Origin of the sequence: Paenibacillus radicibacter (genome assembly GCF_024721995.1) — a bacterium.
GTDB classification, from domain to species: Bacteria; Bacillota; Bacilli; order Paenibacillales; family NBRC-103111; genus Paenibacillus_AM; species Paenibacillus_AM radicibacter.
In genome coordinates this window covers 1-57,671 of record NZ_JANQBC010000001.1, presented here as the reverse complement: position 1 = coordinate 57,671, position 57,671 = coordinate 1, and the positions used below count along the sequence as shown (strand labels likewise).

The following is a 57,671-nucleotide window of genomic DNA, read 5'->3' as shown; positions in this document are numbered from 1 at the left end:
CATGATCTTGAGAAAAACATTCTTGGTGTTGCACATGGTAATTGTGAAGAGCGCGCTCGCGCATTCGCAGAACAAGTCCTGCAATTATATCCTTTTAAAAAGGTCATTTTCGCGAACATGGGTCCGGTTATCGGTACTTATGGCGGCGAAGGTGCAATCGTCGTGTCGTATTAATTCATATGTAATAAAAAAACTCCTTCTATGATCAGAAGGAGTTTTTGTTATATAATGGGTGGGTAATATTTTGAATAATATATTAATTGGGGGAATGTGAGTGAAAGTAGCTTTTTTAATTATTGATATGCAAATTGAGTGTGTAGATCATGAGCATATTATGCCTTGTGCCATTCAAGCGAGCGAATACATTAACGAAGTATCGGGATATTTCCGCAAGTATGGTTATCCGGTCGTTATCGTTCAGGATTTAGAATTGGAAGGCGGCGCAGAGAATCCGAAGTTTGAATTCATCCCGCAGATCAACATTGAAGAATCGGATATTCGTGTACATAAAGAGTATTCGAATTCCTTCTGGAAGACAGATTTGGAGCAAATTTTACGTGACCAAGGTGTTGAACTTGTAGTTATCGCTGGCTTTGCAGCTGAGTATTGTGCCTTATTTACATACAATGGAGCGCTTGAGCGCGGCTTCAAGACCGTATTCTTGCAAAATGGTGTTGTAGGTAATCATCCTGATAGTGTGACGAAGATCAATCGTGATTATCAAGTGGCATCCTACTCTGTTATTAATATGCTACTTAAGAAATAAGAGAATCCCGATGAATGTATGAAATTTCCACTAGTTAAATAGCTCCATAATTTGTTATAATCCCTTTTATATTTTAGTGTAACGATTGACTCGTATAATTGCGGGAATAGGCCTGCTAGTATCTACCTGATCACCTGAAATGATCGGACTACGAGGAGATGGAGCTTATTTGTCATATACTTGTACGCCGTATTTCTGTCTGCATAGACGGTTATAGGGTTACTTGTTAATGAGAGGCTTGATCTTCTTGGACTGCAATTGCAGCTGCCAGAGGGTTAAGCCTTTTTGTATCCAACCAAATACTTCCTCCTATAAAAGAATCTAGCGTCGTCCATACTAGTCAACGAAACATAAGGGGGAGCATCTATGAAACTATTAAAAGAAAAAGTGTTACAAGAAGGTATTGCGCTCAATGAACAGGTGCTTAAAGTTGACTCATTTATTAACCATCAGATCGACGCGAAACTCATGAAAGAAATCGGACTTGAATTTGCAAGATTGTTTGCAAACGAAAAAGTCACAAAAATTTTAACGATCGAATCCTCTGGTATCCCTCCAGCTTTAATGACGGGACTTGAGATGGATGTCCCTGTTATTTTTGCAAAGAAACATAAATCATTAACGTTAACAGAAGAGTTGATCTCTCAAGAGGTATACTCGTTTACGAAACAAGTCACTAGCAATGTAGCGGTTTCTCGTAAATACTTGAATAGTGAAGACCATGTACTTATTATTGACGACTTCCTAGCAAATGGTGAAGCAGCACTCGGTCTTGCGAAGATCATTGAAAGTGTTGGGGCAAAAGTTGCTGGAATCGGAATTGTGATCGAGAAAGCATTCCAACCCGGTAATGCGAAGCTGCAAGAAGCTGGCTACCGCGTAGAATCCCTTGTGCGTATCAAACAATTAGCTAAGGGCTCAATTACATTCGTTGAAGATGAAGAAGAACAAGGTCAAACCTCTTCGAAAGGAGAGTTGAACTAAGATGCAGCCGAAGAATTCACTCCAGACGCTATCCTTAGGATTACAGCACGTACTTGCAATGTATGCCGGTGCAGTCATTGTACCGCTAATCGTTGGTGCACAACTAGGGTTAACGCAGACTCAACTTACGTATCTCATTGCGATTGACCTCTTAATGTGCGGTGTTGCTACATTGCTGCAAGTGTGGAAAAATCGCTTCTTCGGTATCGGACTTCCCGTTGTGCTCGGTTGTGCCTTTCAAGCGGTAGCACCGATGATCGCTATCGGTAATAAGTACGGCATGCCTGCCATCTATGGTGCTATTATCGCGTCTGGCTTGTTTGTAGCCATCTTCGCAGGCTTCTTCGGTAAATTAATTCGTTTCTTCCCACCTGTTGTTACGGGCTCTGTTGTAACCGTTATTGGGGTAACACTCATTCCAGTAGCGTTAACTGACCTGGGTGGTGGTCATGGTGCAGAGGACTTTGGTAGTCCAGAGAATTTAATGTTAGGTTTCGGCGTTCTACTATTCATCATTCTCATGAATCGCTTTGCTAAAGGTTTCTTGCGTGCTATCTCCATCTTGATCGGCCTTGTACTCGGTACATTCGTTGCATGGTCGATGGGGAAAGTGGATTTACATGATCTGTACGCGGCGGATTGGGTACACGGCATTCAGCCATTCTATTTCGGTACACCGACATTTGAGATTGCACCCATCATAACGATGATCTTAGTTGCAGTCGTGAGTGTTGCGGAATCCACAGGTGTATTCATGGCACTCGGTCGGATATGTGATCGTAAGCTAACTTCAGATGACCTAGCGAAAGGTTATCGTGCTGAGGGACTAGCTATTATGGTTGGCGGTATCTTTAATTCCTTCCCATACACGACTTATTCGCAAAATGTAGGCTTAGTACAGATGAGTAAGATCAAATCACGCCGCGTCATCGTTGCTGCGGGTGTCATTCTTGTCATTCTTGGCTTCGCCCCTAAGATTGCTGCACTGACGACGTTAATCCCAACGTCCGTACTCGGTGGTGCAATGATCGCGATGTTCGGCATGGTGGTATCCTCCGGAATTTCTATGTTGGGTTCACAGGTTGATATGAACCGTCACGAGAACTTGCTCATTATCGCTTGTTCCGTTGCAATGGGTCTAGGCGTAACTGTTGTTCCAGGATTGTTCGCATCTTTACCTACAAGTGTTCAGATCCTTACAGACAACGGCATCGTAGCAGGAAGCTTTACAGCGATTGCCTTGAACTTATTGTTTAACGTATTTGGCAAAAAAGAAGCTGCGGAGCAGCCGAAAGAAACCACTCAAGTAAAAGCAACAGTTGAGGCGGTTAGCTAATCCAGCAATCATAAATTATTCATTATGAGGGGACAGGCATGCGCTTGTCCCTTTTTTTGTCCCATATAAACTTGTCTTTCCTCAAGCTTTTCAGTAACATGATGATATGAACCACTTAATAGGTTGGAAAAGAGGACACAAACACATGCAAATTACAATCCAGCAAGCAGATATGAGCTTTACGAGAGAAGAAGGTTACGTTGGTCACGTAGAGTTTTCCGTAGAAGGACACCCTGCACCTTATGAAATTACACTTCAAAAAAGCAGGAAGGGCAAAGAATGGAATTATGCTTTAAATTATTCCAAAGAGTCCGGCCCTGAAGAAAATATTATGGATGTTGAAGAGGAAATTGAAGAGAATGACGAGCTGTTTGATTTACTCGTAAAAACCGCGTTGGACAAGCTTGAACAAGCTGAAGATTAATATAATCATGTCGTACATAGACGGACCTTTTGCCCTCCAAATAGAGGGAGGAAGGTCTGTTTTATTAGGTGTTTACATGCTTGCCTGTTGTTAATTTTCTCACAGACTCGATAACAATATATTGATATATTCTTTTCTTGTGTAACTACATATTGTATAGATAGACCCATTTTCATACAATAGAAAAGAGGTTATAGATATGGTAATTATCAAGAGAGACGGTACACAAGTACCATTCGAAACGCAGCGAATCATTACTGCAATTGAGAACGCAATGAAAGAAACAGGTAACGTAAATATAGAGCTTTGCAAAGCGATTGCTTCGAGCATTCATACAGTCTTAGAATCTACGGTAGATTCCATTTCCGTTGAACAGATTCAAGATCAGGTAGAGAACGAGTTAATGGCGAGTCCACGCAAGGATGTTGCCAAAGCATACGTCCTGTACCGCCAGAAACGTACCGAGGAGCGAGAGAAACGTTCTCAGTTATTCAATATCGGTAAAGACATTGTCGACACGCGTGACATGGATCTTCTTCGCGAGAATGCGAATTTGAATGGGGAGAGCTTCTCAGGGAAAATGTCCAAGTTTGGTTCCGAGTTCTCCAAGTGGCAAGCCCGATTCGAACTTCCGAAGCAAGTGCTTGAAGCATCTGATCAGAACAAAGTGTACATTCATGACTTGGATCAATACATTCTAGGGACGACAAACTGCATTTTCATTCCTTTCGGCAGGTTGTTACGTGAAGGATTTCACACAAGCAACGGGACGATTCGACCTCCGCAATCAATTATGACAGCGGCAGCGCTTGTCGCGATTATTTTCCAGAATCAACAGAATGCGCAGTACGGTGGGGTAAGCGGCAACATGATCGATCACGATCTAGCACCTTTCGTCGGTAAGTCATTCATCAAGCACTTTAAGAAAGCGCAAAAGTACATCGAGTCTGAGCGAACAGGACTTGAAGTGGAATTAACGAATGTTCACATCGAGAACGAATGGCTCATGACGAATTATCCAAAAGCCTATGAATTTGCTTATATCGAAACAGTGAATGAGACGTACCAAGCGGCAGAGAGTATGATTCACAACTTGAATACGATGAGTAGCCGCGCAGGTGGGCAAATTCCGTTCAGTTCGGTTAACTATGGAACATGTACATCGCCTGAAGGTAGACTTGTAATCTCAGCTCTATTGGACTCCACAATTCGTGGTCTAGGTAATGGGGAGACACCGATCTTCCCGCAGCAAATTTTCAAATGTAAGAATGGTGTTAACACTTCACCTGAAGATCCGAACTATGATTTGTTCTTGAAATCCATCGAGTGCTCGTCCAAGCGCCTGTATCCGAACTTTGCGAACGTAGATGCACCATTTAACTTGCAGTATTATGTGGAAGGCGACCCAGACACCGAGTTTGCAACAATGGGCTGCCGCACACGCAACATCGGAGATCGCTTCGGTTGGAATCATCTATCAGGTAAAGGCAACTTATCATTTAACACCATTAACCTTGTTCGTCTTGGCTTGGAAAATGGGATTTACAGCAATAACCGTACTGCACCTGATGAAGCAGGTTTAAAAGCTGCGCTTATCGAATCGATGGAAGCCGCATTAACAGGACTATTCCACCGATTCGAATTGCAAGCAGTGCAGAAAGCGAAAGCATCCGACTTCATGATGCGTGAAGGTGTATGGAAGGATGGGCGCACACTTCGTCCTCATGATCAAGTTCGAGAGCTGATCAAGCATGGTTCCATTTCCATTGGTTTCATTGGACTTGCAGAGTGCATGAAGGCGATGTATGGCAAGCATCACGGTCAAGATGCAGCTGTATACGAGAAAGCAGTTGAACTAATTCGTGTGATGCGTGAGCATTGCGATAAGTGGGCAGAAGAGCATGACTTGAATGTGACACTATTTGCAACACCGGCAGAAGGTCTTGCAGGTAAGTTCGTTAAATCCGACAACAAGTTATTCGGTACAATTGAAGGGGTAACAGATCGTGAATATTACACGAACTCCTTCCACGTACCGGTGTACTATGACATCTCAGCAGCGAAGAAGATAGAGCTTGAAGCACCATTCCATGAGCTGTGTAACGCGGGAGCGATCTCATATGTGGAGTTAGATGGCAATGCGCGTAATAACTTAGATGCATTCCGCAAAATTGTACAGTATGCACTGCAGCAGAACATTAGCTACTTCTCCGTAAATCATCCGATTGATCGCTGCCCAGCATGCGGTTATGAAGGTGTTATTGGAGATGCTTGCCCGAATTGTGCGGCATCCGAAGCAGATCATACGTTCAGCAGATTGCGCCGCGTAACGGGTTATCTTACAGGTTCCTACACAGAGCGATTCAATTCCGCGAAGCAAGCGGAAGTAAGAGATCGCGTCAAACATTTATGAATCTGTGCGGTTACTATCGGGAAAGCATTAACGAAGGTTTAGGGATTCGATCGGTGATCTTTATTAGCGGCTGCCGTCATCGCTGCAAGGGATGCTTTAATCCGGAATCGTGGAACTTTGAGCTCGGTGAACCTTTTGATGAACGCAAACAATTAGAGATCATTAATGACATTAAACATAATCCGCTTGTAGATGGCATTACATTTTGTGGGGGAGATCCGTTCTTCTCCGCAAGTGAGTTAATCCCATTCGTTCAGCAGTTTCGTCGGGAATGCAGCACGAAAAATGTATGGGCGTATAGTGGTTTCACGTACGAAGAAATCATGGCTGATGAGAAGATGCATGAACTACTCACTCTATGTGATGTGCTAGTTGATGGACGCTTCGAAGAAAAGCAGAAGGACTTGACGTTAGCCTTCCGCGGGAGTCGAAATCAGCGAATCATTGATGTTACCAAAAGCTTGGCTAAAGAACATATTGAATTAGTAGTGTGCTAGTAAAGGATAGAACCCGTGAGAAAGACACTAAACAGGTGTTTGTCTCACGGGTTCTTTGTCATTTGAGCGGTTAAAATTTTTTTAACGAAAAGTGAATTTTACCACTTGACAATATAGGGTAGGGGGGTGTACTATTCGATTGAGGTTAGTTGGTAATTTTCGGAAATTCCTATCGTTTAATGGACGGCCGTGACGTATAGGTGTGAAAGTGAAGAACCGGGGATTTCATGTAGAGGAGTGAATGGAATGTCAACACAAGCACAAAGTTCATCAGGGGCTGACCCAAGACGCTGGAAGGCACTTGCACTGTTATGCCTTGCAAATTTTATGGTAATCATGGATACATCTATTATTGGTGTTGCCTTACCCGCGATAAAGGAAGCTCTGGGATATTCACAAGAAAGCTTGCAGTGGGTGTTTAATGCATATGTGATTTTCTTCGGTGGTTTGTTACTTCTTGGTGGTCGTTTATCTGATCTTTATGGTCAAAAGCGTATGTTCATGTGGGGATTTCTTATCTTGACGGCAGCATCTCTACTTGCAGGTCTCGCATGGAACGATACTGCGCTTAATGTCGGTCGTGCATTACAGGGATTCGGCTCTGCCCTCATTGCTCCATCTGCCTTAACGATTGTGATGATGCTCTTTAGTGGTAATCCGAAGGAACTCGGCAAGGCATTGGGATTCTGGGGAGCTTCTGCTGCTGCAGGTGGATCTGCTGGTGTGTTCTTAGGAGGTGTGATTACGCAATGGCTGAGCTGGGAATGGACGTTCCTCATTAATGTTCCAGTTGGTATTATTGCCTTACTGTTAGCACCTAAGCTTCTTGCGAAGGGAACACGTGGAAAAGGCAGTATTGATATCATCGGTTCCATATTTGTAACAGCAGCATTGGTGCTCGTTGTGTACGGAATTGTCACTGCAGAACAGAACGGATGGGGGGCACCGACGACTATATGGACCCTAATCTCTGGTATCGCATTATTTATTCTCTTCCTCTTTGTGCAAGCCGTTAAGAAAGAACCACTTGTTCCACTTCGAATATTCAAAGTACCCAATCTTGCTGCAGGTAACCTTGCGCTTATCCTGTTATCAGGTGGATGGATTCCACTGTGGTATTTCCTCAATCTCTACATGCAGCAAGTACTTCAATTTTCAGCATTTACAGGTGGGGTAGCCTTACTCCCAATGACCATCCTAATTGCAATCTTTATGATTGTCATCACAGGTAAGTTAATCGCCAAATTAGGCATGAAAGCGAATATTGTGATTGGTCTTCTTGCGCTTGGCGGCTCTATGATCGTGTTCTCCAATTACACACCAGTTGACGGTAATTTTCTTGCGAATGTGCTGCCTGCCTCACTACTCGGAGCGCTTGGCATGTCACTCGCTTACATTCCATCGATGATGGCTGCGATGTCAGGTGCCAAGCCAGAGGAAGCAGGACTTGCATCAGGTTTAGCAAATACGAGCTATCAGATTGGATCAGCTATCAGCTTAGCGATCATGGTTGCGATTGCTGCAACTACAACAGCTTCACAGGCAGGTAGTGACCCTGCGGCAGCACTGAATAGTGGTTTTCAAGCAGCATTCTTATGGGCAGGAATCGTCGCCTTAGCAGGTGCAATAATCGCATTGCTATTCATCCGTTCACCTAAACAAGTCAGCTCCGATATACCGAAAACCATGATGTAAGTGAAAGAACCTCCTTCATGTAATATGCAAGGAGGTTTTTAACTTACTAAAAAGTAAAATATGGTATAATAACCCATATACTCCTATGAGATTATTCTTTTAACACCAAGTAGGGTAGAAAGGGTGATTTATGATTGAATGATTCTAAGCTGTACAATTTGATTTTTCCAGTTTGGTTTCTTATCTTCTTTCCTCCGGTCATATTACTAACAATTGTTGGTAACTTTATTGTAGATTCATTGGTAATCCTTGCGGCTTTCTATGCTTTTGGTTTACGGCAGCATGGACTTGGTCTAGAGCCTTACTATTGGAAAAACATCCTTAAAGTGTGGGGATTCGGATTTCTTGCTGATGTGATTGGAGCAGTATTCCTTTTGGCCGTTCTGATTGGTTCCGAAATGTGGGTTCCTTCGTTAGAGATTGGTGCAGCGATTAGTTGGAATACATATGCACACTGGTTTGGACTTCCTATCATCCTGCTTGCAATGCTCATCTCTTCGATTCTTATTTATTGGTTTAATTATAGATTCACATTTCGATTAACCTTACCGGATAGTGGATTACGCAAGAATATTTGTCTCACACTAGCGATTGTCACCTCACCCTGGACATTCTTGATCCCAACGTCTTGGCTTTATCATTTCTGATTAAAAGATAATAGTAAGAATAGTAAACCAATTCCGCTGGAATGAGTGATTTCCCGCGGGATTGGTTTATTCATGTGCATCGATTGCGAAGTAGAGAGAGGTATTTTTAAAGAAATAGTGGTATGATAAAAATATATCTAATTAATTTATAGCATTAATTTTCTGTGAAGGAGCATGTCTAATGGCTACACATGAGCAAAATTTAGAGAAGTATGCGGAGCTGGTTGTTCGAATCGGTGTAAACATCCAATCCGGACAAGTGCTACATATCGAATCCCCGCTTGAAGCGGTTGAATTGACGCGCCACATTGTGAAGAAAGCTTATCAAGCTGGAGCAAAATATGTGGAAGTATCTTGGAGTGACGATGAAATTACTCGTGCACGTTATGAATATGCATCAGATGAATCCTTCGATTTCTACCCAGAGTGGAGCGCGAAGTCGATGGAGCAGCTTGCAGAATGCGGTGGTGCGCTTCTGAACATTAAAGTACCAAACCCTGAGCTATTCAAAGGAATCGATTCTTCCAAAGTTGTTCGTGCCGGCAACGCAGCGGCAAAAGCGAGAAAGAAATTTTCTCATTATACACGCAATAATGAAATCGCTTGGTGTCTTGTTAAAGCACCTACGAAAGCTTGGGCAGATATCGTATTCGCAGACTTGCCAGAAGAGAAGCGAATCGATACGATGTGGGAGACGATTTTCAAAATGCAGCGCGTCGATCATGATGATCCTGTACAAGCATGGCATGACCACATTGATCGACTCAAAACATTCGAGGATCGCCTCAATGAGAAGAGCTACAAGCGTCTTCACTACCGTGCACCAGGTACGGACTTGTCAGTTGAATTGCCGAAAGGTCATATCTGGAAGAGTGCTGGCGGTGAGAATACAAGAGGGGTTTACTTCGTGGCCAATATGCCAACGGAAGAAGTATATTCCATGCCGCATCGCTTAGGCGTGAATGGTACGGTGACAAGTACGATGCCTCTTAATATGAATGGTCGTATCGTGGACAAGTTCTCTTTGACATTCAAAGAGGGGAAAGTCGTGGAATATACAGCTGAAGTGGGTCAAGAGCATTTGGATTCTCTTTTTGCAACGGATGAAGGGGCGAAACACTTGGGTGAAATTGCACTTGTACCGCATGATTCCCCAATCTCGAACTTGAATCGCATCTTCTATAACACAGGTATTGATGAGAACGCATCTTGCCACTTTGCTGTAGGCAGCGCGTATCCAGTTAATATCGAGAACGGACAGAAGATGACACAAGAAGAGCTACTTGTACATGGTGCAAATGTGAGTTTGACGCATGTCGACTTCATGGTTGGCTGTGCGGAACTTGATATCGAAGGCGAATTCGAAGATGGAACAAAGGAGCCTGTGTTCATTAAAGGAAACTGGGCGTAAGGTAAATGTATGATACTCGTAAGTTCTTGCTTGGCGGGGTTAGAGGTCAGATACAATGGCACACATTGTCTGCATGATACGATTCGCGAGCTGATTGAAGAGAATCAAGTCATCACGGTATGTCCTGAACTACTCGGTGGATTCACAACTCCGAGAGAGCCTGCTGAGATTGTCGGAGGCAACGGCGAAGATGTTCTAGACGGCAAGGCGAAAGTGATCGAGAAGTCAGGTGCGGACGTTACGGAGTTATATGTGAATGGTGCGTATGTGACGTTAAAGAAAGCGCAAGACGTCGAAGCAACCGTCGTTGTGCTGAAGGAATACAGTCCTTCCTGTGGAAGTTCGATGATCTACAACGGAGAATTTATCGGCAAGAAAATGGTTGGGGTAGGCGTTACAACCGCGTTACTTCGAAGAAACGGCATTGAGGTCATTTCAGAAGAAGGACTTGAAGAATACCTTCAACAGTATATCTAATAAAAGAAATGGATAGAGTTCAGATGATGTCTGATACCTCTATCCATTTTTTTCTTTTCACATCAACTCGTTATTAACAGCAGCGATTGATCTTCCCACTATTGTAACGGTCATTGAGTGTGCTCATATAGAATTCTTTCTCTGTCATTGGCTTGGTGTCAGGATGGTGCTCCTGATGGTGAAGCAAATATTTATCATAATCCGGGATATTGAAAATGAACTTCACATTCGTTCTCGTCTGCTTGATCCATTTAGGTAAGTTTCGCATAGGTTTAGGCTCCGAAGTTTGATGGAATATAAGGTGATTCTTGAAGCTGGATTTTTTTCTTTTGTACCAGAATTTTGTACCAAACTCGGAACGATTCGAAAATCATTAGCAGTACGACTACACCGAAGAAGATGGTAAGAACGGCATCAACATAGTTATTCGTCACGATCTGCTGCATGACTTCCATGGTCTTAGCTGGCGCGATGACTTGACCGCTGTCGATACCTGTTTGATATTTCTTAGCTGCTGACAAGAAGCCGATTGCTGGATTGGAAGAGAATGCCTTTTGAAAACCTGCTGTTAGTGTCGTAACTGAAAGGAATACGAATGGAACGATGCCAACCCATGCATAACGGGCTTTGCCCATTTTGATCATAATCGTCGTGGCAACAGCAAGTGCAATTGCAGCTAACATCTGGTTGGAGATTCCGAATAAGGACCACAAGGAGTTAATACCGCCGAACGGATCCATTGCACCTTGATAGAGGAAGTATCCCCATGCTGCACATACGATTACAGAAGCAATAAGGTTGTATGTGAACACTTTAGTCTGAGCAAAGGGTTTATAGAAATTGCCTACAAGTTCTTGGAGCATGAAGCGACCTACACGCGTACCTGCATCAATTGCGGTTAAGATAAAGACAGCTTCGAATAGAATGGCAAAATGATACCAGAACGCTTTAGCACCTGCTAGGAAGGAGGAGAAGATCTCGGCCATACCCACAGCTAGAGTAGGCGCACCGCCAGTACGGGAAAGGATTGATTTTTCTCCAATTTCAGCTGCGGTATGCGTAATTTGATCGGCAGTTAAGCTGAAACCCCAGGATGAGATCTTGGCTGCAACCGCCGAAACATCTGTTCCAATGACAGCAGGTGAGGAATTCATAGCAAAGTAAATACCTGGTTCTAGCGCACAAGCAGCGATGAGTGCCATTACCGCTACAAAAGATTCAGCTACCATCCCGCCATATCCAATAAATCGAGCATGGGATTCACGTTCAATTAATTTAGGTGTTGTACCAGAAGAAATTAGGGAATGGAATCCCGATACAGCTCCGCAAGCAATAGTGATAAATAAGAAAGGGAAGAGGTTGCCTGTGAAGACAGGACCGGTTCCATCAATAAATTTGGTTACAGCAGGCATATGTAGATCTGGCAATGTAATTAAGATCCCGCCGGCAAGTAAGATAATAACGCCAATCTTGAGGAAGGAGCTCAAATAATCACGTGGTGCAAGCAGCACCCAGACAGGTAGTACAGAGGCGATTAAGCCATAAATGACCATCATTATCGCAATCTGAGGAGCAGTAAATGTGAACATGTGAGCAAGGGTAGGGCTTGTGGCAACGTATTGACCCGCCCATAGGGCTATCATGAGAAGAATAAATCCAATAACAGAACCTTCAATAACTTTACCTGGACGAATATAACGCATGTAGAAACCCATCAGGATGGCAATTGGGATCGTCATTGCTATCGTGAACATCCCCCAAGGAGATTCTGCCAACGCTTTAACGACAACAAGTCCTAATACGGCAACGAGAATCACGAGAATAGCTAGGATGGCAATGGAAGCAATGATCCCGCCGAATTTACCGACTTCATCCTTTGCCATCTGACCGAGCGATTTGCCATCTCTACGCATGGATCCAATCAAGGTGATGAAGTCTTGTACACAACCTGCTAACACCGCACCGACTAGAATCCAGAGTATACTCGGTAAATATCCCATCTGAGCAGCTAGGATAGGTCCAACAAGTGGTCCTGCACCTGCAATTGCAGCAAAATGGTGTCCGAATAGAACGAACTTATTCGTCGGAACAAAGTCTTTGCCATCACTATGTACATGAGCTGGAGTAGAACGACTGTCATCAAGCTTATAAATCTTGTTTGCAATAAACTTACTGTAGAATCGATAACCGAATGCATACGTACAGATCGCAGCGATGATCAGCCATGCTGCTGATATGCGCTCGCCACTTGCAAGAGCCAGCATTCCAAAGCCAACAGCACCTAGTGCAGCAATTGCACCCCAAATTACATATGACATCTTTCTGCTTTTCATAACCTCACATCACTCCTTTGTTAAGCGTTTTCATAAGAAGTATAGTGAGTTTTAGATGATAGTTAAATAGCTGTGGCGTATGATGCAATTCTTGAGCACTATGATGTTAAATTTCAAGCTTCAAACGCAACGATTTAATATAATTTCGGCTGACGGGAATGACGTTTTTGCGGGCATCATTCATCATTAAGTTATAAGCACCGTTCACCCACGATTTAAGTTCTGCAACCTTATCCAGATTGACGAGATAGCTTTTATGGCAGCGGAAGAATCCGAACTGTTCGAGTTTATCTTCCAGATCACACAGGTTATAGGACACGGTGTAGGCATTTTCCCGTAAATGTACTTGTACATGTTTACCTTCTTTACTTATGTATACCACGTCAATCGGAGAGACATATTTAATTCCTTCTTCCAGTTCAAGAGCAAGTTTAACCGAGCTGCGAGTCACGATCTGCTGAGGTGGGGGAGTAGTCGAAGCACCCGTATTCACTTGAATTTTACCTAGTTCACGAAAAATCATTTCTACATCTTCTTCATCATAAGGTTTCAGCATGTAGTGAAAGGCACGTAGCTTGAAAGCAGGAATGGCATATTGGTCATAAGCTGTGGAGAAAACGATCTTGAGGTTCGGATTCCACTCACGAATGATTTCGGCGACTTGGAGTCCGTTTAGATCAGGCATGTTCATATCTAGAAACAGGATATCTGGCTTTTGCTCTTTCACTTTCTTAATGGTATCGAGACCATTTATCGCCTGAGTAAGCTTGTCTACTTGTTCATATTGGCTCAGCATGTAGGCGAGTTCTTCTCGAGCTGGTGCTTCATCATCTGCAATTACGATATTTAATCTCATTAATAATCACCTCACCCAGAATGTAATGGTTGTTCCAACATCTTTCTTACTGTCAATTTGAAGTGGATGCTTCTTGCCATAATGATAGGCTAGTCGTTGTTCAATGTTGCGCAAAGCGATACCAGCATGCTCTGCTTGTTCTTCCAACTTGTCTGTGGCCAGACCCACGCCATTATCCTCTACAGTAACGCGCATAAGTCGCTCCTCATCAATGGAATCTTCCTGAATGGAAAGGCGAATTAGGCCCCTGCGTCCAATATTGTGAATCCCATGAACGATGGCGTTCTCAACTAGTGGTTGTATCGTAAAAGGAGGGATCAATCGGTCAAATGTACGTTCATCGATATTCGCTTCAAACTCCAATTGATCGCCGTGGCGTGATTTAATTAAATTCAGATAAGAATGTACAAGCTCGTATTCATCACGTATGGTAATGAGTCGCTGATTACTATGACTCATATTTTTACGTAAAAACTTAGATAAGTGCATGATCATCTGCCTTGCTTCTTCTGGCTTTGTTCGAATGAAGGATTTAACTGTGTTGAGTACATTAAATAGAAAATGCGGGTTCATCTGAGCTTGAAGGGAACGAATCTCAGCATCTGCGAGCAATTGAGCTTGCCGTTCTGATTCCACAAATGCATATTGCTGAGAAAGGAGTTCAGCTAGGGAGTTTAGCATGCGTCTTCGCGAAGGGGCATCAACTTGCTCTCGATCGAAGTAAAGTCGAAACCGTCCTACTGGTTGTTGATTGGAGCTGCCGATCTGAAGATCAACGGCATACTTCGTACGTCTACCTTCTGAGATCCAATTCTGTTCGTCTTTGGTGAAAAATACTCCTGCTGCTCGCATCTCTTGTGCCAGTACTTTTGCAATCTCACGAACAGCACTTGAAAATTCAAGCCGCCAGAGTGGCATCGTCATATCCGCAATTTGCAGTGCTTTGCTTGCATGTTCTGCACCAATGCGGTCTTCTTCACGCTCCATTGTGATGTACAGGACAAAGTATAGTGCGACGCCAACACCATTGGTAAGGATCTGAGGAATACCGATTAGCATCACAAGATTGAACGAACTTTCCCAAGGTCTTGCTAATAAGAGGATGAGCGCCATTTGCAACATTTCCGCAATGATCCCAACAAGAAATGCAATGCGGACAGAATTGGCTTTACGAAACTTTTGCTTAAAGGTATTGCGACATAGTCCTGCGAGTATGCCTTGTAAGATTGGCGCAATCATACAGGGGAGTGCTACAAAACCACCCAGACTATATCGATGAATGCCTGCAGCAAGACCTACGATTAGCCCGCTTTTGGTACCGCCTAGAAGGCCAGCAATAACGACACCAACCGTACGCGAGTTCGCAATGGCGGTAGCCGAATTCACTTCCCCGATCCATGGCGCAGAGCGATAGGAATAGTCGGTAACCGTCACACCCGAATAGGTCGCTAGGATTGCATAGGCTGTAAAAAAGAATAGGAATCGCCATTGATATTTGTTGTCGCCTTGATAGCTCATATAGCTGCGCATCCACCGACTTCGTGAGAAGGCGAAGGCAAGAGCAATCAAGAACCCGATGCGTTCAATCATGTCGACTAGCAGTTGTATCATGTGTGAGGGCTCCTCCAAAACCGAATGTGACTTCAATATTTCTTCCACATTTAGTAAAATCCTTTTTTTATTTTAAAAGAGCAGAGTTATTTGGTGGTATTATTTGTTAAAATAATCCCCATATGGTAGATTCATAATGTATTTTAATATTAGTTTGATAGAGCGTAGGGAGGGTTTTGGAATGACAGTATCAATTGCGAAGAAGGACTACAATTACCATATTTGGGCAAGTAATCGAGTATGGGATCGTATTCAAGAGCTTCCAGAGGAAGTGTACACCCAAGAGATGAAGAGTGTATTCCCAACTGTTGTAAGCGTATTGACTCACCTGTATATCACAGATGCCATGTACCTTAAGGTACTCAATAAAGTGAACTTTCAAGAAATTGTAAGTTTTGTCGAGCAACTTAAAGTAGAGACAACAGCGATCAGCGCTGCTGAACTCCGCTCCAGAAGTGATGAATTAGCAAGTGATTACTTTCATTTTCTAGAATCATACGAGGATTTGAATGCGAAATTTGTATTATCCCATCCACACTTTGGGCAGTTAGATTCAACATTGGCTGAAGTCATCAAACATGTAGTTAATCATGGAACTTACCACCGTGGGAATATTTCGGCTATGTTGCATCAATTGGGATTCTCGGGAGCATCGACTGATTATATTTTTTATGCGTATGAAGTTGGACAAACAGTCAGATGAGACATGTATCACTTAAATAAAATATCGTACTAAATTAAAACCCCCTCTCACTATTGCAGTGAAAGGGGGTTTGTGCTTAACCTCGTAAGTATTGTCTTGGAGGAACACCCTGGTCTGAAGTCGCTTGAATGGCATGTAAGGTCCAGTATGGATCACGAAGCATTCCGCGACCAATTGCAACTAACTCAATTTCATCATCAACCAGTGTTTCTTCAGCAAGCTTAGGAAGATCTAACAATCCAACAGCGATTACTGGCGCATCAATGGCCTGCTTGATTAGCCGAGCAAATTCTACTTGATACCCGGGTGTGTTCGCAGGTTTACGAACTCCGGCAGGTCCTTCACCGCCACTGGAAATATGGAATAGATCCACGCCTGCGTCTTTGTACTTCTTGCACACTTCAATCATATGGTCAATATCATAACCGCCATCCATGTACTCAACGGCAGAGACACGGATAATGAGCGGCATATCTGCTGGCATAACTTCTTTCATCGCACGGATGACTTCAACGCCGAAAGCGGCATAATCTTGACCGTATTTATCATCTCGCTTGTTGCACAGTGGAGAATGGAACTGATGAATTAAGTAACCATGTGCTCCATGAATCTCAATTGTATCAACGCCTGCTTCCACGGCGCGTCGAGCTGCGTCTTGGAACTTTGTTACCATTGCCTCGGTTTCTATTGTAGAGAGTGCACGCGGTGTTTTCCATTTAGGCGTTACAGGAATAGCTGAAGGTGCGACAGGCACTTCAGCATCTTCGGCTTTACGTCCTGCATGGGCGATTTGAATCCCAACTTTACTGCCATACTTATGCGCTTCAGTAATAATCCGCTTGAAAGCAGGTATATGTTCATTTGACCATAAACCAAGATCACGATTGGATATTCGACCATCCGGTTCAACATCTGTCATCTCAATGATAATCAGCCCCGTACCGCCAACTGCTCTAGATACATAATGAACAAAGTGCCAGTCGGTTGGAATCCCATCTTCTGCATCAACCGAATATTGGCACATGGGTGCCATGACGACACGATTTTTTAGTTCCAATCCTTTTAAGGTATATGGGGAATACAAGTGAGCCATCTCTAATCACTCCTAATTGAAATATCATCTGCAAATTTTATCCTCATTATAATCCTAAAGACTTCAACGAAACAATAAAGCTTGTTCTATGAAACTATTTTTTAAAGTCATCGAATGGTTGTCCCAATCATAAAATATAGAGCGGTGATGTCTGAACTAGAGGAGGGTGCGATGGATAAATGTATCCTTGCACATGAAGCTATATCTAAGCTCTCAAGTGGTATCACGATCATGGTTGGGGGATTCGGACTTGTCGGATGCCCGCTTACGTTAGTACGTTCACTTTCAAATTCATCATTGAATCAATTAACGATTATAAGTAATAACCTTGGCGAACCAGGCAAGGGGCTTGGCATGCTTGTTCGCAGTAAGCAAGTTGCGAAGGGAATCGGTTCCTTTTTTACATCAAATCCAGATGTCGTAAAGGCTTACCAAGCGAAGGAACTAGAGATTGAATTACTTCCACAAGGAACACTATCTGAGGCGATTCGTGCAGGTGGTGCTGGGCTTGGAGGTTTCTATACACCGACAGGTGTGGGGACTTTTGGGCAAGGCAAGGAAACGAAGGTTATTCGTGGGAAGACGTACCTTTTCCAACCTTCGATCCGAGCTGATGTCGCGCTCATTAAAGCCTATAAAGCGGATAAACTCGGTAATCTTATCTATCGTAAATCTGCACGTAATTTCAATCCGAATATGGCGACAGCTGCAGACCTTGTAATTGCTGAGGTGGAAGAGATCGTCGAAGTCGGTAGCCTATCACCAGAGGAGATCATAACACCGCATCTATTCGTAGATTACATTTCATTGACTGGAGATGCAGCGGATGGGGGATAAAGAACGCATTGCCTCAAGAGTCGCGCAAGAACTAAGAAGTGGTGACATCGTGAATTTAGGAATTGGGATTCCGACGCTTGTTGTGGATTATTTAGCTGAAGATGTTAACGTATTTATTCATTCGGAGAATGGGATTCTCGGCGTTGGGCCAACACCTTCAGCAGATGAAGTTGATCCTGACCTCGTTAATGCAGGGAAACTGCCAGTGACTGTACTGACAGGAGCAGCTTATTTTGACAGCGCTTCATCGTTTGCCATGATTCGAGGTGGTCATGTGGATGTATCTATACTTGGGGCATTGCAAGTGAATCGTCGTGGGCAGATCGCCAATTGGGCTGTACCGGGAAGTTTGGTGCTAGGTGTTGGTGGTGCGATGGATCTGCTCGAAGGTACGAAGCGAGTTATTGTCGCGACCACGCATTGTACAAAAGAGGGGGCTCCTAAACTTGTTGCAGAAGCGACGTATCCGCTCACCTCATTGCGAAGAGCGGATTTAATCGTAACAGAACTTGCCATATTTGAAGTGGATGATGATGGACTTACCTTGATTGAAGTCGCACCGGATATAACACTCGAGGAACTCCAGAAGAAGACGGATGCGCCATTTCAGATTCGAGGTGAACTATGGTAGCAAGCAGCGACGGCATGAATCATGTCTTTCATCGCGACTTCAACCGAGATTATCCCCTTATTGCTTATGGTGAAGGGATCTACCTAGTTGATAAGAAAGGGAAACGTTATATGGACGCTTCCTCTGGTGCGATTGCAGCCAACTTGGGGCATGGAGTGACCGAGATTGGAGAGGCAATGGCAGCTCAAGCGAAACAAGCTGGATTCGTACATACACTGCGATTCGAGACGGAAGTGCAGCATGAACTGGCTCAAGCAATAAGCCAATTGGCACCTCGAACGCTGAATCACGTGTATTTTACCTCAACAGGATCAGAGGCGAATGAAAGTGCAATCAAATTCGCAATTCAATACCACCGAGACCGAGGTAATTCTAGCAAAACGATCACGATCGGGCGCTGGCAATCTTATCACGGGAATACGATGGGTTCGCTGTCTGCAGGTGGAGATGTGTTGCGTCGTACCCCTTACCTTGCGAATCTGATGCAAACCGAGCATGTACATTCTCCTTATTGCCATCGCTGCCCGTATCAGCGTCATTTTGACCAATGTAAGGTGAAGGAACAGCTTGACTGTGTGGAAGAGGTTGAGCGTTTGATCCAAGAGATTGGGCCGGAGAACGTGGCATCTTTTATATGTGAACCGATTATCGGCAGTCAACAAGGGGCGGTTGTACCGCCAGATTCATACCTGAGTCAAGTAAGAGCACTATGTGATCGATACGACATCCTACTAATCATAGATGAAGTCATGACGGGTTTCGGGCGTACAGGACATCATTTTGCAATCGAAGCGTTTAAGATCGAACCTGACATCATAACGTTTGGTAAAGGAGTCTCAGGTGGTTATGCGCCACTTGCTGGCATGATCGTATCGGATCGCTTAGTTGATAGTTTGAAAAAATATGGTAAAGGTAAGTTCATCCATGGTTCTACGTTTAGTGGTCATCCAGTCAGTCTAGCAGCAGGTAGAGCGGCACTTCGATACTACAAGCGACATCGACTCTTGGACAATAGTAAGAAACAAGGTGCTTATCTGCTTCATAAGCTGCATGGGTTACGAGATAAGCATAGAACAATCGGAAACATTCGTGGTCGTGGATTGCTTATTGGATTTGAGATGATGAGGGATAGGCATACGGATACATTCTATGAACCTACTGATCGGGCAGCAGAGCAATTGAATCAAATTGCGATGAGGCTTGGGGTCATCTTTTATCCAGGATCAGGGACACTTGATGGAATACGAGGCGATCATTTGTTGATCGGTCCGCCTTTAACAATTAATGAGACTGAGGTAGATGAACTGGTGTATCGTCTCAGTCTTGCATTGGTCTTATTTGAACAAGAATAAGAATGAAGCTAGCTAATGAAATGAGGTGGCAAGCATACAATGACAGAACACGTAGAGAAGAAGAGTGAAATTCGAGAACTTGCAGTGAAGCATTTATCTCCAGTGATGACTAGGATTACAGACCTCGTTGTTACAAAGGCACAAGGGGCAAAGTTCTGGACAGAAGATGGGGTAGAATACATTGATTTTGTTTCAGGTGTCGCAGTGAACGCTGTTGGTCATGCGCATCCTGCAGTCGTCAAAGCGATTCATGAGCAGTCTAGCAATATGATTCATCTCGGACTGAACTATGGATATTACGAAAGTGCAGTTCGCTTAGCACAGAAACTTGCAGCGATTACGCCAGGTAATCTAGATACCGTGTTCTTCAGTAATTCAGGTGCTGAAGCGATAGATGGTGCAATTAAGCTTGCCCGTGCAGTGACGAAACGTCCGAATATTATTGCATTCGAAGGCTCGTTCCATGGTAGAACGCTGGGTGCTACATCCCTTACAGCATCTAGTTCGAAGTATAGGAAGTATTATGAACCGCTTGTCGGTGGGGTTTATCACGTACCATATCCGTACCAAAGACAATTGCCGTGTCAATCGGAAGAAGATACGACCGAGTACTGCTTGAATCGATTAACGAAGTTGTTTGAGTTAATTGTTGATCCAACACAAGTAGCTGCGATCATCATCGAACCTGTTATGGGGGAAGGCGGATATGTGCCTGCGCCTGCGGCTTTTTTACAGCAATTGCGGAAGATTGCGGATGACAATGGTATTCTGCTTATTTTTGACGAGGTTCAGACAGGGTTTGGTCGTACTGGGACAATGTTTGCAAGCGAACATGCTGGCGTTGTGCCTGATGTGCTTGTATTAGCGAAAGCATTAGCTTCAGGGCTACCTCTTGGAGCGATTGTCGCAAATCGTGATCTCCATGATAAATGGCAGACTGGCACACATGGATCTACTTTTGGTGGAAACCCTGTCGCTTGTGCTGCTGCACTTGCCAGTATTCAAGTGATTGAACAAGAAGGGCTTGTCGAGCGCTCTGAACGAGTAGGTAACCAAATCGTAGAACGTTTGAAGCTCGAGCTTGGTGACTTACCATCCGTTGCTGAAATTCGTGGTGTAGGAATGATGATCGGAATTGAATTCCAAGATGAGCAGGTTAAACCTGGTACAGCAATCGTATCTCGTATTCGAGAGGAAGCCTTGAAGCAGCAATTGCTTGTTACGAGTTGTGGGGTGTATGGACAGACGATTCGCTTAATGCTGCCACTGAATATCGATGACAATGTACTCGATCAAGGGTTAACCATTCTGAAACAATCTATATTTAATGCTATTAAATAATTGGATAACAGCCGTTATCACAGTAATATTCGATCACTAAATACTTGTTAAATGAAGAGGTGTCAATAATGGCGAATCTGGAGTACGTCGGCAATTATATTAATGGGGAATGGAGATTACCTGTTGATCGAGAGGTGTTTAATAGCGTTAATCCTTCAACTTCTGAAGTGTTAGGTGCTATTGTCTTGTCTAATTCAACAGATGTAGATGAGGCTGTGAGCGCAGCGAAACAGTCCTTTCGTGCATGGCGACTTGTACCCGCTCCAAAGCGTGCAGATTACTTGTGGCTGCTCGCTGAGCGTGTGCAAGAACGACGTGACGAACTAGCAAAGCTGATGACCCTTGAGATGGGAAAAGTAATATCAGAATCCTACGGCGAAGTCGATGTTGTTATTCAATTTTGCAAATATATGGCGGGTGAGGGGAGACGGATGTACGGTCAGACCGTTCCTGCTGGCTCGCCTGATCGGATGATTATGACAGTACGCGAACCAGTGGGTGTCGTCGCTTGTATTACCCCATGGAACTTCCCTCTCTCACTGGCCGCTTACAAAATGTGCACCGCACTTGTCGCAGGCAATTCGATCGTCTGGAAACCTGCTTCAGATGTGGCGCTGTGTGCGAAACTTTTTACGGAAATAATCGATTCGTGCGATTTGCCGGCAGGCGTGATTAACACCGTATTCGGTTCAGGAAGTACTGTAGGTTCACAACTAGCCGAACACCCAGACGTATCGGTAATTGTTTTTACAGGTTCAACAGAAGTGGGGAAGAAGCTCGCTAAACAAGCTGGTTATCATCTGAAAAGGATTGCACTCGAACTCGGCGGTAAGAACGCCGTCATCGTTCTCGCAGATGCCGATCTCGACCTTGCTGCCGCAGGTATCGTTCGCTCGGCATACGCCACATCGGGACAGCGCTGCACCGCAGCGAGTCGAGTCATTGTTGAAGCTTCGGTTCAGCAAGCGCTTGAACAGCGTATCGTTGCATTAACGAGGAAGTTACAAATTGGCAATGGACTCGATGCTGATGTTCATGTCGGATCACTTGCGAACAATAGCCAACTTGCAACCGTTCAGCGTTATGTCAAGATTGCGCAGGATGAAGGTGGACATATACTTTGTGGGGGGCATCGTCTTGTGATGGAGCCGTGGCAAACGCAAGGATTGTATTATTCGCCAACTGTAATTACAGATGTACAAAGGCATCACCGAATTGCTCAAGAGGAAGTATTCGGTCCTGTACTTGCAATCATCACCGCACAAGATTACGAAGATGCAGTCGCGATCAATAACGAATCCGTATATGGCTTATCCAGCTCCATCTACACGAATAGTCTTCACTATGCCAATCGTGCTGCCCGAGATTTGGAATCAGGACTTGTATATATCAACAACGGTACATCTAATGCAGAGATTGGACTCGCATTTGGCGGACTAAAGCAATCAGGTAACGGACATCGGGAAGTAGCTTATCAGGCGTTCGATGTCATGACGGAGTGGAAGACGGTGTACACAAATTATTAACGTCATTAATCATTAAACTTGAAAGGAGGAAACCAAGTTGAGCATCATCCACTCCAATTATCGAATCGGCATTGCGTTCTTCTACCATGAATCCCATACATTCAGTCCTGTGCGAACTGACATACAAGCTTTTTATGATGAAGGGTATCATGAAGGAGGTTCTATTCTAACTGCATATCGTGGAACGAAGACAGAAGTCGGGGGATTCATCGATGTTCTTGAGCAAACAGGTCATACGATCGTCCCGCTTGTCTGTGCTGCGGCAATTCCTTCGGGTATGGTCACGGATGAAGCGTATCAAGAGATCAAGCAGAAACTGCTCTCAGCATTACAACAAGCAGATGATTTAGACGGACTCTTGCTCGCCATGCACGGTTCCATGGTAACGCCATCTGTAAGTGATCCAGAAAGTGAACTGTTAGAGCTGATCTACCAGCTCAAAGGTAAAGAGTTGCCCCTTGCAATTACACTTGATATGCATGCCAACATTAGCAGCCGTATGTTCACACATACTTCGATGTTCTTCGGATTCAAGACATACCCGCATATCGATATGTACGAGCAAGGGGTCCATGCCGCTCATGCTTTAATTGACTTCTTGAACACCAACAAGCCTTTTCATGCCGCATTCCGCAAGCTGCCAATGATGCTTCCCAGTGTCAATATGCGCACTGAGGAAGGTCCAATGGCAGATATGATTCAAGCTGCAATAGGTGCGGAGAGTGATCACGACATTCGCTGTGCAACGATACTTGGCGGATTCCCGTATTGTGATATTCCCGAAGCAGGGGCGAGTGTAATCGTCGTATCTACGAATATTGAGAAAGCTGAGGAAGTCGCCGATCGACTTGCAGCAATGTTCTGGGCGCAGCGTGAACGCTTCGTCATGCAACTGCCTAATATTCAGGAAGCAGTGGACATGGCTTTAAATAGGATTGATGCGAACAACTTAACTTACATTTCGAATTCGTTAAACGATCCTGCTGACAATCAAACCGGTATTCCATCTCTTACTGAGCAAAATCAAGCCAGACTCAAACCCATTGCTCTTGCGGAAATCTCAGATAATCCACTAAGTGGTGGTACTGGCGATGTAACCGCACTACTCAACAAACTGTTGCATCGTAACTTGGCCAGCGTATTGTTCGGCGCACTCTATGATCCTGAGTCTCTACAAGCTTGCATTGAGGCTGGCGAAGGGGCTACAATTACCCTTCAACTAGGTGGCAGGTTATCATCTGAATTTGGCAAGCCAATCCATGTTAACGCGGACATCATCCGTCTGTCTGACGGAAAGTTTCGAAACACGGGACCGATGAACACAGGGCTGCTAATTGATACAAAAGGTGCTGCGCATATTCGGGTTCAACAGATCGATATTCTTTTAACTGGTCGATCCCTTTCTGCCAATGATTTGGGACTGTTCCGTCATATTGGACTAGAACCAACGAATTATCAGATCCTTGCGTTGAAGGTGAAGAACCACTTCCGCGCTGCTTTTGATCCGATCCTCAGTCAAGTTATATACGTGGATGGGCCAGGGCTTGCTTCTAATCAATTCAAACATTTTACTTATCATCACATTCCGCGTCCAATCTGGCCGCTCGATGAAATATAGGGGGAACTGACGATGACATCTAACTTCTATTTCGAAACACCGGACCAACTCTCACCCGAATTGCTTCAAACGATGATTCAGCTTGAAAAAGACGTCTTTGGCGCTGATGGTGCGGTCGATGAATGGGGGCTTGTACCAATTGCCCGTTATGGACGACTTGTTCTGATGTATGCAGAAGGTGACCCGGTACCGATGGCTGTCTGTGAACTTATGCGTGATTATCAGAAACCAGACAAGGCTTACATCTATGGCTACTATGTACGTAACGATTATCAAGGCAAGGGCTTCGGTATTCTATTACTTGATTATGTATTTGAAATGTTGCAAGAAGACAACTTCTCTGAGGTCTGCCTGACCGTGAAACCAAGTAATGTCTCAGCGGTGAAGCTGTACATGCGTGCTGGATTCACAGTTAAGGAGCGTAGAGCCCACGAGTATGGAGAAGGCAGAGAGCGCTACTATATGGTCAAAAAATTAAAGTAGGTGATGCTCATGGACCCTAACCGCCCAAAGTGGTCCTCGCAATTTGAATGGATTCTAAGCATGATTAACGTCGGTGTTCATATGGTGGACATTCATGGAGCAACCGTTTACTACAACGAAACCATGGCGAACATCGACGGATTAAGCTTGAAACAAGTGCTTGGACAGAACATTCTTGAGCTATTTCCTTCGCTAACGAATGAGACAAGCACCCTCCATCTCGTCTTGCAAAAGAGCACTCCGATCACAGATCAACTCCAGACGTATGTCAATCTCCAAGGTAAACACATCACTTCTATTAACAGCACATACCCGCTTTTTGAAAATGATGTCATGATTGGCGCTGTAGAAATCGCCCGTGATATATCGAATGTCATGAGTATGTATGATCAGATCCTTGATCTGAACAAACAACTTGTCGCTTCTAAGCAGAAGAATAAATCCAAAGTAGGCTCAGCAGACTACCACTTCAGTGACATCATCGGTCAGGATTCGAATTTCCTCAAAGCAATTTCACTCGCCAAAAAAGCAGCACGCACGCCATCACCCGTCCTCATATGCGGAACAACAGGAACAGGCAAAGAACTCGTCGCACAAAGTATACATAACGCGAGTTCACGCAGCAGTCATCCATTTCTCGCTCAGAACTGCGCAGCCGTACCCAAAGAACTGATGGAAGCACTCCTTTTCGGAACCAATCGTGGTGCATTTACGGGGTCAGTGGATCGCCAGGGCATATTTGAGCAAGCGAATGGGGGAACCTTATTCTTCGATGAGCTGAGCAGTCTCGATCTGGGTCTGCAAGCGAAGCTGCTGCGTGTACTGCAGGATGGGAAAATTAGACGAATTGGCGGTACGACCGAACAACAAGTGAATGTGCGTGTCATTGCCGCAATGAATATGGATCCAACCGAGGCAGTGGAGAAGGGAATTCTTCGTTCCGATTTATTGTTCAGGTTAAATGTCGTACAGATTGAACTGCCAGAGCTAGCGAAGAGACGTAGCGATATCCCGTCGCTCGTGGAACATTTTGTACAATCATGCAATGAGCGGTTTGGCACGCATGTACGTGGTCTGACAGAGAACGCTATAGCACGACTCTATCACTTTCATTGGCCGGGCAATATTCGTCAGTTAAGTCATGCCATCGAATCAGCATTTAACATGATGGATATGGGTTGTGATCTAATTGAAGAAAACCACTTGCCCGCCTTTTTATTTGAGAATAATCCTCCAGCACGGGTAACACCTAAGCGATTAGTCCCTGACTCTATTACCCAAAGCCCTATGCAAACGAACTTGCAAGAGTTACTAGACCAAGTCGAACGTGATACGATTCGTCATATGTTTGAAGCGTGTCATGGGAATATTAGCAGGACAGCAGAAGCATTAGGAATAAAAAGGCAATCTTTACAATACAAGTTAACTAAATACGAGATTCGTCATACCTGAACGGCAAATTATTTAACAACATGAATAAAAAATCATAAATTTTTAGAAAAATTAGAAAAAACAATTAACAAGCAGCCTCTCCTTTGATACTATCAATTTATGGAGTTCATAGACCAAATAAAATAATGGGGGATACGCGTCATGAAAAAAGGATTTTTGTTAGCGCTTGCAGCCACAGTCGCATTTACATTAACAGGCTGTGGTTCCAAAGCAGCAAGTGGAGATGACAAGAAGTATGTATTTGCAACGGATGCGCAATATGCACCAATGGAGAACATGGACAAGGACAAGATCGTTGGATTTGACGTGGATTTCCTCGATGCAGTCATGAAAGAAGCTGGCGTTAAGTATGAATTGAAAAATATCGGTTGGGATACGCTGCTTGAGAGTGTAAAGCAAGGTAAAGAATATCACGGTGCGATTTCCAGTGTATCAATTACTGATGAGCGCAAAGCTACATACGATTACTCTGCACCTTATTTTGAATCCATTAATATGATTCTAGTTAAAGAAGACAGCCCAGTGAAGAGTGCTGCTGACTTGAAAGAGAAGAAAGTAGCGGTACAAATCTCTACAACAGCAGACACGATTATGGGTACAATTCTTGGAGAAAAGAACCCAAACCTTAAGAAGTTTGATAGCAATGCAGTTGCCCTAATGGAGCTTGAAAAAGGCGGCGTTGATGCAGTGGTAGCAGACGTTGCAATCGTACGTGAGTACTTGAAGAACAACCCGAACAAGAAATTCAAGAGCATTGAAGATACGAAAAATTTCACACCAGAATACTATGCCATCTTACTTCCTAAAGGCAGCGAGCTAAAAGCGAAACTTGATCCTGCGATTAAGAAAGTCGTAAGCAGTGGTACGTACAAGGAAATTTATAAAAAGTGGATGGGCGTAGAGCCGAAAGTAGACAGTCTATTGAAATAGCGTATGAATGATTTCTTGGAAGAGCATTCGTGATGCACCTGCAGCGAATGCTTTTCTTGTTCTTATTTTATTAGATAAAGGAGACCTGATTGCAATGGATTTTCGTTTTGATATCATCATAGATTACTTGCCTTTGTTATTAAAAGGCACCCTGTTTACAATCGGAATATCGATCGTTGCGATTATAATGGGCTCAATTCTCGGACTCGGTATTACATTCGGTCAAATGTCTCGATTATGGATCGTTCGTCTACCGATGATGGGTTATATTCACTTCTTTCGTGGTACCCCGTTATATGTTCAAATTTTAATTGTTCATTTTGGTATTGTACCTTTCTTCATAGGTAGCACAAATCCAATTGTAGCAGCGATCCTAGCTCTTACACTCAATTGTGCGGCTTACACAGCTGAGATTTATCGAGCAGGCATTCAATCCATCGACAAAGGGCAGGTTGAGGCTGCACACTCGCTAGGACTTAGCCACTTTCAGACGATGCGCCATGTTGTGCTTCCTCAGGCGATTAAGCGTATGATTCCAGCATTCGGTAACGAATTTATTGTGCTCATTAAAGATTCTTCTCTCGTAGCTGTAATTGCTGCTCCAGAGATTATGTATTGGAGTAATGCAATGCGTGGACAATATTACAAGGTATGGGAGCCATATTTGGCAGCAGCGTTCATCTATCTCGTGTTGACGTACAGCCTCAATAAATTACTCGTTTATATCGAAAGGAAGGTGTAGGATCAATGAGTGCGATGATACAAGTTCGTGGTTTAAACAAATCATTCGATTCGAAGCCGATCCTAAAAGATATTAATCTGGAAGTAGCGCAATCTGAGGTAGTTGTCATTATTGGGCCATCTGGTTCAGGTAAGTCCACGATCCTTCGTTGTATGAACCTGCTCGAGCAACCGGATCAAGGTGAGCTTTATTTCGAAGGGAAGAATGTACTTTTACCCAAAACAAGCCTAACAGAGCTGCGCACTGAAGTTGGAATGGTGTTCCAACAGTTCAATTTGTTCCAGCATCTGAAGGTAATTGATAATATCATGTTAGCACTGATTCAAGTTCGTAAATGGCCGAAAGATAAGGCAAGAGCCAAAGGAATGGAATTGCTTGAGAAGGTAGGGCTTAAGGATAAAGCTGAAGTCATGCCAGCATCACTCTCAGGCGGTCAAGCACAGCGTGTAGCCATTGCAAGAGCACTTGCAATGGAACCGAAAGTTATGTTGTTCGACGAGCCAACGTCGGCGCTTGATCCAGAGATGATCGGGGAAGTACTTGCGGTTATGAAACAGCTGGCAAGGGACGGTATGACGATGATCGTCGTAACCCACGAAATGGGCTTCGCTAAGGAAGTTGCCGATCGTGTTCTGTTCATCGAGCAGGGCAGCATTATCGAGCAAGGTAAGCCAAGTGAGTTGTTCGATAAGCCTAAGCATCCTCGTACGCAATTGTTCTTATCGAAAGTGTTGTAATTCTTAACTTAAAAGAGCCGAATGATAACAGGGATTATAATCCTTAGTATCATTCGGCTCTTTTTACTTATTACGATGTTAAAGACATAGTCCCAATTACATGAGGTTGTATCGATGGTTCATGATTAATAATAACTTGGTAACAATCATCCCGCTGTTTGAACTCTTCCACCCATTTCATCGATTGAATGGCATCCTCTTTACTTACAAATGTACCAGGGAGCACACCCTCATCCCACGAAGAATTTGCATAGCCTACATCACTTACGAGCAGCACCCAACCATGAATGGTCTGTACAAGAAGAGAGCATTGTCCTGCTGTATGCCCTGGTGTATATACGATGTATACAGATCCATCATCGTAAAGATCCAATCCTTGCTTGTAAGGACCAAATGGGATTGGCTTAAACTCAAATGGATTGATCTCTACACCGTCCCACATCGATGGAATATAACCTAAACCTGTTTTGGCGTACTCCATTTCAATATTTGAAGCTATGATTTTCTTAGCATCATGTACATGCTTTACCCCACTCACATGATCAGAATGCAGATGAGATAAAATGACGTAATCGATATCTTTGGACTGGATATTTAATCGAGTTAAATGTTCGTTTATGGATTCTCCTTCTGGCAGAGTGCCACGAAAAAGCGCATAAGCAAATGGCTCTAAATGCTCCTCTTGATGAGTCCTCAAGCGTTCATGCCAGCCGGTATCAAAGAGAATCATTCCTTTAGGATGCTCGATGATGTAAGCAGACACAGGCAATTCTATTCGATCTTCTATGCTTAAATCATCAAACAGAATCAATTGTCTGGTTTCATCATAAAAGGCGATTGCACGATCCATAATACATGTCCCTGTGTGAAGGACGTGAATGATACTGTTCATTTGCCTAACCTCCTAATTTTAGCAATATAACCTAGAATAACTTTTTATAATAAAAATGGCAATGATAACCAATTAAATCTATGGTCACACACGATCCTTGAAGGCAGCATCATCATGCCAAATGAAGAGATGCTGCCAAATTTTTTGCATGCAAAATAGTTGAGTGATTACGGTAAGGTGTTGTTAAACGAAGTCGAAGACACATTTTACAACTAATATGAATAGGAAAAGAATGTATTACCAACTTATTAACGACATTAAATAAATGCCAAATTCACTCATCGCAACCCATTTTTCATACTTTTTCTAAAAGAGTGCAGATAATTTCTTCATCTATCCACAAGTTGGCATCCTTCTTGCTATATGTATATTATCAATTGCCAATACTCTACAGTTAGGGGAGATGGATATGCCTGACAATGGGATTCACCACGTACAACAAGCTGGCGAACGCCGCCATTATACTGATATTGAACTATGGAAAGACGTACCTGAAGAGAAATGGAATGATTGGCTCTGGCAGCTCACGAATACGATTCAGACGTTTGAAGATTTGAAGAAAGTCGTTAACTTAACGCCTGATGAAGAAGCAGGGGTGCGCATTTCGACGATGACCATCCCACTTAATATCACACCTTACTATGCATCCCTTATGAACCCAGATGATCCACGTTGCCCAATTCGTAAACAATCTGTTCCTTTATCCGCTGAAATCATGAAAACGCAATACGATCTTGAAGATCCACTCCAAGAAGATGATGATTCGCCAACACCTGGCTTAACACACCGCTATCCAGATCGCGTGCTCTTCCTAGTTACGAACCAATGCTCCATGTACTGTCGTTATTGCACGAGACGCCGATTCTCCGGTCAAGTAGGGATGGGCGTTCCGAAAAAGCAGCTTAATGATGCGATTGCCTACATTCGTAATAATCCTGAAATCCGCGATGTGCTGCTATCTGGTGGGGATGGACTACTGATTAACGATACAGTGCTTGAGTATATTTTGAAAAATCTTCGCGATATCCCACATGTTGAGATTATTCGGATCGGTACACGTGCACCCGTCGTCTTTCCGCAGCGGATTACCGAGAACCTGTGTAATATCTTGAAGAAGTACCATCCAATCTGGCTCAATACACACTTTAATCATCCGCTCGAAATTACCGAAGAAGCGAAGAAAGCATGTGACATGCTCTCCTATGCAGGCGTCCCATTAGGTAATCAAAGTGTGATCTTAGCTGGAATAAATGACAGCACAGTAATTATGAAAAAGCTCATGCATGAGCTAGTCAAAATTCGTGTTCGTCCTTACTACATTTACCAATGTGACTTGTCGGAGGGAATTGGACATTTTCGTGCACCTGTATCGAAAGGTCTTGAGATTATTGAGAATTTACGAGGTCATACTTCAGGTTATGCGGTTCCAACTTTTGTAGTGGATGCACCTGGTGGAGGAGGCAAGATCGCGCTAACACCGAATTACTTGATCTCTCAAAGTCCTGACAAGGTCGTATTGCGTAACTTTGAAGGCGTTATCACGTCATACCCAGAACCGAAGAATTACGTACCAGGTCAAGCAGATGATTATTATAACGAAGCATATGGCGTAACCAAACAACCTGATTCCATAGGAATTGCTGCTTTAATGAAAGATCAACAGTTCACACTTATACCCGAAGGATTACGACGCATCAACAAGCGTAAAAATTACGAGCACGCCGAATCACACAGCTCGCTCAAAGACTTCCGTGAAAAGCGTGACGCCATGAAGATCAAGCTCATGCAAGCGAAGGAAAAGAAGGAAAACTCAACTGCCAACACAGATGAGGAGCCAGGTAACTAGACGCGCCATCAGGTCGGAAATATCGCGATACAATCGCATTAGGATTCATTTGAAAGTTACCTGTTCATTTACGGACGTAATCTCACTTAGAAAGCCGCTATTATGGCGGCTTTTTTGCATGCCAAATATTTGGCAGTTCTATCATTTGTGAATCTATCATTCCATGCATATGGTAGATTTTACTAAACGAAAGGCGTATAGTTGAAGAGTCACACCCATCTTAGACTTGCACATAGATAATGACATACACTTACAATCGGGGAGGATTTACGTGTTATGAAAGTGCAGAAGAAGTTATGGGGAGTTCTACTTGCAGTCACCCTCACAGCGCAGACGATTAGCTTAATACCGATTACAGAAGCACAAGCTTCGGTCGTATTGAATGCAAGCGATATTCTAACCTCTGGAGCTGTGATGAAGACCTACACGTGGACATCTAAGCGAGGAAGCAATGATGTATCTACTACAGCAAGGGTGATAGAAGTAGACTTGACCAATCCGAATGTGAAGCTAGACATGATGACGGGAATCGGTGGGAAATACACATTTAAACAATCGGTACTTAACATGGTTAAAGAAACGGGTGCAGTGGCTGGAGTGAATGGTGATTTCTTTAATACTCAGGCTGAAGGTGTTCCTATTGGTCCCGAAATATCGAATGGGAAATTACTAGCGACAACGCCTGATCTCGTATCTGGCTTGTATTCGTTCGCCCTTACGAAAGACAATCAGCCGATTGTTGATCTATTCGCATTTAAAGGTTCGATTACAGCCAAAGACAATTCCACGTATCCAATCGGTGGTGTGAACAAAACGTACTATTGGTACGACGACGGTACGCACAGCCATACAGACGGTATGTTCCTCTACACCAATACGTGGGCGCTCGATTATCGTTCGAATGATGGTGTATCAGTTCCAACCGAAGTGAAAGTCCAGAAAGGCGTCATCACCCAGATTGAGATTAACGGTGTCATTAAAGAAGTTGCCCCAGAAGATGGCTATATTCTAAGAGCTGCTGGTAAATCTGCTGAATATGTGAAAACCCATCTGAAAGTTGGAGATCCGCTTAAAGTGGATTATAGCTTAGTTCCACAAGATCCGAACAAGCAATATGACACGAAAAATTTCAAAATGATGGTCGGTGGTCACTCCATCCTCGTCGATGAAGGTAAGGCATCCACTTTCTCTCGCTCGGAGACCGAACTTGAAGGTTTTCGCTCGCGAACGGCAATTGGTTATTCCAAAGATATGAAGACGGCCTACTTAGTCACTGCAGATCGTTCTACGCATAGTGATGGACTTGCATTACCAGAACTTCAAGACTTAATGGTCAATGTTGGCGTCTGGAAAGGCATGAACCTCGATGGCGGTGCCTCGACCCAACTAGTAACAAGACCACTTGGGGAAACGACACCTGTGATTACGAACATAACGGAATTTGGTGGACAGCGTGATGTGGTGAATAGTGTAGGTGTATTCTCGCTTGCGCCTAAAGGCAAGCTTACGGGTCTTGTTCTTCATGGACCTAAACAAGTATTCCTAGGAGAGAAAGCAGCCTTCTCGGTCAAAGGATACGATGAGTACTATAACCCCGTAGCACTAGACTCAAGCACAACTCCACAGTTAAATACATCGAATGCTCTTGGAAAAATAGACGGTATGAGCTTTACAGCAAGTTCGATCGGAACGACGACACTTACAGCTTCTGCTGGGTTAGGGACAGTTAAGCAGGATGTTAAAGTAGCTGGACGTGATGATCTGTCATCACTAAAACTTACGACCTCAAATCCGATGCTAAAAGCGAACACGATCTACGATTTGAAAATTACCGCAACTGATCTGCAAGGACGCAGCAGTGTACTTCCTTCCGATGCTGTTAAGTGGGAAGTGCTTGGACCGAAATCAGCAAAAGTAGAGAATGGTCAATTAACAGTTAATGACATTAACAATGTCAAAGATGTCCGCGTTATCGCTAGATACGATGGTTTCTCCACCATGCTGACACTGAATAAACTTGAGGAGACACCTTGGTATGATCTGGATCAATACGGGTTGCTAACAACAAGCGATGTGTACCCAGCTGAAGTGAAGGGGACCATTCGAATTGTGAAAGATACGAATGCGAATAAGAGCTTGCAGTTAGAGTACGATTTTACAGATGGCAAAGGGAACAAAGCTGTGTATGCAGATTTTAACGGCAAGAATGGCTCAAAGGTTGGAGGAACTCCACAACTTATGAAAGTCAAAGTGTCAGGGGATAACTCCGGCAATTGGGTTCGCTCTGAAATCGTTGATGGGGATGGAAAGCTCACAAGGTTAGATTTTACAAAAAATATGAATTGGACAGGTTGGAAAGAGCTTACCGTCAATCTGGAAGATTATAAGGTGAAATATCCGATCACGGTCAAAAATATATATGTAACAAGCCCTGCTGAGGGTCAAGACGAACGAGCACTTAAGGGATCTGTTCAATTCGATGACATCTCCTTTGTTTCAAAGACAACTACGGATGCAACAGCCAAGAAACAAGTCAAGATGACCATTGGCAAGAACATGATGACGATTGCTGGTAAGACAGTCAAGCTTGATCAAGCACCTCTGGTAACGGACAATCGGACCATGGTTCCAGTGCGTGTCATTACCGAGGCATTAGGGGGTCAAGTGAAGTGGAACGCCAAGGAACAGCAAGTGACGATTGATCAAGGGGATAAACTCATGGATATGTGGATCGGTCGCAAAGATATGATTTTTACAGGCAAACGAATCATCTCCGATGCTGCCCCTCAGCTTACATCAAGCGGACGCACGATGGTACCCCTTCGTCAAATTGCAGAAGCGCTCAATTGGAAAGTGACTTGGGATGAAAAAACGCAAACCATTACATTAGAATCGTAAGGAGAATATGCCATGACTATTACTTTTAAAAAGATGAGCGAGTATTCAATTGAAGAATGTGTGCAGTTATGGACAGCAGGATTTGAAGGGTACTTATTACCGATGAACATGAACATCGACGCATTCATAGCAAGAACGGCTAACAACGAGTTATCCATGGAAAATTCAATCGTCATTCTAGTTGATGATGTCCCTGCTGGCTTTGTCATGAATTCTATTCGGGAGATAGGTGGCAAGAAGGTAGCTTGGAATGGCGGAACAGGTGTAGCAATGCCGTATCGCAAGCAGGGAATCGGTCGACTTCTTATGCAGCGTAATCTGGAATTGTATCGGGAGCTGGAGGTTGATATCGCAACACTTGAAGCACTTAGCCCGAATGAGAAGGCAATTAATCTCTATAAACACGTTGGATATGAAGTCATTGATGAAGTGACTCTCTTGCAAAATAACGAGGCGTTATCAGCAACCGTACTTGAAACAGCAGGTGAACAACCCTACACCGTAACAAGAGGGATGGGGCGAGAAGCAGGTAAGGTATCGTTCTATCTGGATCTGCCAACGTGGTCGAGTCAGTGGCAGAGCGTGAAGGATGGGGAGACAGTTATCGTTCGTGAAGGCGATGAAATTGTCGGCTATGCCCTATATAAACAGACGTATGATAAGGACAGTAAGCTGACAGCTATCTCATTATTCCAGTGCGAGGCTTGTCCAGACATTGCTAATCCGCTTGATATCTATAAAGTGCTACTCCGTGAAGTTTATGGACCACTTGACCATGCTTGTCGCCGTGGTACATTTAACTTGCGTAAATCGAATCCAATTCCGGTTCAATTACTTGGTGAGCTTGGATTCACAACGTATACGGAGCAAGTGTTCATGACTCGTTCCATGGAAAAATAGCTTTTCATCCTGAATCTGCTATAATACTTCAGTTAAGTAACAACAAGGAGCGATGTACGATGTTAATCAATATGAAAGATCGGGTCGATGAAGAAGCGATTCAGGAATTGCTTGGATACGCAATAGGCCTAGGAGTAGATAAGCTACAATCAACGACAGAGACTTACCGAAATAGCCATGTTCTCGAGCTCTATGGATGTGTATCCGAGGATCACTTGGTTGGTATTATTGGATGTGCAGAAGGGCACGACAAACAAATTATAATTACACATCTTGCTGTTAATCCCGATAGTCGTGGTGCTGGTTTTGGCAGAGGAATGATTCTTGAACTTATCGAACTTAAGGAACCATCTAGCTTGCATGTCGAAACAGACGAAGAAGCAGTCGATTTCTACCGCAGCATCGGATTTGTCATCGAGAGCCTCGGGGAGAAGTATCCAGGTGTAGAACGTTTCTCATGTAAATATGAAGTGGATAAGGATACTGACGAAGAATAAGTGAGGTGTCATACGTGCCTAAACCATTAACTTCCTTAGTATTCACACAATTTATTAGTTCGTTTGCAGATAATGTGAACTTCTTTATTATTATTGGCATCATCACAAGACAGGGAGTTAGCAATCCAGAGGGCTATGTGCTGAATATCCAGATGGGTTTTCTATTAGCTTATGTGGTGCTAGCCCCCCTTGTGGGTGCTTACGCGGACCGTAATTCGAAGTCCAACGTCTTATTAATGGGTAACTTGTTAAAAAGTATCGGGATCGGCATGCTGCTCCTCGGTATTCATCCGATTGCTTGCTATGCGGTACTTGGAATTGGAGCAGTTGTATATTCACCTGCAAAATATGGAATCTTGACCGAACTTACGAATTCGGAAAAAGGATTGCTCCGCGCCAATGCACTAGTGGAAGGTACCACCATTCTTGCAATCTTGCTCGGTACAGTCGCTGGAGGCATTCTAGCCGACATCTCGGATACCGTTGGTGTCATTACATGTCTTATCACATATATCATTTCACTTCTGCTTACCTTACTCATTCCTCGATTGCCGGGGAATAAATCACTTCGTTATGGTCAGTCCTCACTAGAATTCTTCAAAGATTTCAAGCAATTAATTCGCAATAAGAAAGCACGATTCTCCCTCATCGGTACCGGGGCATTCTGGCTAACAGCATCCGTACTTCGAATTGCACTCATCGCTTGGATTCCTGCTAATTTAGGCATTACAGATACAACCTCTCAATCCATGATGATCGGAGCAACCGCTATTGGGGTCGTTGCTAGTTCGTTTATAACTTCGCGTATTATTTCAGTCGGGAAGCTCTACCAATCGTATGTGTTTGGTTATTTAATGGTTGGATTCGTTATTATTTGTGCTTTTATGACAAGTGTGTGGATTTCAGCTGTGCTCTTGTTCCTAATTGGGGTAGCAGGGGGGATTTTCTTGATCCCACTGAATACAATGTTACAAGAAGTCGGGAAAGACTTGATTGGGTCCGGCAAGACGATCGCCATTCAGAATTTTGTGGAAAATACATTGACCGTTTCGGGTTTATTAATCTTCAAAGGTCTTGTTTCTTCACAATTATCTATCCAATTGTCAGTCGTATTTATTGGGATTATCTTGCTTTGTTTTATCGTGGTTTTAAGTGTTCAAGTTGGTAAGATCAAGAAACAGGCGACTGCCACCGCTATTGACAGCGAATCTATTCGAATGTAATATCTTGGATGTAGGCTTAAAGAAAGCGGTGTCATCTATGGAATTTACAATTCAATTAGAGCCGAGTCTGGGTAATCTAGCAATGCTGCTTGCAATGAACCAAGATGAAGAACATTCCGCAAAGTTACTCAGTCAAATGTCAGCACTCGGATTTCAGGGTTTACAAGGTAAAGTAGGAGCCATGAATGGCGAGAAGATCGTTGCGTCGATCGAAACAGCTGCTAAGCGTCATAAGGTCATAGATAGCGGCTTGTATCGAGAATGTCACGCACTATATCATGCCATATTAGATGCGCTGCAAGGTGTTACCCGAGGTCAAATCGTATTCGGTGAAGTCCATCGCACAGTCGGTCTGAAATTCTCGATTCTTCGAGGACCAGGCCCAGCCAGGGAGAAGGGCGAATGGATCGCAGTTGCGTTATACGGGAACATCGGCGCGCCAGCCAAAGGTTTCGAGCATGAAGTTAGTGGATTAGGAATTTTCCACATTTAGTTGCATAATGAGTGAAATTGTAAAGATGAACGAAAGAAATTGGTGTACTGTAGGAGCGTAGCGTTCGCCTTTGAAATCGAGAATATATCATTTAATCTAATCAAAATTCACGATTTCAACAGCGACCGGAAGTATTCCTATTTATGCAGTGAGCAGCTTTTACAATTGAATGAATGCCCATAGGTAATTTAGGTTTTTCAGGGGGCTAAACAGGATTTTCTGTTTAGGCTCCTTTTTGTTTATTTTTATAGACTCAACTATCTAATTATTGGAAAAGAAGGTGCGCAGATGGTGATGCTTAATGCCGATTTACACGTTGAAATTAATAACGAGGGACTCACGATGGATGAGTTTCGCGCGATTGTAGTAGGGCGCAAGACTGTTGTTATAAGTAACGAATCCAAGGAGCGCGTGGAGCAATCCCACCGTTATTTGCAAGAAGTACTGGATAGTAAGCAGGTCGTATATGGCGTGAATACAGGATTTGGTCAATTGAGTACGGTCATTCTGCCAGATGATCAAAGTGGAAATTTGCAGCTCAACTTAATTCGCAGTCATGCCTGTGCAGTCGGTGAACCGTATACGGAAGAGATTGTACGTGCGATTACGTTATTACGTTTAGTATCACTCACACGTGGGTATTCTGGTGTTCGCCCCGTCGTGACTGACATACTTGCTGAATTGCTTAATCATGGAATTCACGCTGTTATTCCGCAACAAGGATCGCTTGGTGCAAGTGGTGACCTCGCGCCACTTTCTCATCTAGCACTTGTACTTCTTGGCGAAGGCGAAGCGTATTATCAGGGAGAGCGCATATCGGGCGGCGAAGCGTTAAAGCGTGCAGGCATACAACCGATTAAGCTTACGGCAAAGGAAGGTTTGGCACTAATCAATGGCACACAAGCGATGACGGCAGTTGGACTTCTGGCTTATCAGAAAGCAAGGTTCGTAGAGGAAGCAGCGAATGTAGCGGTTGCTCTTACGATGCAGGCGCTTGATGGTATCTTGGACGCATTCTCCGAAGAGATTCAGATGGTTCGTCCTTATCCTGAGCAAGCGGAGACAGCTAGACAAATTCGTCACTTGTTACAAGGCAGCGGATATATTTACGGACCGAATCAAGGCAAAGTGCAGGATGCGTATTCCATTCGATGCGTTCCTCAAGTGCATGGCGCTTCCATGCGCGCACTCAATCATGTGGAAGATACGCTGAATATTGAGCTCAATGCGGTGACAGATAATCCGACGTTGTTTGCTGCTGAGCATAAAGTATACTCTGGTGGTAATTTCCATGGTCAACCAATAGCACTTGCGATGGATTACATGAAAATTGCAGTTGCCGAATATGCGAATATTTCGGAGCGCCGTACGGAGCGCCTAGTGAACCCACAGCTAAGTGGAGGCTTGCCGCCATTCTTAACTCCAGAAGCTGGCGTGTCGTCTGGACTTATGATTCTACAATACGTATCGGCATCTCTAGTCTCGGAAAACAAAGTACTCGCGCATCCAGCAAGTGTTGATTCGATCCCATCATCAGGCAACCAAGAAGACCACGTAAGCATGGGTACAACTGCAGCGCGTCAAGTGAATCAAATCGTAGATAATGCCTCTCATGTCCTTGCGATTGAACTGATCTGTGCAGCACAAGCACTGGAGTGGAAGAGTCATTCCAAGCTATCTCCTGTCACGCAAAAAGTGAAAGCTTGGATTCGTGAAATTGTGCCTGCTTATAAAGCAGACCGTGTCTACTCCCAGGAGATTCAGCAGCTAAGTGAAGAGATTAGAAGTGGGCGATTCCATGAGAAGATGGCAAGTTTCTTAGTTGTCTAACTAAGTAATTGTGGAGGGGAGTCAAGATATGAGCAGCAATCGAATCGAATTATTAAACCTACCAGAGATCGTACGCCAATCGAATTGGAAAGATCGTTATGAGACGAAAGTGTCCCAATGGCTGACTCCTTGGGATGGAGCAGCGCATGTGGACTATGGTTTTATTGGTGTACCGCTATCGAAAACATCGATCAGTCCATCTGCGGCAGCGATGACACCGAATGCGTTGCGAGAACTGTTCGCGAATGTAACGACTTATAGCATTGATCATGATGTAGATTTACAGGAGCTAATCGCTCATGATCTCGGTGATATTCAGATGCACGTAACTGATCTATTGCGCTGTCATGCGAATATTGAGCAGGGACTGACGAATATATACGAGAAGATGCCGCATCTGTTCCCAATCATAGCAGGCGGTGATCATTCGATCACTTGTCCTTCTGTGAAAGCATTCAAGAAACGGTATGCAGGCAAGGTCGGCATCGTTCAGATTGATTCGCATATGGACGTCCGAAACTTGGATGATGGGGGACCAACGAACGGCACGCCGATTCGAGGGCTTCTGGAATCAGGTACAGTTGAAGGTATGCACATTGCTCAGATTGGGATTCACAGCTTTGCGAATTCCAAGCCTTATCGCGAGTACGCTGTTTCACAGGGAATTACTCAATTTACAGCCCGCCAAGTTGCGCGTGAAGGTGTAGAGACACTTGTTGCACAAGCATTAGAGATTGCAGGTAATGGAACGGAAGCGATCTATGTCACTGTCGATATGGATGTACTCGATCAAGCTTTTGCACCGGGCGTTCCAGCAATGGTTCCAGGTGCGATGACATCGTGGCAGTTAATTGATGCTGTGTTCTTACTTGGGCAGCATCCGAAAGTAAAAGGATTTGACATCGTGTGCGTGGACCCGCTTCAAGACCCTCGCAGAGCTACTGTACGCATGACTTTGCATGTGATCTTAAGCTTCCTCGTTGGATGTATGAAGCGCTGAGCTTTTGTTGCTTAGCGAGTTTTATTAAAGATACTATTCAAAAAGCAAAGCGAAAGAGAAAAAAGCGAATTATGCTTTCGAAGTACTTTTCCTGTGGGAAAAGTTTGAGTGATCGCCTTTGAAATCGTGAAAATACCACTAAGTCAATTCAAAGTTCACGATTGAGACAGCGACCGGAAGTACTTTTTCTCTGTAGTGACCCCATTTTTTGAACATAACCATCATTTTATTAAAAGGAGCGATTTAATCATGGAACAAGTAACGAAACGTACAATACAAGCCCCGACAGGTACGAAGCTGAACACGAAAGGTTGGCAGCAAGAAGCAGTGCTTCGTATGCTAATGAACAATTTAGATCCGAACGTTGCGGAGCGTCCAGAAGATTTGGTCGTATATGGCGGGATTGGCAAGGCAGCACGTAACTGGGAATGTTTCGATAAGATTGTGGAATGTGTGAAAGAACTAGAAGCGGATGAGACGTTGCTCATTCAATCAGGTAAACCAGTTGGCATGTTCAAGACACACCCAATGGCACCACGTGTCCTTCTCTCTAATTCGGTGTTAGTACCTGCTTATGCAAATTGGGAGACGTTCCATGAGCTCGATAAGAAGGGCTTAATGATGTACGGCCAGATGACAGCTGGAAGCTGGATCTATATTGGTTCTCAAGGTATTGTACAAGGAACATATGAGACTTTCGCAGAAGCAGCACGTCAGCACTCCGGTGGTACGATGCAGGGTACGCTTACACTTACAGCAGGTCTTGGCGGTATGGGGGGGGCTCAGACGCTAGCTGTTACGATGAATGGTGGTGTCGTGATTGGTATCGAGATTGATCCAAGTCGCATTCAGCGCCGTCTCGATACTCGCTACTGTGATGTGATGGTACATGATATGGACGAGGCGCTTCGCTTGGCACAAGAGGCAAAGGCAGCAGGCAAGGCACTCTCGATCGGATTAATCGGCAATGCAGCTGAACTCTTGCCCGAATTTGTGAAGCGTGGCGTAGTTCCTGAGTTCGTAACAGACCAGACATCTGCGCATGATCCACTTAATGGTTACATACCGACAGGCTACACGCTTGATGCAGCGAGCAAATTACGCACAGATAATCCGAAAGAATACGTAAGATTGTCCAAGCAATCGATGGCGGTTCACGTACAAGCCATGCTTGATCTGCAAAAAATGGGCTCTGTCGTATTCGACTATGGCAACAACATTCGCCAGGTTGCTTTCGATGAAGGTATTGAAGATGCATTTAACTTCCCTGGATTCGTTCCAGCGTATATTCGTCCACTATTCTGTGAGGGTAAAGGTCCATTCCGCTGGGTCGCGTTATCTGGTGATCCAGAAGACATTTACAAAACAGATGAATTGGTTAAGAGAATGTTCCCTGAAAATGCGAAATTGCAGCGTTGGATGGAACTTGCGCAAGAGAAAATTGCATTCCAAGGACTTCCAGCACGTATTTGCTGGTTAGGCTATGGTGAACGTGTGAAGTTAGGTCTTGCGATCAACGAAATGGTTCGCAGTGGTGAATTATCTGCTCCAATCGTCATTGGACGCGATCATCTAGATTGCGGCTCTGTAGCATCACCAAACCGTGAAACAGAAGCGATGCTTGATGGCAGTGATGCAGTAGGCGACTGGGCTATCTTGAATGCACTTGTGAATACGTCTTCTGGCGCAAGCTGGGTATCTGTTCATCACGGTGGTGGCGTAGGTATGGGTTATTCCTTGCACGCAGGTATGGTTATCGTTGCAGATGGTTCTTTGGAAGCGGAAGAGAAATTATCTCGTGTTCTTAATACCGATCCAGGAATGGGCGTCATTCGTCATGCAGATGCGGGATATGACCTAGCGATTCAGACGGCTAAAGAACGTGGCGTACGCGTTCCGATGCTAGGTATTTAATGAGGTGAAATATAATGACGACAAAACCAATTGATCTATTGATTTATAATATTGGAACCCTGTTAACTTTGCAGGGTTCCAATGGACCGCGCAAAGGTGCAGAGATGTCTGAGCTTTCACCAATAACAGGTGGAGCAGTTGCGATCCAAGGTGAACGGATCTTCGCTGTGGGAACGGAAGAGGACGTCCGTGCTCAGATCGCTGGAATGACAATTATTCAATCGATTGATGCTCGTGGACAGCTTGTCACACCTGGACTCGTTGATCCACATACTCATCTTGTGCATGGTGGCTCACGTGAACATGAACTTGCCCTCAAGCTGCAAGGCGCTTCGTACTTGGAAATTTTAGCACAAGGCGGAGGTATACTCAGTACAGTCCGTGCGACTCGAACTGCAACAGAATTCGAGTTATACCAAAAAGCCAAGCGAAGTTTAGATATTATGCTGAAATACGGTGTTACCACAGTTGAATCCAAGAGTGGTTATGGTCTAACACTGGAAGATGAATTGAAACAACTTCGTGTTACACAAAGGCTGCATGAAACTCATCCTGTTGACCTTGTATCTACTTTTATGGGTGCTCACATGGTCCCAGAGGAATACAAGGGACGTTCAGATGAATATGTACAACTACTTATCAATGAAATGCTTCCAGCTGTGAAACAACAAGGTTTAGCTGAGTTTTGTGATGTATTCTGCGAACATGGGGTATTCTCTGTCGAGCAATCTGAGCGTATCTTATCAGCCGCACGTGATCTTGGATTTGGACTCAAAATTCATGCAGATGAGATTGAGCCGATGGGTGGTGCGAATCTTGCGGGTAAACTCGGTTGTATCTCGGCTGAGCATCTACTTGCGGCTTCTGATGAAGGTTTACGCTCCATGCAGCAAGCAGGTGTTATTGCAGTCTGTTTACCTGCAACCTCATTTAACTTGCGGCTCAAGAATCATGCCCGCGCAAGAACTATGATCGAGATGGAGCTTCCTGTTGCACTTTCCACGGATTATAATCCGGGTAGTTCACCAACCGAATCGATGCAATTGGTTATGACCCTTGCTTGTTTGAATCTAGAGATGATACCTGAAGAGGTATTAACGGCAATTACCATTAATGCCGCTCATGCGATTGGCAGAGCAGATGAGATTGGCAGCCTCGAAGTGGGTAAGCTTGCTGATCTTGTTATGTATAATGCGAATAACTTAGCTTATTTGCCGTATCACTTTGGGATTAATCATGTAAATACCGTTATTAAGCGCGGTAACATCGTTGTATCTGACGGGCATTTTTTTTCAAAATGATGACTCAAAACTAAACTTCATTATCACTAGGTATTTACCATATGCATATCTTATAGGAACGCATAATACCTAGGATAGGAGGTATAGGGAAATGAAGTCACGTCAGAACAATTCAAATACACGAAACACAAGATCAAATCGATCTGGCACAGTATATAATCCGAATGTCTCCGAACTTGGTTGGATGGATGAACTGATTAAAGAAAAACCTTCCTTGAAGATGAGTGATTCTCTCCAGGCGGAAGAACCGGTAACAAGCGAGGTTAAAGTAGTCATTCATAATGTTACCGAAGATAAAGTATTGCCGAAAACAACGACTAGAGCTGCTGTGATGGAATCTGCTGCATCGAAAATTTCGCCACAGAAACAACAGACACTAGCTCCGTCACAGACGCAGTCTCAACCGGAACACAAGCAGCAACGACAAGCGCGTAAGATTCCATCTGTCGTGTATACAGATGACCTTGTTGACGATATCATTACGGAAGAAAAGCTTGCCAATCATGCGGTATCCGCTTCGAAAATAAAACCAGGTAGCATCGGTAACTCCTTACTGACTGATTCTGCAGTAGATCAATCCAAGCTTGCTGCCCAAAGCGTCACGAGCGTCAAGATTGCTCCAAAAGCAATTGATACTGCACATCTTCAAGATGATAGTGTAACAGGAGAGAAGATTCGCAATCGCTCAATTTCAAGCGAAAAGATTATGGATAACAGCATCACATCCGATAAACTTGCAGATCAAGTCATTGATACGAGTAAAATCGCTGATGGATCGATTCAAACGAAACACCTGAGTAAACTGCTTATTACAGAAGAATTAATTCAAGATCAATCTATCACTTCAGGCAAGATCAAGAGCGGTGTAATTAAATCCGTTCATTTGACCAACGGTAGTGTCGATAATGCGAAGCTTGCCGATCAGTCGGTTGATAGTGCGAAGCTTGCCGATCGAGCGGTTACCTCAGAGAAACTGCTTCATGGTGCGGTACAGACCGAGCACTTGGCAGAAGGTGCGATTACGGCCAGACATTTTGCAGGAAAAATGATTCAAGCCAAGCACATCGAGCTAAACACGATTGGAAGCGAGCATATTCGCAATAATACAATCTCGACAAGCATGATTCGTGATGAATCGATTACAACGGAGAAACTACAAGACAATTCAATTACAACTGATAAAATTGGTGAACGGGAAGTTGATAGCCGACATTTGAAGTGGGATAGTGTGGCAGGTGAACATATTGTCAAAGGGATTGTTCAAAGTGCTCACCTCACTCAAGAGCTGATCCTCCCTGAACATATACGATCCCATGCTGTAACTTCCAAACACATTCAGCATAACTCAATTGGCACCGATCACATTCAAGAGAATGCGATTGCGACTGTGCATTTGCAAAACAAATCAGTCACTACGGAAAAGATAGCACCATTATCCATTCAGTCCGAACATATTATGGAGTCGGTCATTCAATCAGAGCACATCAGTGAACAAGCGATTGGCGCGGAACATATTCGTAACAATACGATTTCAGACGGCATGTTGCGTGATGATTCGATTACAGGAGCTAAGCTTGCACCAGGTAGCATTACGCTAGAACATCTAGGTGAAGATATATTGAATTTAGTTAAAGAGCTTCAGGAAATGAAGCTTGTCCCTGAACCTGAGGTAGAGCCAGAGATTATACCTGAACTCGAAGCTGATCTGGAACACGCGACAGAACCAGAATCAGTACAAATTCAAGCTGAACAACTTGCTTTGGAAGAACCCGCTGCTGCTGGTGATAAGCTTGCTTATGTGCCTGTCCAACCACTATTTACGCCTACAGGACATATCTTGCAGCAATTCGGTAATACGCCATTTAAGATGAATGTATCTGATGAAATGATCGAAATCATCGTAACATTTGCCAACCCATTTGCTAGCGATCATTACACGATCGTTGCTATGACGAATTATCCGTTCTGTTACTCCGTCCTGAAGGAGCAGACATCGAGTTATGCGGTTATTCAGGTCATTCGTGCGAAGTTTGATCTCAAGCTGGATGGATTTATTCATTGGATTGCAATTGGGGAAGTCGAATAATTGATAAACAAGCTGTTGGATCTTATGTGCTTCAAGATTCAATTGCTTGTTTATTCATGTTATTACTACAATTGCATGGTACAATAATGAATAAAACATAGAATAGAGTGGAGAAGGATCATCATTATGAAGAAAAAGAAAGATCCTCGAGTGATACGTACGCATCAGCTTCTAAGAAAAGCGTTGATTGAATTAATGGAAGAACGTGATCTTGAGCAAATTACGGTACAAGAAATAGCAGAGCGCGCAACGATTAAACGTGCAACGTTCTACTTGCATTTCGAAGATAAACAAGCGCTCGTTCATCAATATGTGGATGAAATCTTAACTGAATTAAGCGAAAGTATTATAGTTCCAATGAATAAAAGCAGCGAGCACTTTGATATTCATGCAGGGAAAGTTCATCCGAACTTCTTGAAGTTGTTTCATCACATAACAGATAATTACAATCTGTTCTATGCGCTCCTTGTACGTAATCGGGTTGCGTACTTCGTGACAAAATTGGGTTCAGTTATTCATGACTTTATCTTAAGTGGAATTAACTGGACAGAGCCTAACGATACGAATTTAACAGCTCCTAGGGAAGTGATTATTAAATTCGTAGAGTCTGCCTTCCTTGAGGTGATCGTATGGTGGATTGAGAATAATCGACCATATTCGGAAGAAGAAATTGCGACTCACTTATTGAATTTATCGGTCCTCGGTCCTTATAAGCATATCCCACAGCGAAGCGGCGGGGGATAGAGGATATACACATACATACAAAGAACCGTTCAAGCGGCGCGAGTGCTTGAACGGTTCTTTTTCATTATTTTACAAAAATGAAACTTATAGAGCTGTCCAACCACCGTCGATTACAAGTTCAGATCCTGTCATGAAACGAGATTCGTCAGAAGCTAGGAACAATACGCCGTATGCAACGTCTACTGGCTCGCCGAAATATGGGAGCTGTGTGAAAGTTTTGTAGTAAGGTAGAGCGCTTTCCATTGTTGGTGCTGTCATTGGCGTAACGATAATACCAGGATGTACCGTATTTACACGAATGCTTTGTTTACCATACTCGACAGCGGCAGCTTTAGTAAGCGAGCGAAGAGCACCTTTAGCAGCTGTGTACGCACTTGTTCCTGCCATACCTACAAGACCACCAATAGAGGAGATGTTGATGATGGAACCGCCACCAGCTTTCTGCATTTCAGGAAGTACATATTTCATACCTAATACACAACCTGTAAGGTTAATGTCCATGACTCGGTTCCACTCAGCTAGATCGAATGTTGCAATTGTGCGAGTAGAGGAGATACCTGCATTGTTAACTAGAATATCGATTTTACCATAAGCTTTAACGGCTTCAGCAATAATGGTCTGCCATTCTTCATCAGAAACAACGTTCTGCTTGAAGCCGATTGCTTCGCCGCCAGCTGCTTTAATTTCTTCGATTACCTGTGCAAGAGCTACTTCGTTAACGTCTGTTGCTACTACTTTTGCGCCTTCTTTAGCGAACAATTTCGCTTCTTCAGCACCCATACCCATTGCTGCTCCAGTTACGATTGCTACTTTACCTTCTAAACGTGCCATAATAGAATCATTCCTCTCAAATTTAAAATATTTAGTGTTAATGTATTTCATGTGTTTAGTATATACCTAATTTTCATGTCTGTGAAGTATTTGACACGGTGTAAAATAAATAGTTATGACATTTTTCACACAAATGCCACAAAAAGGTCAAAAATGATTTAAAGTGATTCTCACATTGAATTGCGACTACCAAAACGCTTATAATGAAACGTGAATAATTTTAAATAGAAAAGGTGTCATTAATGAGCATTTTAAATGTAGAGAGATTAAGTCACGGCTTTGGAGACCGCGCAATCTTCAATGACGTATCCTTCCGCTTGCTAAAAGGCGAGCACATCGGACTTATTGGTGCGAATGGTGAAGGAAAGTCCACTTTCATGAACATCATCACAGGCAAATTGCAGCCAGACGACGGTAAAGTAGAGTGGTCCAAGCGTATGCGTGTTGGTTATTTGGATCAACATGCGGTTCTAAGCAAAGGCATGACGATGCGCGACGTGCTGAAGGGTGCTTTCCAGTACCTTTTTGATATGGAACAAGAAATGAACGATATGTATGGCAGAATGGGCGATGTAACGCCTGAGGAATTGGAGCAATTGTTAGAAGACGTTGGGACGATTCAAGATACACTTACGAGTCAAGACTTCTACTTGATTGATGCGAAGATCGATGAGACGGCTCGCGGTCTAGGTCTTACTGACATCGGTCTAGATAAGGACGTTAACGATCTAAGTGGTGGACAGCGTACGAAAGTATTGCTTGCGAAGCTCTTGCTTGAAAAGCCTGATATCTTACTACTCGATGAGCCTACTAACTATTTGGATGAGGTACACATTGAGTGGTTAAGACGTTACTTGCAAACATACGAGAATGCATTCATCTTGATTTCTCACGATCTTCCATTCCTAAACAGCGTAATCAACTTGATCTACCACATGGAAAATCAAGAGCTGAACCGTTACGTGGGTGACTACGATCACTTCCAGAACGTGTATGAGATGAGAAAACAACAATTGGAGTCCGCATTCAAGCGTCAACAACAAGAAATTTCAGAGCTTAAAGACTTCGTTGCTCGTAACAAAGCGAGTGTGGCAACGCGTAACATGGCGATGTCCAGACAGAAAAAGCTGGATAAGATGGACGTGATTGAACTAGCGAAGGAAAAGCCGAAGCCACAGTTTAACTTCAAGGATGGTAGAACGTCTGGGAAGCTGATTTTTGAAACGAACGAGTTAGTCATTGGGTATGAAGATCCACTATCCAGACCGCTTGATCTGCGCATGGAGCGTGGACAGAAGATCGCACTAGTTGGTGCGAACGGGATTGGTAAAACAACCCTATTACGTAGTATCTTAGGCGAGATTCAAGGGTTGTCAGGTACTGTTCGTCGTGGGGAAAACCTAGAGATTGGTTACTTCCAACAAGAGGCGAAAGATGCGAACTACAACACTTGTATCGAGGAGATCTGGAATGAGTTCCGGTCTTACTCCCAATTCGAAGTTCGTGCTGCGCTTGCGAAGTGTGGTCTAACGACGAAACATATCGAGAGTAAAATCGCGGTACTAAGCGGTGGGGAAAAGGCGAAGGTACGTCTATGTAAGCTAATCAACAATGAAACAAACTTACTCGTACTCGATGAGCCGACGAACCACTTGGACGTAGATGCGAAGGATGAACTGAAGCGTGCGCTTAAAGCGTACAAAGGCAGCATTTTGTTGATTTCTCACGAACCGGAATTCTACCGTGACGTGGTAACCGAGACTTGGAATTGCGAGTCTTGGACAACAAAAGTATTCTAAATGTAACGATAGAGCCTATCTAACTCAAATGAGTTGGGTAGGTTTTTTTTATACACAAATATTACCTAGTTATTGATGCAAACTGGCGATACAATTATGTCTAATTAAACTTGGAGGTGTATGTCATATGTTAGCAACTCAACGTGTGCTGAAGGTAAAGAAATCAAAAGGGAAGAATGTGCGGTAGAATCGGAAAGCGATAATGGAAATCGATTCTGCCGCAAGAAGAGAGGCGGATTCGGTTCATGAAGAAATTACAAGCGAAACAAGTATATATAACGATGGAATTTATGGTTTCATTCATTAGCGCGACAATGTTCACGACCTATATGGTGTATATGATGATTACACTTGGATTCAACCCTTTACAGCTTCTGTTAATCGGCATGGTTCTGGAGCTGACCGTTCTTGTATTTGAAGGGATTACAGGTGTGGTAGCGGATATATATGGTCGAAGACGATCCGTAATTATTGGCATGTTCGTGCTTGGCGTAGGATTCGTTATCGAGGGTTGTGCGTTATGGTTAGGCGAAGGAAACGTGCTATTTGGTGCTTTTGGCTGGGTTCTCATCTCACAATTGTTCTTCGGAATTGGATGGACGTTCACCAGTGGTGCGGATACAGCTTGGATCGTGGATGAAGTAGGGGAGGAGCACATCGGTACTCTTTTTCTACAAACCAAACGCATAGGTCTGATCGGAACGTTACTAGGTATTGGATTCAGCGTTGGGTTATCGACACTCGGATCGAACTTACCATATTTGATCGGTGGACTTCTATATCTCGTATTAGGTGTGTTCCTGATTCTTTTTATGAAGGAGACGAAGTTTGTTAGAGCTGTAGGCACGGAACAAGGAATATCTCACTTCAAGGGGATGAAGGACACATGGCTATCTGGGGCAGAAGAAATCCGTCGTCATCCGATCCTGCTCATGATCCTTATCGTTGCGGTGCTTAGCGGTGCAGCTTCAGAGGGTTATGATCGATTGTGGCAAGCACATCTTATCGATGGGGTCGGTTTCCCTGGGTTACTTGACCTTAGTCCTGCCGCTTGGTTTGGGATCATCGCTGTTATTGCAACCCTTCTAAGCTTAGTCGTTATCGCGATTACGGAGAAACGGATCAACATGAACCATGAGAAAGTTGCCATTCGCGGTATGATTGTATTAATGGGATTCAAGATTGCTGCGATCTTACTGCTGGCTTATGCAGAGAGTTTTGCGGTGGCTCTAGTCGCCGTGCTCCTTATTGGCATCATCCAGACGATGTATGAGCCTTTTTACAACACATGGATTAATCTGAACATCCACAGCAAGTCCCGTGCTACGGTACTATCTATGCTCAGCCAAGCGGATGCTCTAGGTCAAACAGGTGGAGGACCCGTAGTTGGATGGGTAGGGAAGCGGTATGGCTTGCGAGCGTCCTTAGTGACTGCAGCAGCATTACTTCTGCCGCTACTCGCTGTATTTAGTCGAGCAAGTAAACGTGATAAAGAAACAAACATGTAATACGATATCCCTTGTAAAATAAAAAGATCGTGCGCTGGCTTTATTGCCAACTGCACGATCTTCTTTTCTATAAATCCTGCGTAGTATGATTCAGCTCTTCCGCAGAACTTGCAACTTTGATCGTAGCTGCACCGACCTCATTGATGATTCGAACAAGTGAACTAATTTCAAGTTCAACTTTGTTAATCTCATCAATTCCTTGTTCCAGTGATGCTGTGATCTGTCCGAATACTTCCTTGGAGTGCTCGGCTTCTTCCTGACCTATGGTAACTAGAGATTGTACTTCTCCGATGGATTGCACGACTTGTTGAGTAAAGCGATTGGACTGCTCAATTAGTTGATTAATCTGAAATAAGGCTTGATTCGAATCCTCGGACAGTTTCTTCACTTCACCCGCTACAACGCCAAATCCAGCCCCATGTGCGCCAGCTCTGGCTGCTTCGATTGCGGCATTCAGTGAGAGAAGTTTCGTCTGATTCGCAATTTCTTCTACAAATTTGACTACTTTTCGTATTTGCGTAGAAGAATCTTTAAGCTGAATCACTGTTTTCTCCATCTGTTTCGAGCTATTATTAATGGCCTGTATCCGGTGCTCTAACTCATTGATCTTAGCCTGACCAGTAAGGGCAAGTAGCTGGGAATCTCTCGACATATCCGCACTCTGTAAGAAAGATTGATTCACCATATTACTCGTCGTAATTAATTCCTCTGTAGACGCGCTGGTTTGCTCGGTTAATGCGGCTAGTTCTTGGCTAATAATTCCAATCTTGCTCTTCAGCAAGTTCTTAATTTCATCATAGTGAGATTCTCGTTCCTGTAAGTTCTTCTTCTCATAAGCTTCTAACACGAGCTGTTGCTCGAAATTAAGTAATTTAGATAGGGAACTACTGATCATTTTGTTTTCTTGTTGGTCTGTCACATGACGGTCAATGATGTGTAGGAATGTATTCTGTAAGTTTTGGAATGCACCCATGTACCATTTAGGCTCTAGTCCAATTCGCTGGTGGACATTTGCGATCCGTTGCCTTTTTTCCACAAACGACTTATCAATTTTGCCGGTAAACAGTTCCGTAAGATGAGCGCGCAGCGTACCTCTAAGACGCTCTATTGTACTGTTATTTGAAACAATGGATTTGAGTTCAGGAATTTCAAGGATCGTGGAATAGAAGGAATCCACAACTTCATCAATATGTTCTTCGATAAGAGGATGGATGGCCATCAATATTTGTAAATCTTGAACCGTGAAATGAATCATTTCCATCTGCACTTCAAGATTCGGATCATCAGATAAGTCAATGTATGCTTGTTCAAGTGCGGCTTTTTCTATCAACCGCAAGTTGCCTTGATCCTTAATACCTAATGATTTAGGTGCTTTAAATAAAGACGATAATAGATTTCCCAAATTGCTCCACCTCTTCAAATATGGTTAATGCTATGAACATTCGATTATATTCGACATTTTCCTTTATTCTCATGTCGCATTTAATCAAATAATGTGGAAAGCTTGTCTATCGTGTGACATTTTTTTACATAAGTTTTTATGTGATAAAAGTCATAGATAAATCAGTCATATCTCACTCCGTTCGAGATTCGATCCAACTCTTCCAAGTCGAGTATCTGGATTCCATTCTTGCTCTTGGCAATGACCCCTTGCTCAGACAGCTTGTGAACCAATCGGTTGATATGTCTTGGCGTTGTACCAACAATAGCAGCAATCTCGGCTGTGTGGGTGGTGTGAAGTTCTTTACCAAAATCTTTGGGATGCCCGGTGGACAGAAGGTAGGTTGCGAACCGTTCTTCTACGGATGACAATAGATTTACTCGTGAAGCTGTAGTGCAGGTCTGAAGCTTATATGCGAGATGTCGAAGCAGTTCATTAAGAAATAAGGGATCTGCCATCAGATGCTGCTGCACGTCTCGAATCGGTATGAATAAGAACGAGCTTGTCTCAACAGCTTCTACGCGTGATTGTACGGTTATCTGCTGGATTAATTCAATGTCACCGAAGATCGAAACAGGATGGCAGAAGCGGAGGAGTAGAGTTTTCCCCGTTTCAAGGCTTGAAGACACACGTGATTGACCTTCAACTTGAATATAGATGCCATCAAGTACTTCACCTTCGGATAGAATGGTCTCGTCTGGTTCATAGGTGCGAATCTGGAGGTTCAACAATGCGATACTACAGAACATATGATCTATTTGATGCATTCGAATATAATCTTGAATTCGTGTGTTATCATGATGAGTTTTCATAAATTCCTCCCAAGTGGACAACGGTCCTTTTTATTATAGGAGAAATGGTTATGATTGAAAACAAAGGGGAGGAATCTTGAATTCGTGTGTTATCATGATGAGTTTTCATAAATTCCTCCCAAGTGGACAACGGTCCTTTTTATTATAGGAGAAATGGTTATGATTGAAAACAAAGGGGAGGAATCATGATGAAATTCGTATTTGATCTCGATGGAACAATCTGCTTCAAAGGAAAACCATTAAGTCCTAATATGGTCGCTTGTCTTGATCGTCTGGTTAAAGAAGGACACGAACTTATATTTGCTTCGGCTAGACCGATTCGTGATCTACTGCCTATACTGCCGGAACATCTTCGGTGCCATTCGTTAGTAGGTGGGAACGGAGGGTTTGTTCAACATGGGGGTCGCTTGCTGTCTGTCTCTTACTTGGATAATAGCCTTGCAAACCAAATCCTGCAGCTACTGCATAGCTACAACGCTACATACTTGATCGACAGCGACTGGGATTACTGTTATACGGGAGCCATCGACCATCCTATTCGTCAAAATCTAGACCCGGAGGGAGCAGCTCAGAACTTATCGCTCGATGAGCTATCCAAGTGGGTGAAGATCGTTATTCTGCAAAGTTCAAACTTTGAGCAATTATACATGGAGTTAGCAGATCTACCTGTTGCGTTATACCTGCATGGGAATGAGAACATTATAGATATCAGCCCACAAGGAATTGATAAATGGACAGGATTGCAGCAACTTGGTGTTCAGGCTCATGCGTTTATTGCTTTTGGAAACGATGCGAACGATGTGCCCATGTTCAAACAAGCTAACTACTCCGTATGCGTAGGGAATCATGCTGATCTTCTTGCCGTTTCCACAGATAAAACATCGTCCGATGAAGAAGCTGTAATAAGTAAAATCGAGGAGATAGCAGCAAACTTGCCGTTGCACCTTCTAGATATTCCATTGCTAGGTTAACAGCCCTAATTATCAAGAACTCTCCAGACTTGGAGGGTTCTTTTATTTGTATCCACTTTTGCTATACTATATAGATACTAAACAAACAAAGGATGGATCATCATGGATTCCTTGCAGCAAGTAACGGCGAAATTAAGAGTGGTAAAAAATGAGCTTTCGAATTACTTCAATCAAATATTGCCTACATATGGCGTAACACCGATCATGATGTATACCATACAATTTCTGCGCAGAACTCCTGAAGCGATCGCAGTTGATATTGCTAATGAGTTCGGTCTAACAAGAGGGGCTGTTACACAATTACTCGATAAATTGGAGCAAGAAGAGCTCGTTAAGCGTAAGCCTCACCCTGTAAGTCGACGGAGCCTGCAGATTCATGTAACCGACAAGGGACTTGAATTAAGTGACGCAGTCTTGAAGGAATACAATGCAAAGATAGGGCAGTTATTTCAAGGATATACAGAAGAGGAACTGAATAGCTTGCGCCAATTGCTTGATAAATTACCTTTGTAAGAATAACACACCTTGACATGAATGTTCGATTCATATACTGTTTAGTTGCTTAACAATATATCAATTGAACAGAGAGGTGTTTTTTTATTATGGAAAAGATCATTTGTATTACAGGGGCATCATCGGGAGTAGGTTTAGCTACTGCCCTCAAATTCGCTAACGAAGGATGGATTGTTTATGCAGGGACTCGCAATGTAGAGCGAGATCAGAAGAAGTACGCATCGGTGAACAACCTTCATTTTGTAGAGATGGAAGTTAAAGATCCCGCATCATTAACTAAAGTGATGGACCTGATCACAGAACAATATGGACGCATTGACCTTCTATTCTGTAATGCAGGATTCGGATTTATTCGTACACTCGGCCAAGCTTCAATCGAGCAGATCCAAAGTGTGTTTGATACAAATGTATACGGCGTAATTCATACGATCCGTGCAGCGCTTCCACTCCTACGCAAGTCCGAATCTGCACATATCGTCGCTACTTCCAGTGTTGGGGGATTAGTCGGACAGCCTCTGAATGAAATATACTGCGCGAGTAAATTTGCTATTGAAGGGTTATTAGAGAGCTTGGCGACGTATTATAAGCCACTGTTCAACATTGATGTAACGCTACTAGAACCTGGTGCGATTGAATCTAATTTTGCAAGCACAGCACTTAACCAACTTGCTGAAACAGGTGGCGTGCTTGAAGATGAGTACAAACCGATCGTAGATACTTATATAGACATGTTCAGTAAGCGGAACTCGGTACCACAGACGTCGGAGGCCATCGCAGAACTCATGTATGAACTTGCGTATATGGATTCGAAACCGCTTCGCATACGTACTTCTGAGGCTGCTGAACAATTTGTTAGTCATAAAGTACAGGGAGATCCGACTGGATTACAAGGGATTACTCAAACCCGCAAGATTCAACTCGCAATGGAATAATTAGAAGAAATAAGTAGTATGATCATGATAATAAAAGAAAAATACGTAAGTGATTATCTATTTGAAGCTTGATCGACTGACACCTTGTTCACTTGCACTTTTTAACGTTTTACTTCATCTGGAATAAAGCGTAATATTCAATCTTGTAATAAGACAATAAACAATTATTGTAAAATTCAATCACGGTCGCTGTTGTCTGAGAGAGTCTATGGATACTGTGATCATTGAAAAATGACCGCAGAGATTCAAAGCCTCTGTGGTTTTTGTTGTCTAAAATTAGGATTGAACAAAAGGGGAGCAAGAGCAAAACCATGATGTCCATGCTAAAACGATTCTTAATTGGAAGACCGCTCAAATCAACTGAACTTGGTGAGCAGAAAATTAGTAAGACTAAAGCTTTAGCTATATTGTCTTCCGATGCCTTGTCATCCGTTGCTTATGGGCCCGAACAAATCTTGCTCGTCCTTGTGACGATAAGTGCTGCGGCATTCTGGTACTCGATACCGATTGGTGTTGGCGTATTAGTATTGTTAACTGCGTTAATTCTTTCTTACCGACAGATCATATTCGCTTATCCGCATGGTGGTGGCGCTTATGTGGTATCCAAAGAAAACTTAGGCATGTTCTCGGGTTTAGTTGCTGGTGGATCATTACTTGTCGATTACATTCTAACAGTAGCAGTAAGCGTGTCAGCTGGTACAGATGCGATTACATCTGCTTTTCCAAGCTTACATGAGCACAATGTTGCTATAGCTATTGTTTTTGTAATATTCATTACAATCTTGAACTTGCGAGGCGTTACAGAATCTGCAACCATTCTCGCGTATCCTGTCTATCTATTCGTTCTTGCGCTATTCATCTTGATCGGTGTAGGAATTTACAATATTGCAACAGGTCAAGTTCCACCTGAACTTCATACATCTATCGGAACGCCTGTGCAGGGAATTAGCTTATTCTTACTACTGCGAGCATTTGCATCAGGGAGCTCGGCGTTAACTGGGGTAGAAGCGATATCTAACGCGATCCCTAATTTCAAGAATCCCGCACCAAACAATGCGGCAAAGACCTTGATTGCCATGGGAAGCTTGCTTGCAATCTTGTTCTCGGGAATCATCTTCTTAGGTTATTATTACGGCATTGCACCGAAGGAAACCGTTACGGTTGTTTCTCAGATTGCAGAGCAAACATTTGGACGCAATTTTATGTATTATTTTATCCAAGGAACAACAGCACTGATCTTGATTCTCGCTGCGAATACGGGATATTCAGCTTTCCCACTTCTTGCTGTGAATCTTGCTAAAGATAAGTTCATTCCTCGTATGTTCACAGTTCGTGGGGATCGATTAGGTTATTCGAACGGGATTATTTTTCTTGGCGTTATGTCGATTATATTAATCATTGCTTTCGAGGGTAAGACAGAGCATTTGATTCCACTATATGCGGTTGGGGTGTTCATTCCTTTTACATTGTCACAGACGGGTATGATGCTCAAATGGCTGCGTGAAAAGCCAAAGGGCTGGGTCAGCAAATTTGTGATCAACACGATCGGGGCAGTGATTAGCTTCGTTGTAACCATCATGTTCTTCTTAACGAAGTTCTCGCAAGTCTGGTCTGTACTTGTGTTCTTGCCTTTAATCATTATCGTGTTCTTCCGGATTAAGAAGCACTATGATTCTGTTGGAGAGCAGCTGCGTATTACAGATTGTGAACCTGCACCGCCGATTGAAGGGAATGTGATCATCTTGCCAGTCGCAGGAATCACACATGCGGTTGAGAACTCGCTGAACTACGCCAAGTCGCTAAAGCCCCATCAAATTATCGCGGTGCATGTGCCTTTTGAACGAGAAGATGAAGCGATATTTGAAGAAAAATGGCAGAAGTGGCAGCCTGATGTGCGCCTTGTTACTTTACATTCACCTTACCGAAGCATTATTAATCCATTATCAAAATTCATTGACACGGTGCAGCGTAAGGCTGGCGAGAACAACTATCAAGTGACAGTTATTATCCCTCAGTTCATACCGAAGAAGGGCTGGCATAATATCTTGCACAATCAATCCAGTCTCCTCATTCGTGCACACTTGCTGTTTAGCCGGAATGTGATCATTACAACCGTTCCTTATCATTTGAAAAAATAATACGAAGTAAACTTAACACCCCCAGTGTAGATTTCGAATTGAACTGCACCCCAATTGTTAGACACAATCTAACAACTGGAGGTGCAGTTTTTCTATGGCGAAATTTACTGCTAAAGAAAAAATAGTAGCTGTTCAATGTTATTTAAATGGAACGGAAGGATATAAATGTTTAGCTTCCCAATTTGGAATTGAACAAAAAACATTTCA

At 43.5% G+C, this 57,671-nt stretch carries 50 protein-coding genes and 1 riboswitch (1 of these 51 running past the window's edge); of the genes, 41 read left to right on the top strand and 9 right to left on the bottom strand.

From position 1 onward, the window contains the following. The 11 genes from NV379_RS00250 to NV379_RS00200 form a co-directional block, all read left to right on the top strand. Window positions 1-174: the end of a DegV family protein gene (locus NV379_RS00250; protein ID WP_258205256.1), read on the top strand. It extends 669 nt beyond the left edge of the window; the window shows 174 of its 843 coding nt (coding positions 670-843); its start codon lies beyond the left edge, outside the window; it ends in the stop codon at window positions 172-174. A 100-nt stretch (window positions 175-274) separates the two neighbouring features. Next, entirely contained in the window at window positions 275-766 is a 492-nt protein-coding gene (locus NV379_RS00245; protein ID WP_258205255.1) for a cysteine hydrolase family protein, read from the top strand. A 70-nt stretch (window positions 767-836) separates the two neighbouring features. Continuing rightward, a riboswitch (purine riboswitch) is annotated at window positions 837-937 on the top strand. 195 nt (window positions 938-1,132) lie between these two features. Continuing rightward, window positions 1,133-1,750: a xanthine phosphoribosyltransferase gene (locus NV379_RS00240; RefSeq protein WP_258205254.1), complete on the top strand. Its 618-nt coding sequence runs from the start codon at window positions 1,133-1,135 to the stop codon at window positions 1,748-1,750. A 1-nt stretch (window position 1,751) separates the two neighbouring features. Beyond that, window positions 1,752-3,086, top strand: coding sequence for a nucleobase:cation symporter-2 family protein (locus NV379_RS00235; RefSeq protein ID WP_258205253.1), 1,335 nt, complete (start codon window positions 1,752-1,754; stop codon window positions 3,084-3,086). A 145-nt stretch (window positions 3,087-3,231) separates the two neighbouring features. Further along, window positions 3,232-3,510 carry a hypothetical protein gene (locus tag NV379_RS00230; RefSeq protein ID WP_258205252.1) on the top strand — a complete coding sequence of 93 codons (279 nt, stop codon included), beginning with the start codon at window positions 3,232-3,234 and terminating at the stop codon, window positions 3,508-3,510. A gap of 199 nt (window positions 3,511-3,709) precedes the next feature. Then, on the top strand, window positions 3,710-5,923 hold the full coding sequence (locus NV379_RS00225; protein ID WP_258205251.1) for an anaerobic ribonucleoside triphosphate reductase: 2,214 nt from the start codon (window positions 3,710-3,712) through the stop codon (window positions 5,921-5,923). Further along, on the top strand, window positions 5,920-6,420 hold the full coding sequence (gene nrdG / locus NV379_RS00220; protein ID WP_258205250.1) for an anaerobic ribonucleoside-triphosphate reductase activating protein: 501 nt from the start codon (window positions 5,920-5,922) through the stop codon (window positions 6,418-6,420). Before NV379_RS00225 ends, nrdG begins: the two co-directional genes overlap by 4 nt. Before the next feature lie 246 nt (window positions 6,421-6,666). Further along, entirely contained in the window at window positions 6,667-8,115 is a 1,449-nt protein-coding gene (locus NV379_RS00215) for an MFS transporter (protein WP_258205249.1), read from the top strand. Window positions 8,116-8,249: 134 nt separating this feature from the next. Continuing rightward, complete coding sequence (locus NV379_RS00210) at window positions 8,250-8,762, top strand: hypothetical protein (RefSeq protein WP_258205248.1); 513 nt, start codon at window positions 8,250-8,252, stop codon at window positions 8,760-8,762. 181 nt (window positions 8,763-8,943) lie between these two features. Next, entirely contained in the window at window positions 8,944-10,173 is a 1,230-nt protein-coding gene (locus NV379_RS00205; protein WP_258205247.1) for an aminopeptidase, read from the top strand. A 9-nt stretch (window positions 10,174-10,182) separates the two neighbouring features. Next, a complete protein-coding gene (locus NV379_RS00200) occupies window positions 10,183-10,650 on the top strand; it encodes a 2-thiouracil desulfurase family protein (RefSeq protein ID WP_258205246.1) in 468 nt (155 codons plus the stop codon). A 73-nt stretch (window positions 10,651-10,723) separates the two neighbouring features. Here NV379_RS00200 and NV379_RS00195 read toward each other — a convergent pair whose 3' ends face one another. From NV379_RS00195 to NV379_RS00180, 4 genes are all read right to left on the bottom strand, one after another. Continuing rightward, entirely contained in the window at window positions 10,724-10,918 is a 195-nt protein-coding gene (locus NV379_RS00195; protein ID WP_258205245.1) for a YbdD/YjiX family protein, read from the bottom strand. A gap of 4 nt (window positions 10,919-10,922) precedes the next feature. Next, window positions 10,923-12,983: a carbon starvation CstA family protein gene (locus NV379_RS00190; protein ID WP_258205244.1), complete on the bottom strand. Its 2,061-nt coding sequence runs from the start codon at window positions 12,981-12,983 to the stop codon at window positions 10,923-10,925. 106 nt (window positions 12,984-13,089) lie between these two features. Continuing rightward, window positions 13,090-13,839, bottom strand: coding sequence for a LytR/AlgR family response regulator transcription factor (locus tag NV379_RS00185; RefSeq protein WP_258205243.1), 750 nt, complete (start codon window positions 13,837-13,839; stop codon window positions 13,090-13,092). 6 nt (window positions 13,840-13,845) lie between these two features. After that, window positions 13,846-15,450: a LytS/YhcK type 5TM receptor domain-containing protein gene (locus NV379_RS00180; protein ID WP_258205242.1), complete on the bottom strand. Its 1,605-nt coding sequence runs from the start codon at window positions 15,448-15,450 to the stop codon at window positions 13,846-13,848. A 181-nt stretch (window positions 15,451-15,631) separates the two neighbouring features. Here NV379_RS00180 and NV379_RS00175 point away from each other — a divergent pair, with 181 nt between their 5' ends. Further along, window positions 15,632-16,153, top strand: coding sequence for a DinB family protein (locus tag NV379_RS00175; RefSeq protein ID WP_258205241.1), 522 nt, complete (start codon window positions 15,632-15,634; stop codon window positions 16,151-16,153). A gap of 76 nt (window positions 16,154-16,229) precedes the next feature. On the opposite strand, the gene NV379_RS00170 is transcribed toward NV379_RS00175, so the two are convergent. Then, window positions 16,230-17,246, bottom strand: a complete 1,017-nt coding sequence (locus NV379_RS00170; protein ID WP_258205240.1) for an NADH:flavin oxidoreductase/NADH oxidase — start codon at window positions 17,244-17,246, stop codon at window positions 16,230-16,232. A gap of 171 nt (window positions 17,247-17,417) precedes the next feature. On the opposite strand from NV379_RS00170, the gene NV379_RS00165 reads away from it, so the two are divergent. The 11 genes from NV379_RS00165 (at window position 17,418) to NV379_RS00115 (ending at window position 28,895) form a co-directional block, all read left to right on the top strand. Then, on the top strand, window positions 17,418-18,083 hold the full coding sequence (locus NV379_RS00165; protein WP_258205239.1) for a CoA transferase subunit A: 666 nt from the start codon (window positions 17,418-17,420) through the stop codon (window positions 18,081-18,083). After that, complete coding sequence (locus NV379_RS00160; RefSeq protein ID WP_258205238.1) at window positions 18,073-18,714, top strand: 3-oxoacid CoA-transferase subunit B; 642 nt, start codon at window positions 18,073-18,075, stop codon at window positions 18,712-18,714. The genes NV379_RS00165 and NV379_RS00160 overlap by 11 nt, the downstream gene beginning before the upstream one ends. Then, window positions 18,708-20,066, top strand: coding sequence for an aminotransferase family protein (locus NV379_RS00155; RefSeq protein ID WP_258205237.1), 1,359 nt, complete (start codon window positions 18,708-18,710; stop codon window positions 20,064-20,066). Before NV379_RS00160 ends, NV379_RS00155 begins: the two co-directional genes overlap by 7 nt. A gap of 39 nt (window positions 20,067-20,105) precedes the next feature. After that, a complete protein-coding gene (locus NV379_RS00150) occupies window positions 20,106-21,407 on the top strand; it encodes an aspartate aminotransferase family protein (protein ID WP_258205236.1) in 1,302 nt (433 codons plus the stop codon). A gap of 68 nt (window positions 21,408-21,475) precedes the next feature. Next, complete coding sequence (locus NV379_RS00145; RefSeq protein WP_258205235.1) at window positions 21,476-22,933, top strand: aldehyde dehydrogenase family protein; 1,458 nt, start codon at window positions 21,476-21,478, stop codon at window positions 22,931-22,933. 37 nt (window positions 22,934-22,970) lie between these two features. Further along, window positions 22,971-24,551 (top strand): M81 family metallopeptidase, encoded by a 1,581-nt coding sequence (locus NV379_RS00140; RefSeq protein WP_258205234.1) that lies wholly within the window; start codon window positions 22,971-22,973, stop codon window positions 24,549-24,551. Window positions 24,552-24,563: 12 nt separating this feature from the next. Beyond that, window positions 24,564-25,034, top strand: a complete 471-nt coding sequence (locus tag NV379_RS00135; protein WP_258205233.1) for a GNAT family N-acetyltransferase — start codon at window positions 24,564-24,566, stop codon at window positions 25,032-25,034. A 9-nt stretch (window positions 25,035-25,043) separates the two neighbouring features. Then, entirely contained in the window at window positions 25,044-26,486 is a 1,443-nt protein-coding gene (locus NV379_RS00130; RefSeq protein ID WP_258205232.1) for a sigma-54 interaction domain-containing protein, read from the top strand. A gap of 141 nt (window positions 26,487-26,627) precedes the next feature. After that, window positions 26,628-27,416 (top strand): basic amino acid ABC transporter substrate-binding protein, encoded by a 789-nt coding sequence (locus tag NV379_RS00125; RefSeq protein WP_258205231.1) that lies wholly within the window; start codon window positions 26,628-26,630, stop codon window positions 27,414-27,416. A 94-nt stretch (window positions 27,417-27,510) separates the two neighbouring features. After that, window positions 27,511-28,158, top strand: a complete 648-nt coding sequence (locus tag NV379_RS00120; RefSeq protein ID WP_258206181.1) for an amino acid ABC transporter permease — start codon at window positions 27,511-27,513, stop codon at window positions 28,156-28,158. Between the two features lie 14 nt (window positions 28,159-28,172). Then, entirely contained in the window at window positions 28,173-28,895 is a 723-nt protein-coding gene (locus tag NV379_RS00115; RefSeq protein ID WP_258205230.1) for an amino acid ABC transporter ATP-binding protein, read from the top strand. Window positions 28,896-28,965: 70 nt separating this feature from the next. Here NV379_RS00115 and NV379_RS00110 read toward each other — a convergent pair whose 3' ends face one another. Next, window positions 28,966-29,787, bottom strand: coding sequence for an N-acyl homoserine lactonase family protein (locus NV379_RS00110; RefSeq protein WP_258205229.1), 822 nt, complete (start codon window positions 29,785-29,787; stop codon window positions 28,966-28,968). A gap of 409 nt (window positions 29,788-30,196) precedes the next feature. Between NV379_RS00110 and kamA the strand changes: the two genes are divergently transcribed. The 12 genes from kamA to NV379_RS00050 all read left to right on the top strand — a co-directional run bounded on the left by kamA (window position 30,197) and on the right by NV379_RS00050 (window position 46,519). Beyond that, complete coding sequence (gene kamA, locus NV379_RS00105) at window positions 30,197-31,633, top strand: lysine 2,3-aminomutase (protein ID WP_258205228.1); 1,437 nt, start codon at window positions 30,197-30,199, stop codon at window positions 31,631-31,633. Window positions 31,634-31,909: 276 nt separating this feature from the next. Further along, on the top strand, window positions 31,910-34,531 hold the full coding sequence (locus tag NV379_RS00100) for a stalk domain-containing protein (RefSeq protein WP_258205227.1): 2,622 nt from the start codon (window positions 31,910-31,912) through the stop codon (window positions 34,529-34,531). A 12-nt stretch (window positions 34,532-34,543) separates the two neighbouring features. Then, a complete protein-coding gene (locus NV379_RS00095) occupies window positions 34,544-35,431 on the top strand; it encodes a GNAT family N-acetyltransferase (protein WP_258205226.1) in 888 nt (295 codons plus the stop codon). Between the two features lie 59 nt (window positions 35,432-35,490). Then, window positions 35,491-35,928 carry a GNAT family N-acetyltransferase gene (locus tag NV379_RS00090; RefSeq protein ID WP_258205225.1) on the top strand — a complete coding sequence of 146 codons (438 nt, stop codon included), beginning with the start codon at window positions 35,491-35,493 and terminating at the stop codon, window positions 35,926-35,928. Window positions 35,929-35,942: 14 nt separating this feature from the next. After that, window positions 35,943-37,151 (top strand): lysophospholipid transporter LplT, encoded by a 1,209-nt coding sequence (gene lplT / locus NV379_RS00085; RefSeq protein ID WP_258205224.1) that lies wholly within the window; start codon window positions 35,943-35,945, stop codon window positions 37,149-37,151. Window positions 37,152-37,188: 37 nt separating this feature from the next. Beyond that, a complete protein-coding gene (gene hutP / locus NV379_RS00080) occupies window positions 37,189-37,644 on the top strand; it encodes a histidine utilization transcription antiterminator HutP (RefSeq protein WP_258205223.1) in 456 nt (151 codons plus the stop codon). A gap of 288 nt (window positions 37,645-37,932) precedes the next feature. Further along, window positions 37,933-39,474 (top strand): histidine ammonia-lyase, encoded by a 1,542-nt coding sequence (gene hutH, locus NV379_RS00075; protein WP_373426061.1) that lies wholly within the window; start codon window positions 37,933-37,935, stop codon window positions 39,472-39,474. Window positions 39,475-39,502: 28 nt separating this feature from the next. After that, a complete protein-coding gene (locus NV379_RS00070; protein ID WP_258205222.1) occupies window positions 39,503-40,474 on the top strand; it encodes an agmatinase family protein in 972 nt (323 codons plus the stop codon). Window positions 40,475-40,723: 249 nt separating this feature from the next. After that, window positions 40,724-42,388, top strand: coding sequence for a urocanate hydratase (gene hutU / locus NV379_RS00065; RefSeq protein WP_258205221.1), 1,665 nt, complete (start codon window positions 40,724-40,726; stop codon window positions 42,386-42,388). Between the two features lie 14 nt (window positions 42,389-42,402). After that, entirely contained in the window at window positions 42,403-43,689 is a 1,287-nt protein-coding gene (gene hutI, locus NV379_RS00060; RefSeq protein WP_258205220.1) for an imidazolonepropionase, read from the top strand. Window positions 43,690-43,780: 91 nt separating this feature from the next. After that, window positions 43,781-45,775 carry a WIAG-tail domain gene (locus tag NV379_RS00055; protein ID WP_258205219.1) on the top strand — a complete coding sequence of 665 codons (1,995 nt, stop codon included), beginning with the start codon at window positions 43,781-43,783 and terminating at the stop codon, window positions 45,773-45,775. 126 nt (window positions 45,776-45,901) lie between these two features. Next, window positions 45,902-46,519 (top strand): TetR/AcrR family transcriptional regulator, encoded by a 618-nt coding sequence (locus NV379_RS00050; protein WP_258205218.1) that lies wholly within the window; start codon window positions 45,902-45,904, stop codon window positions 46,517-46,519. 84 nt (window positions 46,520-46,603) lie between these two features. Here the strand turns inward: NV379_RS00050 and NV379_RS00045 are convergent, their stop codons facing one another. Further along, window positions 46,604-47,350, bottom strand: coding sequence for an SDR family NAD(P)-dependent oxidoreductase (locus tag NV379_RS00045; protein WP_258205217.1), 747 nt, complete (start codon window positions 47,348-47,350; stop codon window positions 46,604-46,606). Between the two features lie 242 nt (window positions 47,351-47,592). On the opposite strand from NV379_RS00045, the gene NV379_RS00040 reads away from it, so the two are divergent. Then, a complete protein-coding gene (locus NV379_RS00040; protein WP_258205216.1) occupies window positions 47,593-49,149 on the top strand; it encodes an ABC-F family ATP-binding cassette domain-containing protein in 1,557 nt (518 codons plus the stop codon). A 245-nt stretch (window positions 49,150-49,394) separates the two neighbouring features. After that, window positions 49,395-50,657, top strand: a complete 1,263-nt coding sequence (locus NV379_RS00035; protein WP_258205215.1) for an MFS transporter — start codon at window positions 49,395-49,397, stop codon at window positions 50,655-50,657. A gap of 67 nt (window positions 50,658-50,724) precedes the next feature. Here NV379_RS00035 and NV379_RS00030 read toward each other — a convergent pair whose 3' ends face one another. Both NV379_RS00030 and NV379_RS00025 read right to left on the bottom strand, forming a co-directional pair. Further along, window positions 50,725-52,059 carry a globin-coupled sensor protein gene (locus NV379_RS00030; RefSeq protein WP_258205214.1) on the bottom strand — a complete coding sequence of 445 codons (1,335 nt, stop codon included), beginning with the start codon at window positions 52,057-52,059 and terminating at the stop codon, window positions 50,725-50,727. Window positions 52,060-52,220: 161 nt separating this feature from the next. Beyond that, window positions 52,221-52,910: a Crp/Fnr family transcriptional regulator gene (locus tag NV379_RS00025; protein ID WP_258205213.1), complete on the bottom strand. Its 690-nt coding sequence runs from the start codon at window positions 52,908-52,910 to the stop codon at window positions 52,221-52,223. Between the two features lie 188 nt (window positions 52,911-53,098). Between NV379_RS00025 and NV379_RS00020 the strand changes: the two genes are divergently transcribed. The 4 genes from NV379_RS00020 to kimA all read left to right on the top strand — a co-directional run bounded on the left by NV379_RS00020 (window position 53,099) and on the right by kimA (window position 57,464). Beyond that, window positions 53,099-53,881 carry an HAD-IIB family hydrolase gene (locus NV379_RS00020; RefSeq protein ID WP_258205212.1) on the top strand — a complete coding sequence of 261 codons (783 nt, stop codon included), beginning with the start codon at window positions 53,099-53,101 and terminating at the stop codon, window positions 53,879-53,881. 102 nt (window positions 53,882-53,983) lie between these two features. After that, the gene (locus NV379_RS00015; RefSeq protein WP_258205211.1) at window positions 53,984-54,394 is read left to right on the top strand and encodes a MarR family winged helix-turn-helix transcriptional regulator; all 411 of its coding nucleotides are present in this window, start codon (window positions 53,984-53,986) and stop codon (window positions 54,392-54,394) included. 89 nt (window positions 54,395-54,483) lie between these two features. After that, entirely contained in the window at window positions 54,484-55,326 is an 843-nt protein-coding gene (locus tag NV379_RS00010; RefSeq protein ID WP_258205210.1) for an SDR family oxidoreductase, read from the top strand. A gap of 311 nt (window positions 55,327-55,637) precedes the next feature. Next, window positions 55,638-57,464, top strand: coding sequence for a potassium transporter KimA (gene kimA, locus NV379_RS00005; protein WP_258205209.1), 1,827 nt, complete (start codon window positions 55,638-55,640; stop codon window positions 57,462-57,464). Window positions 57,465-57,671: the final 207 nt, after the last annotated feature.

Excerpts from the sequence above, each read along its gene's own strand:
- NV379_RS00240 (WP_258205254.1), top strand. The coding sequence starts at position 1,133 with ATGAAACTATTAAAAGAAAAAGTGTTACAAGAAGGTATTGCGCTCAAT.
- NV379_RS00095 (WP_258205226.1), top strand. The coding sequence starts at position 34,544 with ATGACTATTACTTTTAAAAAGATGAGCGAGTATTCAATTGAAGAATGT.
- NV379_RS00160 (WP_258205238.1), top strand. The coding sequence starts at position 18,073 with ATGGGGGATAAAGAACGCATTGCCTCAAGAGTCGCGCAAGAACTAAGA.
- NV379_RS00070 (WP_258205222.1), top strand. The coding sequence starts at position 39,503 with ATGAGCAGCAATCGAATCGAATTATTAAACCTACCAGAGATCGTACGC.
- NV379_RS00100 (WP_258205227.1), top strand. The coding sequence starts at position 31,910 with ATGAAAGTGCAGAAGAAGTTATGGGGAGTTCTACTTGCAGTCACCCTC.
- NV379_RS00130 (WP_258205232.1), top strand. The coding sequence starts at position 25,044 with ATGGACCCTAACCGCCCAAAGTGGTCCTCGCAATTTGAATGGATTCTA.
- NV379_RS00235 (WP_258205253.1), top strand. The coding sequence starts at position 1,752 with ATGCAGCCGAAGAATTCACTCCAGACGCTATCCTTAGGATTACAGCAC.
- NV379_RS00170 (WP_258205240.1), bottom strand. The coding sequence starts at position 17,246 with ATGGCTCACTTGTATTCCCCATATACCTTAAAAGGATTGGAACTAAAA.
- hutU (WP_258205221.1), top strand. The coding sequence starts at position 40,724 with ATGGAACAAGTAACGAAACGTACAATACAAGCCCCGACAGGTACGAAG.
- NV379_RS00215 (WP_258205249.1), top strand. The coding sequence starts at position 6,667 with ATGTCAACACAAGCACAAAGTTCATCAGGGGCTGACCCAAGACGCTGG.
- NV379_RS00025 (WP_258205213.1), bottom strand. The coding sequence starts at position 52,910 with ATGAAAACTCATCATGATAACACACGAATTCAAGATTATATTCGAATG.
- nrdG (WP_258205250.1), top strand. The coding sequence starts at position 5,920 with ATGAATCTGTGCGGTTACTATCGGGAAAGCATTAACGAAGGTTTAGGG.
- hutI (WP_258205220.1), top strand. The coding sequence starts at position 42,403 with ATGACGACAAAACCAATTGATCTATTGATTTATAATATTGGAACCCTG.
- NV379_RS00110 (WP_258205229.1), bottom strand. The coding sequence starts at position 29,787 with ATGAACAGTATCATTCACGTCCTTCACACAGGGACATGTATTATGGAT.
- NV379_RS00125 (WP_258205231.1), top strand. The coding sequence starts at position 26,628 with ATGAAAAAAGGATTTTTGTTAGCGCTTGCAGCCACAGTCGCATTTACA.
- NV379_RS00115 (WP_258205230.1), top strand. The coding sequence starts at position 28,173 with ATGATACAAGTTCGTGGTTTAAACAAATCATTCGATTCGAAGCCGATC.
- NV379_RS00190 (WP_258205244.1), bottom strand. The coding sequence starts at position 12,983 with ATGAAAAGCAGAAAGATGTCATATGTAATTTGGGGTGCAATTGCTGCA.
- NV379_RS00040 (WP_258205216.1), top strand. The coding sequence starts at position 47,593 with ATGAGCATTTTAAATGTAGAGAGATTAAGTCACGGCTTTGGAGACCGC.
- NV379_RS00175 (WP_258205241.1), top strand. The coding sequence starts at position 15,632 with ATGACAGTATCAATTGCGAAGAAGGACTACAATTACCATATTTGGGCA.
- NV379_RS00055 (WP_258205219.1), top strand. The coding sequence starts at position 43,781 with ATGAAGTCACGTCAGAACAATTCAAATACACGAAACACAAGATCAAAT.
- NV379_RS00015 (WP_258205211.1), top strand. The coding sequence starts at position 53,984 with ATGGATTCCTTGCAGCAAGTAACGGCGAAATTAAGAGTGGTAAAAAAT.
- NV379_RS00150 (WP_258205236.1), top strand. The coding sequence starts at position 20,106 with ATGACAGAACACGTAGAGAAGAAGAGTGAAATTCGAGAACTTGCAGTG.
- kimA (WP_258205209.1), top strand. The coding sequence starts at position 55,638 with ATGATGTCCATGCTAAAACGATTCTTAATTGGAAGACCGCTCAAATCA.
- NV379_RS00200 (WP_258205246.1), top strand. The coding sequence starts at position 10,183 with ATGATACTCGTAAGTTCTTGCTTGGCGGGGTTAGAGGTCAGATACAAT.
- NV379_RS00165 (WP_258205239.1), top strand. The coding sequence starts at position 17,418 with ATGGATAAATGTATCCTTGCACATGAAGCTATATCTAAGCTCTCAAGT.
- NV379_RS00010 (WP_258205210.1), top strand. The coding sequence starts at position 54,484 with ATGGAAAAGATCATTTGTATTACAGGGGCATCATCGGGAGTAGGTTTA.
- hutH (WP_373426061.1), top strand. The coding sequence starts at position 37,933 with ATGGTGATGCTTAATGCCGATTTACACGTTGAAATTAATAACGAGGGA.
- NV379_RS00020 (WP_258205212.1), top strand. The coding sequence starts at position 53,099 with ATGAAATTCGTATTTGATCTCGATGGAACAATCTGCTTCAAAGGAAAA.
- NV379_RS00090 (WP_258205225.1), top strand. The coding sequence starts at position 35,491 with ATGTTAATCAATATGAAAGATCGGGTCGATGAAGAAGCGATTCAGGAA.
- NV379_RS00135 (WP_258205233.1), top strand. The coding sequence starts at position 24,564 with ATGACATCTAACTTCTATTTCGAAACACCGGACCAACTCTCACCCGAA.
- NV379_RS00035 (WP_258205215.1), top strand. The coding sequence starts at position 49,395 with ATGAAGAAATTACAAGCGAAACAAGTATATATAACGATGGAATTTATG.
- NV379_RS00145 (WP_258205235.1), top strand. The coding sequence starts at position 21,476 with ATGGCGAATCTGGAGTACGTCGGCAATTATATTAATGGGGAATGGAGA.
- hutP (WP_258205223.1), top strand. The coding sequence starts at position 37,189 with ATGGAATTTACAATTCAATTAGAGCCGAGTCTGGGTAATCTAGCAATG.
- NV379_RS00230 (WP_258205252.1), top strand. The coding sequence starts at position 3,232 with ATGCAAATTACAATCCAGCAAGCAGATATGAGCTTTACGAGAGAAGAA.
- NV379_RS00180 (WP_258205242.1), bottom strand. The coding sequence starts at position 15,450 with ATGATACAACTGCTAGTCGACATGATTGAACGCATCGGGTTCTTGATT.
- NV379_RS00050 (WP_258205218.1), top strand. The coding sequence starts at position 45,902 with ATGAAGAAAAAGAAAGATCCTCGAGTGATACGTACGCATCAGCTTCTA.
- NV379_RS00045 (WP_258205217.1), bottom strand. The coding sequence starts at position 47,350 with ATGGCACGTTTAGAAGGTAAAGTAGCAATCGTAACTGGAGCAGCAATG.
- NV379_RS00225 (WP_258205251.1), top strand. The coding sequence starts at position 3,710 with ATGGTAATTATCAAGAGAGACGGTACACAAGTACCATTCGAAACGCAG.
- NV379_RS00155 (WP_258205237.1), top strand. The coding sequence starts at position 18,708 with ATGGTAGCAAGCAGCGACGGCATGAATCATGTCTTTCATCGCGACTTC.
- NV379_RS00120 (WP_258206181.1), top strand. The coding sequence starts at position 27,511 with ATGGATTTTCGTTTTGATATCATCATAGATTACTTGCCTTTGTTATTA.
- NV379_RS00205 (WP_258205247.1), top strand. The coding sequence starts at position 8,944 with ATGGCTACACATGAGCAAAATTTAGAGAAGTATGCGGAGCTGGTTGTT.
- kamA (WP_258205228.1), top strand. The coding sequence starts at position 30,197 with ATGCCTGACAATGGGATTCACCACGTACAACAAGCTGGCGAACGCCGC.
- NV379_RS00185 (WP_258205243.1), bottom strand. The coding sequence starts at position 13,839 with ATGAGATTAAATATCGTAATTGCAGATGATGAAGCACCAGCTCGAGAA.
- NV379_RS00195 (WP_258205245.1), bottom strand. The coding sequence starts at position 10,918 with ATGCGAAACTTACCTAAATGGATCAAGCAGACGAGAACGAATGTGAAG.